This is a genomic window from Candidatus Villigracilis affinis (assembly GCF_016705895.1).
Classification (GTDB): Bacteria; Chloroflexota; Anaerolineae; order Anaerolineales; family Villigracilaceae; genus Villigracilis; species Villigracilis affinis.
In genome coordinates this window covers 1-57671 of record NZ_JADJKT010000024.1, presented here as the reverse complement: position 1 = coordinate 57671, position 57671 = coordinate 1, and the positions used below count along the sequence as shown (strand labels likewise).

At 51.7% G+C, this 57671-nt stretch carries 58 protein-coding genes (1 of these 58 running past the window's edge); 32 read left to right on the top strand and 26 right to left on the bottom strand.

The features are described from left to right. Positions 1-737, top strand: partial view of an NAD-dependent epimerase/dehydratase family protein gene (locus IPI86_RS10425; protein WP_345297946.1) — the 3' portion only. It extends 244 nt beyond the left edge of the window; only the last 737 of its 981 coding nucleotides appear in the window; its start codon lies off the left edge, out of view; the stop codon is at positions 735-737. 102 nt (positions 738-839) lie between these two features. After that, positions 840-2552 carry a thiamine pyrophosphate-binding protein gene (locus IPI86_RS10420; protein WP_345297945.1) on the top strand — a complete coding sequence of 571 codons (1713 nt, stop codon included), beginning with the start codon at positions 840-842 and terminating at the stop codon, positions 2550-2552. Between the two features lie 47 nt (positions 2553-2599). Here IPI86_RS10420 and IPI86_RS10415 read toward each other — a convergent pair whose 3' ends face one another. Then, on the bottom strand, positions 2600-2749 hold the full coding sequence (locus tag IPI86_RS10415; protein WP_345297944.1) for a hypothetical protein: 150 nt from the start codon (positions 2747-2749) through the stop codon (positions 2600-2602). Between the two features lie 281 nt (positions 2750-3030). Next, positions 3031-3642, bottom strand: coding sequence for a DUF2652 domain-containing protein (locus tag IPI86_RS10410; RefSeq protein ID WP_345297943.1), 612 nt, complete (start codon positions 3640-3642; stop codon positions 3031-3033). 96 nt (positions 3643-3738) lie between these two features. Between IPI86_RS10410 and IPI86_RS10405 the strand changes: the two genes are divergently transcribed. The 3 genes from IPI86_RS10405 (at position 3739) to IPI86_RS10395 (ending at position 6032) form a co-directional block, all read left to right on the top strand. Further along, complete coding sequence (locus IPI86_RS10405) at positions 3739-4902, top strand: DUF2652 domain-containing protein (protein ID WP_345297942.1); 1164 nt, start codon at positions 3739-3741, stop codon at positions 4900-4902. 42 nt (positions 4903-4944) lie between these two features. Beyond that, positions 4945-5394, top strand: coding sequence for a nitroreductase family deazaflavin-dependent oxidoreductase (locus tag IPI86_RS10400; RefSeq protein WP_345297941.1), 450 nt, complete (start codon positions 4945-4947; stop codon positions 5392-5394). Between the two features lie 431 nt (positions 5395-5825). Then, entirely contained in the window at positions 5826-6032 is a 207-nt protein-coding gene (locus tag IPI86_RS10395; RefSeq protein WP_345297940.1) for a DNA methyltransferase, read from the top strand. A gap of 1228 nt (positions 6033-7260) precedes the next feature. Here the strand turns inward: IPI86_RS10395 and IPI86_RS10390 are convergent. The 9 genes from IPI86_RS10390 to IPI86_RS10350 form a co-directional block, all read right to left on the bottom strand. Beyond that, complete coding sequence (locus IPI86_RS10390; protein ID WP_345297939.1) at positions 7261-9642, bottom strand: ATP-dependent helicase; 2382 nt, start codon at positions 9640-9642, stop codon at positions 7261-7263. Positions 9643-9859: 217 nt separating this feature from the next. After that, positions 9860-10270 (bottom strand): IS200/IS605 family transposase, encoded by a 411-nt coding sequence (tnpA, locus tag IPI86_RS10385; RefSeq protein ID WP_345297938.1) that lies wholly within the window; start codon positions 10268-10270, stop codon positions 9860-9862. Between the two features lie 2 nt (positions 10271-10272). Continuing rightward, entirely contained in the window at positions 10273-11301 is a 1029-nt protein-coding gene (locus IPI86_RS10380) for a hypothetical protein (RefSeq protein ID WP_345297937.1), read from the bottom strand. A 92-nt stretch (positions 11302-11393) separates the two neighbouring features. Then, positions 11394-11663: a hypothetical protein gene (locus IPI86_RS10375; RefSeq protein ID WP_345297936.1), complete on the bottom strand. Its 270-nt coding sequence runs from the start codon at positions 11661-11663 to the stop codon at positions 11394-11396. A gap of 1831 nt (positions 11664-13494) precedes the next feature. Beyond that, positions 13495-14682: a hypothetical protein gene (locus IPI86_RS10370; protein ID WP_345297935.1), complete on the bottom strand. Its 1188-nt coding sequence runs from the start codon at positions 14680-14682 to the stop codon at positions 13495-13497. 100 nt (positions 14683-14782) lie between these two features. Next, positions 14783-16867 carry a UvrD-helicase domain-containing protein gene (locus tag IPI86_RS10365; protein ID WP_345297934.1) on the bottom strand — a complete coding sequence of 695 codons (2085 nt, stop codon included), beginning with the start codon at positions 16865-16867 and terminating at the stop codon, positions 14783-14785. A 20-nt stretch (positions 16868-16887) separates the two neighbouring features. After that, positions 16888-17556, bottom strand: coding sequence for a dienelactone hydrolase family protein (locus tag IPI86_RS10360; RefSeq protein ID WP_345297933.1), 669 nt, complete (start codon positions 17554-17556; stop codon positions 16888-16890). Between the two features lies 1 nt (position 17557). Then, positions 17558-18991, bottom strand: a complete 1434-nt coding sequence (locus IPI86_RS10355; protein WP_345297932.1) for a DUF4350 domain-containing protein — start codon at positions 18989-18991, stop codon at positions 17558-17560. A 9-nt stretch (positions 18992-19000) separates the two neighbouring features. Beyond that, a complete protein-coding gene (locus IPI86_RS10350; protein WP_345297931.1) occupies positions 19001-19849 on the bottom strand; it encodes a S49 family peptidase in 849 nt (282 codons plus the stop codon). A gap of 155 nt (positions 19850-20004) precedes the next feature. Here IPI86_RS10350 and IPI86_RS10345 point away from each other — a divergent pair, with 155 nt between their 5' ends. The 9 genes from IPI86_RS10345 to IPI86_RS10305 all read left to right on the top strand — a co-directional run bounded on the left by IPI86_RS10345 (position 20005) and on the right by IPI86_RS10305 (position 26598). After that, positions 20005-20478, top strand: coding sequence for a hypothetical protein (locus IPI86_RS10345; protein WP_345297930.1), 474 nt, complete (start codon positions 20005-20007; stop codon positions 20476-20478). A gap of 230 nt (positions 20479-20708) precedes the next feature. After that, the gene (gene rplU / locus IPI86_RS10340; protein WP_345297929.1) at positions 20709-21368 is read left to right on the top strand and encodes a 50S ribosomal protein L21; all 660 of its coding nucleotides are present in this window, start codon (positions 20709-20711) and stop codon (positions 21366-21368) included. Positions 21369-21390: 22 nt separating this feature from the next. Then, positions 21391-21651, top strand: coding sequence for a 50S ribosomal protein L27 (gene rpmA, locus IPI86_RS10335; protein ID WP_345297928.1), 261 nt, complete (start codon positions 21391-21393; stop codon positions 21649-21651). A 1-nt stretch (position 21652) separates the two neighbouring features. Next, positions 21653-22198: a 50S ribosomal protein L31 gene (gene rpmE / locus IPI86_RS10330; RefSeq protein ID WP_345297927.1), complete on the top strand. Its 546-nt coding sequence runs from the start codon at positions 21653-21655 to the stop codon at positions 22196-22198. Between the two features lie 174 nt (positions 22199-22372). Further along, the gene (locus tag IPI86_RS10325; protein ID WP_345297926.1) at positions 22373-22942 is read left to right on the top strand and encodes a thymidine kinase; all 570 of its coding nucleotides are present in this window, start codon (positions 22373-22375) and stop codon (positions 22940-22942) included. Positions 22943-22984: 42 nt separating this feature from the next. Continuing rightward, the gene (hpt, locus tag IPI86_RS10320) at positions 22985-23542 is read left to right on the top strand and encodes a hypoxanthine phosphoribosyltransferase (protein ID WP_345297925.1); all 558 of its coding nucleotides are present in this window, start codon (positions 22985-22987) and stop codon (positions 23540-23542) included. Positions 23543-23562: 20 nt separating this feature from the next. Further along, complete coding sequence (locus IPI86_RS10315) at positions 23563-25260, top strand: HD domain-containing protein (RefSeq protein ID WP_345297924.1); 1698 nt, start codon at positions 23563-23565, stop codon at positions 25258-25260. After that, a complete protein-coding gene (locus tag IPI86_RS10310; protein WP_345297923.1) occupies positions 25257-25793 on the top strand; it encodes a ribonuclease H-like domain-containing protein in 537 nt (178 codons plus the stop codon). The genes IPI86_RS10315 and IPI86_RS10310 overlap by 4 nt, the downstream gene beginning before the upstream one ends. Positions 25794-25815: 22 nt before the next feature. After that, positions 25816-26598 carry an alpha/beta hydrolase gene (locus tag IPI86_RS10305; RefSeq protein WP_345297922.1) on the top strand — a complete coding sequence of 261 codons (783 nt, stop codon included), beginning with the start codon at positions 25816-25818 and terminating at the stop codon, positions 26596-26598. Positions 26599-26668: 70 nt separating this feature from the next. On the opposite strand, the gene IPI86_RS10300 is transcribed toward IPI86_RS10305, so the two are convergent. Beyond that, entirely contained in the window at positions 26669-27097 is a 429-nt protein-coding gene (locus tag IPI86_RS10300; RefSeq protein WP_345297921.1) for a response regulator transcription factor, read from the bottom strand. Positions 27098-27331: 234 nt separating this feature from the next. Between IPI86_RS10300 and ppdK the strand changes: the two genes are divergently transcribed. Then, complete coding sequence (ppdK, locus tag IPI86_RS10295) at positions 27332-30169, top strand: pyruvate, phosphate dikinase (RefSeq protein WP_345297920.1); 2838 nt, start codon at positions 27332-27334, stop codon at positions 30167-30169. A gap of 60 nt (positions 30170-30229) precedes the next feature. On the opposite strand, the gene hemW is transcribed toward ppdK, so the two are convergent. Both hemW and IPI86_RS10285 read right to left on the bottom strand, forming a co-directional pair. Then, positions 30230-31435, bottom strand: coding sequence for a radical SAM family heme chaperone HemW (gene hemW, locus IPI86_RS10290; protein ID WP_345297919.1), 1206 nt, complete (start codon positions 31433-31435; stop codon positions 30230-30232). A gap of 107 nt (positions 31436-31542) precedes the next feature. Next, on the bottom strand, positions 31543-32349 hold the full coding sequence (locus IPI86_RS10285; protein WP_345297918.1) for a class I SAM-dependent methyltransferase: 807 nt from the start codon (positions 32347-32349) through the stop codon (positions 31543-31545). 341 nt (positions 32350-32690) lie between these two features. Between IPI86_RS10285 and speD the strand changes: the two genes are divergently transcribed. The 3 genes from speD (at position 32691) to IPI86_RS10270 (ending at position 36944) form a co-directional block, all read left to right on the top strand. Then, positions 32691-33074, top strand: a complete 384-nt coding sequence (speD, locus tag IPI86_RS10280; protein WP_345297917.1) for an adenosylmethionine decarboxylase — start codon at positions 32691-32693, stop codon at positions 33072-33074. Positions 33075-33082: 8 nt separating this feature from the next. Then, positions 33083-33910, top strand: a complete 828-nt coding sequence (gene speE, locus IPI86_RS10275; RefSeq protein WP_345297916.1) for a polyamine aminopropyltransferase — start codon at positions 33083-33085, stop codon at positions 33908-33910. A gap of 73 nt (positions 33911-33983) precedes the next feature. Next, positions 33984-36944 (top strand): TIR domain-containing protein, encoded by a 2961-nt coding sequence (locus tag IPI86_RS10270; protein ID WP_345297915.1) that lies wholly within the window; start codon positions 33984-33986, stop codon positions 36942-36944. A 1-nt stretch (position 36945) separates the two neighbouring features. Here IPI86_RS10270 and IPI86_RS10265 read toward each other — a convergent pair whose 3' ends face one another. From IPI86_RS10265 to pdhA, 6 genes are all read right to left on the bottom strand, one after another. After that, positions 36946-37695, bottom strand: coding sequence for an MBL fold metallo-hydrolase (locus IPI86_RS10265; RefSeq protein ID WP_345297914.1), 750 nt, complete (start codon positions 37693-37695; stop codon positions 36946-36948). A 62-nt stretch (positions 37696-37757) separates the two neighbouring features. Continuing rightward, a complete protein-coding gene (locus tag IPI86_RS10260; RefSeq protein ID WP_345297913.1) occupies positions 37758-38111 on the bottom strand; it encodes a DUF4260 domain-containing protein in 354 nt (117 codons plus the stop codon). A gap of 13 nt (positions 38112-38124) precedes the next feature. Next, positions 38125-39513, bottom strand: a complete 1389-nt coding sequence (locus IPI86_RS10255) for a pyridoxal-dependent decarboxylase (protein ID WP_345297912.1) — start codon at positions 39511-39513, stop codon at positions 38125-38127. 167 nt (positions 39514-39680) lie between these two features. Then, complete coding sequence (locus IPI86_RS10250) at positions 39681-40940, bottom strand: dihydrolipoamide acetyltransferase family protein (RefSeq protein WP_345297911.1); 1260 nt, start codon at positions 40938-40940, stop codon at positions 39681-39683. After that, positions 40940-41914 carry an alpha-ketoacid dehydrogenase subunit beta gene (locus IPI86_RS10245; protein WP_345297910.1) on the bottom strand — a complete coding sequence of 325 codons (975 nt, stop codon included), beginning with the start codon at positions 41912-41914 and terminating at the stop codon, positions 40940-40942. Before IPI86_RS10245 ends, IPI86_RS10250 begins: the two co-directional genes overlap by 1 nt. 92 nt (positions 41915-42006) lie before the next feature. After that, the gene (pdhA, locus tag IPI86_RS10240; RefSeq protein ID WP_345297909.1) at positions 42007-42963 is read right to left on the bottom strand and encodes a pyruvate dehydrogenase (acetyl-transferring) E1 component subunit alpha; all 957 of its coding nucleotides are present in this window, start codon (positions 42961-42963) and stop codon (positions 42007-42009) included. A 265-nt stretch (positions 42964-43228) separates the two neighbouring features. On the opposite strand from pdhA, the gene IPI86_RS10235 reads away from it, so the two are divergent. The 4 genes from IPI86_RS10235 (at position 43229) to IPI86_RS10220 (ending at position 45358) form a co-directional block, all read left to right on the top strand. Next, entirely contained in the window at positions 43229-43399 is a 171-nt protein-coding gene (locus IPI86_RS10235; protein ID WP_345297908.1) for a hypothetical protein, read from the top strand. Between the two features lie 107 nt (positions 43400-43506). Continuing rightward, on the top strand, positions 43507-44442 hold the full coding sequence (locus IPI86_RS10230; RefSeq protein ID WP_345297907.1) for a HEAT repeat domain-containing protein: 936 nt from the start codon (positions 43507-43509) through the stop codon (positions 44440-44442). Between the two features lies 1 nt (position 44443). Then, positions 44444-44602, top strand: a complete 159-nt coding sequence (locus IPI86_RS10225) for a hypothetical protein (protein WP_345297906.1) — start codon at positions 44444-44446, stop codon at positions 44600-44602. A 60-nt stretch (positions 44603-44662) separates the two neighbouring features. After that, positions 44663-45358 (top strand): hypothetical protein, encoded by a 696-nt coding sequence (locus tag IPI86_RS10220; RefSeq protein ID WP_345297905.1) that lies wholly within the window; start codon positions 44663-44665, stop codon positions 45356-45358. Between the two features lie 4 nt (positions 45359-45362). Here IPI86_RS10220 and IPI86_RS10215 read toward each other — a convergent pair whose 3' ends face one another. From IPI86_RS10215 to IPI86_RS10190, 6 genes are all read right to left on the bottom strand, one after another. Then, positions 45363-45530: a hypothetical protein gene (locus IPI86_RS10215; RefSeq protein WP_345297904.1), complete on the bottom strand. Its 168-nt coding sequence runs from the start codon at positions 45528-45530 to the stop codon at positions 45363-45365. Continuing rightward, positions 45493-46044: an amino acid ABC transporter permease gene (locus IPI86_RS10210; RefSeq protein WP_345297903.1), complete on the bottom strand. Its 552-nt coding sequence runs from the start codon at positions 46042-46044 to the stop codon at positions 45493-45495. The genes IPI86_RS10215 and IPI86_RS10210 overlap by 38 nt, the downstream gene beginning before the upstream one ends. Beyond that, positions 46041-46814: an amino acid ABC transporter ATP-binding protein gene (locus IPI86_RS10205; protein ID WP_345297902.1), complete on the bottom strand. Its 774-nt coding sequence runs from the start codon at positions 46812-46814 to the stop codon at positions 46041-46043. The genes IPI86_RS10210 and IPI86_RS10205 overlap by 4 nt, the downstream gene beginning before the upstream one ends. Before the next feature lie 13 nt (positions 46815-46827). Further along, complete coding sequence (locus tag IPI86_RS10200) at positions 46828-47472, bottom strand: amino acid ABC transporter permease (protein ID WP_345297901.1); 645 nt, start codon at positions 47470-47472, stop codon at positions 46828-46830. Positions 47473-47516: 44 nt separating this feature from the next. Further along, positions 47517-48314, bottom strand: a complete 798-nt coding sequence (locus IPI86_RS10195) for a transporter substrate-binding domain-containing protein (RefSeq protein WP_345297900.1) — start codon at positions 48312-48314, stop codon at positions 47517-47519. Between the two features lie 356 nt (positions 48315-48670). Further along, on the bottom strand, positions 48671-49459 hold the full coding sequence (locus IPI86_RS10190; protein WP_345297899.1) for a hypothetical protein: 789 nt from the start codon (positions 49457-49459) through the stop codon (positions 48671-48673). 265 nt (positions 49460-49724) lie between these two features. On the opposite strand from IPI86_RS10190, the gene IPI86_RS10185 reads away from it, so the two are divergent. From IPI86_RS10185 to IPI86_RS10140, 10 genes are all read left to right on the top strand, one after another. After that, positions 49725-49979, top strand: a complete 255-nt coding sequence (locus IPI86_RS10185) for an NAD-dependent epimerase/dehydratase family protein (RefSeq protein ID WP_345297898.1) — start codon at positions 49725-49727, stop codon at positions 49977-49979. Continuing rightward, on the top strand, positions 49976-50575 hold the full coding sequence (locus IPI86_RS10180; RefSeq protein ID WP_345297897.1) for a hypothetical protein: 600 nt from the start codon (positions 49976-49978) through the stop codon (positions 50573-50575). The genes IPI86_RS10185 and IPI86_RS10180 overlap by 4 nt, the downstream gene beginning before the upstream one ends. A 246-nt stretch (positions 50576-50821) precedes the next feature. Beyond that, on the top strand, positions 50822-51736 hold the full coding sequence (locus IPI86_RS10175; protein ID WP_345297896.1) for a hypothetical protein: 915 nt from the start codon (positions 50822-50824) through the stop codon (positions 51734-51736). Positions 51737-51916: 180 nt separating this feature from the next. Further along, entirely contained in the window at positions 51917-52264 is a 348-nt protein-coding gene (locus IPI86_RS10170; protein ID WP_345297895.1) for a hypothetical protein, read from the top strand. Then, the gene (locus IPI86_RS10165; protein WP_345297894.1) at positions 52264-52605 is read left to right on the top strand and encodes a hypothetical protein; all 342 of its coding nucleotides are present in this window, start codon (positions 52264-52266) and stop codon (positions 52603-52605) included. The genes IPI86_RS10170 and IPI86_RS10165 overlap by 1 nt, the downstream gene beginning before the upstream one ends. A 385-nt stretch (positions 52606-52990) precedes the next feature. Continuing rightward, positions 52991-53527, top strand: a complete 537-nt coding sequence (locus IPI86_RS10160; protein ID WP_345297893.1) for an AAA family ATPase — start codon at positions 52991-52993, stop codon at positions 53525-53527. A gap of 266 nt (positions 53528-53793) precedes the next feature. After that, positions 53794-54456 carry a Type 1 glutamine amidotransferase-like domain-containing protein gene (locus IPI86_RS10155; protein WP_345297892.1) on the top strand — a complete coding sequence of 221 codons (663 nt, stop codon included), beginning with the start codon at positions 53794-53796 and terminating at the stop codon, positions 54454-54456. Between the two features lie 477 nt (positions 54457-54933). After that, positions 54934-55230, top strand: coding sequence for a hypothetical protein (locus tag IPI86_RS10150; protein ID WP_345297891.1), 297 nt, complete (start codon positions 54934-54936; stop codon positions 55228-55230). Between the two features lie 22 nt (positions 55231-55252). After that, positions 55253-55696, top strand: coding sequence for a hypothetical protein (locus IPI86_RS10145; RefSeq protein ID WP_345297890.1), 444 nt, complete (start codon positions 55253-55255; stop codon positions 55694-55696). A 1400-nt stretch (positions 55697-57096) separates the two neighbouring features. Beyond that, on the top strand, positions 57097-57671 hold a 575-nt coding region (locus tag IPI86_RS10140), incomplete at its 3' end, for a vitamin K epoxide reductase family protein (protein ID WP_345297889.1).

Genomic DNA, 57671 nt, shown 5'->3' with positions numbered 1-57671 from the left:
AAGCGTGGCGGGTGAATGTGCTTGGCACGCGCCGTGTGTTGGATGCGGCCATCAAGGCAGGTGTAAAACGCTTTGTGCATGTCTCTTCATTGGCGGCAATGCGTTTTATCTTAGAAGATCAAGCCGATGAATCCGCGCCCGTGATGCCGACGGGCAACCCCTATGTTGATACAAAAATTGCAAGCGAGCAGGTTGTGCTTGCCGCACATTCCGCTGGCGAAATGACCTGCACCATTATTCGCCCCGCCGATATTTACGGCCCCAACTCCCGCCCGTGGACATTGATTCCCGTGCAGATGATCCAAAAGGGATTGTTCCTTTTGCCTGCGCATGGTCAAGGCGTGTTTCGCGCGATCTACATTGATGACCTTGTGAATGGCGTGATGCTCGCGGCAGAGAAAGATGAAGGCATTGGGCAGATATTCATCCTCGGCGGCGAAGTTGCGACCACCTGTGAAAAATTCTTCGGTCATTACTATCGCATGATGGGGAAGGGAAGCCCGCGTATGTTGAGCACATCCACGGCGGTTGCGATCGCGGAGGTGGGGCGCATGATCTTCAAATTGCTCGGCAAACCCACCGAGTTGGGACGCGGCGCAATGGAAATGCTTTCGAAGAAAAATACAGTCTCGAATAAAAAAGCGCATGACCTGCTAGGTTGGTATCCGCAGGTGGATTTGGAGGAGGGGATGAGAAGAACGGAAGTTTGGTTGAGGGAACAAAAAATAATTGTGTGAAATTCATTAAACACAAAGGACACCAAGTACACGAAGGTGTTAAGGTTTTTTCCTTTGTGATCTTTGTGCCCTTCGTGTTTAAATCTTTTGGAGGAGGAACTCATGACTGAAATAACTGTTGGTGAATTGCTGGCGAGGTGTTTGCAGGCCGAAGGCATTGAAATGATGTTCGGCATCATTGATGGCGCGCATATCCCGTTCACGGTACATGCGCCGAAGTATGGCATTCGGCATGTCAACTGCCGGCATGAGGAAGGCGCTGTCCATTTGGCGGAGGGATATTCACGCACGAACGGCAAGCCGAGCGTGGTGATTGCCAGCCCGGGGCCGGGCGGGGCGAATATGCTGGCGGGGATTTCTTCCGCACATGCTGAAGGACATCCGATCATTGCAATTGCATGCACACGCCGCCGCCTCACCACTGACCCGGAGCGGGGCGGTGCATGGCAGGCAACCAACCTCGTGGACATGGCCAAGCCGATCACGAAATACAGCGGGCTTGTCCGTCAGCCGGAGCGACTGCCTGAGATGATGCGGGCAGCTTTCCGCGCGGCATTGACCGGACGTCCCGGCCCGGTGTTCATCGCCATTCCAGATGAAATGCTTGGCATGAAAATTGATGATGAGAAAATCCCTGTCTATCCATCGTCACAATATCGCATGACGAATATGGGCGCGGGCGACCCTGCGTGGATCGAACAGGCGGCGGAATTGCTGGCGAATGCGAAGCGTCCATTTTTGCATGCGGGCAAAGGCGTGTTGTGGGCGGATGCTTCCAAAGAGTTTATCGAGTTGAGTGATTATCTCGCGGCGGGCATGAGCACATCCATGGGCGCGCGCGGTGCGGTGCCCGAAGATCATCCGCGATATTTTTTCGTGTTCGATATGCAAGCCTCGTCGCTGGCGAAGAATGAAGCGGATGTGATTTTGGTGGTTGGCTCGCGCCTCGGTGAATATGATGGTTGGGGTTCTCATCCAGCGTGGGGAAAGCCTTCGGAGCAGAAAACAATTCAAATCGATGTTGATGCGAATTCCATCGGGTTGAATCGGCCTGTTGATGTGGGCATCCTCGCAGACGCGAAATCTGCGCTTAAGGCGATCTTATCCAAAGTAAAAGAGAAGAGACAGGCGCGAACCGAAATGGAAGACCTGCCGCGTTACCGTGAGTTGACCCAGCAAACGCAGATGCAGGGATTTCAATTTTTGATGGCAGAGCCAACGCGCGGACTCAACCCCGGGCAGATGGTTTTCAACGCGCGCACGTTTTTCCCGCGCAATGCGGTGACGGTGCTTGACGGCGGCAACACAACGTTGTGGGGCGTGGCCTTCAACCAGATTTTTGAGCCGCGCAGTTTTCTGTATTCGGTGAAGATGGGCTATCTCGGAACGGGCGTGCCGTTTGCCATCGGCGCAAAACTTGCCGCACCTGAGCGTGTCGTGTATTGCATCACGGGCGATGGCGCGGTTGGCTTTAACATCATGGAAATGGAAACTGCGTTGCGCGAGAACGCGCAGATCATTGTCCTCGTTGCGGTGGATGATGGCTGGGGCATGGAACGCAGCGCGCATAATTTTGGCGGCGTGCCTGCCGAGCAGCAGCAGGGTGTGAATATTTCAGGCGAGATGCGCTACGATTTGATCGCGCAGGGGATGGGATGCTACGGCGAAAAAGTGGACTCTGTGGGCGAACTGCCCGCCGCTCTCCAACGAGCAGTTGATTCCGGTAAACCGGCATTGCTGCATGTGACGGTTGATTCTGTCCTCAACACAGACCCGCCAGGGTATAAGCAATTCCGGTATGTAAGGACACTGTAAAAGTAAAACGGCCTCGGAATTTTCCGAGGCCGTTCTTATATCTCAACTTACTTTGCCGCAGGGCGTTTGCCCTTTTTGACAACTGTGCCGGGCACACTGTTCTTGCGGGCTTCCTGTTTTACGAGGCGGTTGTGTCTGGCCATGCCTTTGGAAGGGCGCTTGGCTTTGACTTTGGTGGCGGTGGGGGTTGCATTCATTTGACTTGCTCCTTGGGTACTGCATAAATTTTTGATTCGGACTTAAATAGCCAGACGCACCTTTTACAAAGGCGGCAGCTGTTCGATGTTCCGATGAATATGAGGTTTTTTCGTTGGGCTGCTTACAAGCGATACTCCATATCCCCCGCGTATAGGCAATTTACCATCAAGTGACCTGATTTCATTGTACTACGGAGTACGGGATTCTCCCTGCGGAAATAAAAACGGTCTCGTGAATATTTCATCAGAGACCGTTCTTGTTGTTCCAATATAAAGCGGGGTTACTTTTTCATTTCATCGTAGCGGACATGCATATTCATCACGTACGTTTCCACGTTCCCAAGGTGCTCATAGGTTTCAGCCTGTTGAATGAAAGGCTTCTTATCCGCCTGCATCCGTTCCAGACAATTGCCTGTGAAGAGGACATACCCATTCCAGCCCGTGGATTCGGAGACGCTGTTCTTTGCGAGCCTGTGGATCAGGGTGACATCGTTCCCCATCAGGTCTTTGATGCCCGCCACTTGCTGAATGATGTATTCCCCGTGATGGACCAAAAATTTCAGGTCAAGAGCTGGGATGGCCTGACACGCCTTGCATGGACAGGTCGCCTGCGCGTGCAGAGATCTGGCTGAGTCTCGAAAAAGCTCATAGGTATTATCGAGCAGTTCAAGCATCACATTGCAGTTGGGCATCTGCTCATCGGGCACGTACGCAAAGACAGCGTCGCCTTCCAATTTGACGATGGAAAGCAGATCGTCCAACCTCTCGATAATGTTTTCCAACAAAATGGAGATGGCCTTCTCCGCATGCTCGATCTCGGTTCTGGCGACAAAGGATGTGTATCCCGAAATATCGGCGAGTACCAAATATCCTGTTTGTGTTTTTCGTTCCATCAAATCTCCTGTCTTTTGATGCTGATTTTTTTTATTCTACCTTGAATTGGACAGGTATACTCTATTTTATTACTAACCTGTGATATAAATCGCGGTATGACACAACAAGGCTTCTTGATCATTTCCGATATTACAGGCTACTCAAGGTATGTCAACGAGTCGGAGCTGGAACATGCGCGCGACAGCCTGACCGCCTTGTTGAATCTGTTGATCCGCCACACTCAGTCCCCTTTGGTCATATCCAAACTGGAAGGCGACGCTGTTTTTTCCTATGCGCCAGCGGGCGGTTTCTTGCAGGGACAAAGCCTGCTGGATATGATCGAATCCACGTATGCGTCCTTCCGCAAGGCGTTGGAACTGATGGTGATCAATACCACCTGCCCCTGCAATGCCTGCCGAAACCTGCCCAATCTCGACTTGAAGTTCTTCGTTCATTACGGTGCGTACATGACCCAGAAACTGGGAAGTTTCACCGAACTGGTGGGGAACGATGTCAATTTGGTGCATCGCCTCGCAAAGAATCACATCAAAGAGAAAACAGGCTTCAAGGCGTACGCCGCTTTTACCCAGTCGGTGATGGATGCGTTAGGGCTTGAAGATTTCCAAAACAGCCTGATCCCGCATCGTGAGACCTTCGCGGATGTGGGGGAAGTGCAAATGTACGTGGATGATATGCATAAGGTGTGGGAACGCTTGAAGGACAGGGTGCGGATCGAGGTCCGACCTGAAGAGGCGCTGGGTATTTACAAGTTTGAGTTCCCCGTACCTGCGTCTATTTTATGGGAATATCTGACAAAGCCCGAACATCGCGCCGTTTTACTGGGTGTGGAGAAAGCGGAACTGCACAACAAGGTGCTGGGGCGCACGGGGATCGATTCGGTTTACTATTGCTATCATGGCGAAGAAGTATCTGCCAGGATGACCATTTTGGACTGGCGACCCTTCGAGCAGTTTACGATGGACTGCCCCACTCCTATGAATGCAAGCTTTTACAATACACTTATATTGGAACCCACAAAAGATGGAACGCGATTGATCAATTTATTCAGTAAGTCGCGCGGCGCCTGGCTGCCGAGTTTGATCACTAACCTTCTTTCAAGGTTTGTTTTTGGTCCACAAATGGGAAAGAGAGCGGAACAGATCCTACAACGCATCCAACAAGACCTTGCCGATGGGACTGCGTTCGTCTCCCCGCCTATTGAAGTGGACAAAGCTCAGGTTGCTTCACTTACAACTCAAACACTGACCCACGAGCATTAAACCCGACCTCTCTTCCCCAAGCGGGAGAAATCCATGCATCCTATGAGTAAAATTCGCAAGGAGATCACGAAATACATGAGTGATGAAAGCGAGTGGAACAAAAAATTGATCGCCGAATTTCGTGTCAATGGAGGCAAAGTAGGCGGACACTTTGAAGGCAAGACTCTTTTACTGTTGCACACCCTCGGCGCAAAAAGTGGACAGGGACGCGTGACCCCAACTGCCTATGTCCGCGATGGAGAGCGGTTTGTGATCATCGCCTCCAACAGCGGTGCTGAGAGTCATCCCGCCTGGTATCACAACTTGATCTCCAAATCTGTGGCAACAATCGAAGTTGGCGCGGATCAGTTCAACGTCTACCCGAGCATTGCGCAAGAGCCAGAGCGCACACACCTGTACGACAAAATGGTGGAGATGATGCCTATCTTCGAGAAATATCGTCGGGAGACAACACGGGAAATTCCAGTAATCCTGCTAACGCCTGTGAAGTAAAGCCGCATACAAAAACGGTCTCGTGGACATTCCGCCCGAGACCGTTTTTCATCCTTGCGCCGCATTTTCATCCAAAATCCGCACCAGATCAGCAGATGAAAGCAGGCGTGGGTAAAAATGTCAGCACATTTTCCAAAACATGTCGGTACATTTTTCCCAAAATGTCAGTACATTTTCGAAAAGATGTACTGACATTTTGTACTTGTAGAAAGCTCTTATTGCCGCATCCTACACTCGCTCCCCGAAGGGTGGTGAAGCCGTGGACATTATCTCCTGAGACCGTTTTTCATTTGACCTAGCAACCTCCTCCACCACAGGCAACCACAAGGAACCAAATAGACTATAGCACCCTCCCCAAGAGATGAAATGAGCAGATGATCTAAACTTTTACCGCAGAAAATATCCTTACAAGGATTGGGGTGAAGTAGTTCTTGACTAATTTTCGGGATCAACCAAGAACAGTCCGATTTTCACCCCCCAAAAACCACTCTTTTCCTGCCAAATTTCCTCCTCAATTACCAAGGAAATTCATATTGGCATTGACTCAGCCTGGAGATATTGTTTTGGATACTATGGTGGGGTCAGGAACGAAGCCTTTTGATCTTATCTGCTTGGAGGAAGCAATTGGTGTGATTTGATCCATTAGCAATATGCTTTAAAGTAAGAGTGGTTACTCTTACACCAAGACAAATATCAAATGCCTTTGCTATATCATCATCGCCAGAGATGGCTTCAGAGGTCGAACTGATATCAAAATTGGACTCCTAGATGGTTCTCAAAGTGCCATTGGTTGTGAGAAATTAATAAAATTGAAGACCATTCAATAGTGTTTGTTCAAATTGTTTTATCTGTCATTATACAAAAACTGGTGGGGTTCACTTATGATTTTGGCCCCCCCCCGGCAGCGGGAATTAAGCTAATATCACCAACCTTTTCCAACTAAGCTATGGATCCGCCGATAGAAACGAATAGCGTGATCTCATGTGACATCTCCGCCATTGCTTTGCAATAGATTATATGCGCGCCAAAGTTCTTGTTTGGTTTGGATATCCAATTGGCGAACTAACGCAAAAAGAAAAACTTACATGGCAGCGAAGGACTTACAATGGGTTCTGTTGAGCTTCCTGGTAATGTAGAACAGCATTGGCGGGTAAAAAAGCAAAACAGCCGTTTCGCTTCAGATATTATTCTGAAATGTCTCTTGCTTTAGATGAAAGTATCGCGTATAAACGGAGTTGTTTGTAGTTGGCAATTCAACTTGTGGAGGAACTAATGTTGAAAGTCATATGGATTGGAAAACTGTTTGAAATCCCCAAAGGAATTTAATCTTAAATTATTGCTGATTTAGTAACACTTTTTCTCAATCTGACGATGTAGTGTTGTAGTCAAAAACAAATCCCCTTGATAACTCTGGATGCCCCCCCGGCGGCGCAACAAAAAGATTACTACGTCCGAACCCCCTATTGATCAATCTCCGAATGAGTTGTCCGCAAATTTAAATGTTCCTATCACGCTTCCTTTTGGGGACTCCGGGGCGCGCGGGAGGCGGGCCGGCGGGCGGATCTTCAAAGCAGATTTTTATATAACTTGCAAACTATATAATCAACTTATAATGCGTTCCCTCACACTTTCGCCACATATGACTGAAGATTTTCCTAATGACCAGTGACATCTATCTGAGTTAAACCAGCGTCTTTTCTAGCTTGACGTAAAAGTTCTAAAACTCGTTTGTATTTATCGGAATAAATGGTTTTAGGCATACTTCATCTCAGATTGTGAAATCTTACAGGAGAATTCAAATTAACCCAAAATAGAATATTATTTTTGGAGATTTTGGCATATTTGTTTTCAGGAATTGTAGCCATGTCACTTTCCTGGATATTTTTTAGTAAATCGAAATTCTGCCCTACTTGGCCCTACTTCCTCCCACCACCCCATCAACTCACTCATCGCCAGACTCGGCGTCGCATCGCCCTGACGACCTGAATTCCACGTCACGATCAAATCCTTTTTCGCGCGGGTGATGCCCACGTATAACAGGCGCAGACGTTCCTTGACGTAATCGAGGCGCGAGCGCATGGTGGCTGTGCCTTCTTCGTACCAGTCATATTCGCTGTTCGATTCCAGCGCTTTCAGTTGTTCCAGTGCTTCGGCTTCGAGATTCAATCCACTGCGCACGAACCACTTCTCCGAAATAAAACGGTCATTCGGCATGTTCGACGGGAAGTCATAATTATTGACCGACATCATATACACGCGGTCCCACTCCAGCCCCTTCGCCTTGTGCATCGTCGTCACCACCACCTTGCCGCGATGCCGCTCGGGGTCGAAGCCAGAGTCATCGTCTGAAAAACCGATGAAGCGCCGCTCGTTCTTCGCGATCACCGCCAGCTCCGAAGCCAACTCAGGCAGACGCCAATCCGCATGATCGTCCGCGGCCTTTCGCAGCACCAGCGCCAGTTTATACGCCAGCGCCAGATCCGAAGCGCCGCTAAACACATCCTGTGCCAGCGTCAGCACCAGTTGGTCAATGGGGAGCGCGACCGCATTCAGCCAACGCTGGACATTGACTCGAAAAACGCTCAACTCTTCGATGACTTGCGGCGAATCCACCTCACCGATAGCGGCCAGCCATTCATCAGCCTGACTCGGCGCGATGAAATTTTCCACATTAACCATCTTGCGCAACAGGCTCGGAATCTGCTCAATGTGTTGACGCAGTGCCGCAGCGTCCTGCTCTTGATCTGCATTTTGGGCGGAGCGCCGCTCTGTCCCTGCGTTTTTGTTCGAACCGAAAACATCGCGCCGCCAAACCTCATACGCCTTCGATAACTTCCGCGCAGACTGTGGATCGGCGAGATACGACAACAAATAATTCAACGACCCCGCCGCCGCGCGCGTTTCGGTTGTGCTGGAGATCAATTCGATCGGCTCGATGCCGCGCTTGCGCAACTCGTTGACCACTTCCACGCCGCGTTGGTTGCGCGGGACAAGGACTGCGATGGTCGGTTTTTCTTCATCGGGGAATTCTGCAAACGAATCGACAAAATTCTTCACCGACTTGGCCACCGCTTCAAGTTCATTTTCGGGTGTGTACTTTTTGCTGATGAATTTGATGCCCTCAGGGTTCTCAGGCGGGTTTTGCTGCGGGTCGTTTTCAGGCACAGGGATGATATGCGGCAGCGACAACGCCGTCCGCACATTGGGATCGGGATGCGCGGTCATCACCCAGTCAATGAGATGATTCGCCAGCGCAAGAATGGACGGCTGCGAACGTCCCGACTCGGGCATATCCTGGCTTGGGTTCTCGCGGATGAATTTCCGCAGGAGTTCGGGCGAGGCGGTGGTGAAGGTTTCAAAGATGGCCTGGTTGGGGTCACCGACGCGCACCCAATTTCCGACCTCACCCCCGACCCCTCTCCTGAGAGGAGAGGGGAGAGAACCGCCAGATAACAAGGCGAGTATCCTCTCCTGAGTCTGACTTGAATCCTGTGCTTCGTCTTCCAAAATGTAGGGATAGCGATAATGCAATCGCTCCAGAAATTCCTCGTCGCTTTCGAGCAGGGTCAGCGCATAGCGGATGAGATCATCGAAGTCCACGGCGCCGCGATAGGCGAGGGCGCGTTGATAGTCCGCGTAGATGCTGTAGCCGAGTTCGGCGAGCGGCAACGGGGCGAAAGATGCGTCTAGTTTGGCTCGCAGGCTTTCGGGAGTCAGGAGGCGATCTTTCGCAGAGCGGATAAATGCCAAAGCGAGGGAATCCACCAGATCGGGCAGTTGCGAGCGGCGAATCCAATCCTGTTTGGAATTGTCGAGGGCGGGGTCGAGATAGTCATCGAGTGAATTGGATGCCAGCCACGCATTGACCGACTCGCGGCGGATAAAACCCGCTTCGCGTTCGTCGATGATGCTGAAGCGTTCTTCAAGCCCCACACGCGCAGGCTTCTCGCGGACGATGTCGTGCGCAAGCCCATGCAGGGTGCGCACGCGATATTTGTACAACGACTCGATGGGGCTGTTGAAAAACTGTTTGATGCGCTTGTCGAAATTATCCACCGCTGAGTTGACGAGGGTGACGATGAGCACTTCCTGCCCATCTTGCAGGTCGCCTTCCCTGATGATCTTCGCCGCAAGCGCCGAGAGAATGTGGGTCTTGCCAGCGCCAGGCACGGCGGCAATACCAAGCCGTCCGCCGTTGTAGCGGAGGATGTTCTGTTGGGAGGGGCGGGGAGTGAAATTAGGTGTCATGTGTTGAGGTGATTCTACTCGGTAATCGAATTAGTCCGCTTTAGCGGGGTTCGTATGTCGATGGTTTGATCACCGCGCGGTGAACCCGCGTGGGAGAAACCCCACGGCATGCCTGTTTGAAGGGACTGCCTGTCCGCTTTGATACTTTCCTGTCTTGATAAAACGGTGGTTTATCACCGCCCGGTGGTAAACCGTTGGGCTATTTATTTTGCACAGATTACCGTTCATCCATCTGCTCCATCTCGGCAATCAACGTCCCATCCGCATGATGTTGTTTCTGGTTATGAATATATCGTACCACTGACGAAAGGTTTTTCTCGCCAAAAGATAAAACGCCATATTCATCCTGCCAGTAAAACTCGAAATCAGGTTTGATCACATGATTAATGAAATGTGAACTATTCCCTTTCACATCCCCTATGAATTTTGCAGGCGCAATTTTAGGTGGTATGGATACCCCAAGATGAACATGATCTTCGATCCCGCCAATGGCATGGACAAATCCGCCTAGGTCTTGTGCTTTCGCCGCGATGGCGCGATACAGTTCAGGTTCAAGAGCAGAATCAATATATGAAAAACGATTCTTTGTTCCCCAAATAAAGTGATAGTAGAGCTTCCAATATGGCATGATTATTTCGCCGCTCCCGAATCCACATCCACCATCATTCCCGAAGTATCCACGGCTTCGAAATCATTGCCTGTCAACACATCGAGCAAGTGGAGCATATCATTGTCCCAGCGGTCATCGGGTGCGCCGCTGATGTACCAGTTTGAGCCGTTGTCTGCCAAAATGATTCCATACGTTTTCATGGCTTGCAGGATGATTTGCATTTCCTGCGGAAAACCTGAAATATCGTAATCTGCTTTCAAACGAAAACGCGCGCCCATGGGTGGAATCCCATCCTGTGGGTCGTCTGTCAGATGCCGCGCAGGCCAGATATAGCCAGCCGTTTTTTCGATCGTAAAACGCAGCGCGTGTTTAATTTCGCCTGCAGCGATTTCATCGTAGCGCACCAGGCCAGGCAGAATCGGCAGACCAGCCGCGTCGGAGGAGGTCCATGTATCGGGGCGCAGGGTATTCGAGTTCAAATCCCAGATCGCACCAGAGCCGCCCCTCCATTGTCCGCCATCGAAACTGGCATCATAAACTTCGTAGAGTGTGCAAGTATCGGTATCCAGAACCAAAATGTGACGGTCGCCCCCCGCTTCCTGGTTTGGATTTTCAGGAATCGGATACGGGCCTGGATCTGATTCGTCTGCGTAATCAAACTCGAATCCAACTTTCGGGACAGTTGATCCAGCCACGATATTAAATGGGATTCCGATCAAGCCGCCATCATATTCGCCTGAGCCGAAGTCCATGTGGAAACTTACAGCGCGGCCGATGCTGTTGATCCACGCATCGGATTGTGGATGAGTCGGGAGTGTATCGATGGGTGCATTCCAATAATTGTCTGCGGGGAACATCGGGCAGTTTGCGAGAGTCGGCCCATTTGAAGGGGAAGGCGCAGTGGTTGGGAAAATTTCCGCAGTAGCAGCTACAGGTGATTGTGTTTCGACAACTTCAGGTGCGGGTGTGATGCTGGCAGGTGTTCCAAAATTGCAGGCAACCATCAATACAAGAAGACCGATAAGTGTTGGGATTTGTTTGTTTTTCATTCTCTCTCCTGACATCGTATAACCTTTAAAGTGTTCTTGGCAATTTCCCGCGCTGCTCGAAGCCTATCTTGTTCATTTTAACATGATGCATGCTACCTTATTTTCGTATAACTTCCGCACGCAAAAATGGAGTAGTGCTCATTTTCGTACAGCGCGGACCTTTGGGTCTTGAGTACGGCAAGACTTTGCCAGGCTGGGTCGAGGTCGCTGAAGATCAACAGGTCGATGGAATATTTTCTGCAGGCGTCGTCAATGGGTTGCCAGTTTGAAAAATCTTCGGTGAACAGGAATTCAAGTTCGCTTACGAATTTGTTGTAAGTGGTCAGAGATACGCCGTAGATGGTGCGGTCGGCGATCACCATTTGATGCGTGCCGTACAATCCGCTGGGACGGTCGGCGAGGGGAGGTGTTGTCCCCCCCCCCCCCCCCCCCCCCCCCCCCCCCCCCCCCCCCCCCCCCCCCCCCCCCCCCCCCCCCCCCCCCCCCCCCCCCCCCCCCCCCCCCCCCCCCCCCCCCCCGGCGCCCCCCCCGGCGCGCGGGGGCCGCCCCCCCCGCGCCCGCCCGCCCCCCCCCCCCCCCCCCCCCCCCCCCCCCCCCCCCCCCCCGCCCCCCCCCCCCCCCCCCCCCCCCCCCCCCCCCCCCCCCCCCCCCCCCCCCCCCCCCCCCCCCCCCCCCCCCCCCCCCCCCCCCCCCCCCCCCCCCCCCCCCCCCCCCCCGGCCCGCCGGCCCCCCCCCCCCCCCCCCCCCCCCCCCCCCCCCCCCCCCCCCCCCCCCCCCCCCCCCCCCCCGCCCCCCCCGGCGCCCCCCCTCCCTTTTGCCCCGGGCCCCCCCCCCCCCCCCCCCCCCCCCCCCCCCCCCCCCCCGCCCCCCCCCCGGCCCCCCCCCCCCCCCCCCCGGCCCGGGCGCCCCCCGCCCCCCCCCCCCCCCCCCCCCCCCCCCCCCCCCCCCCCCCCCCCCCCCCCCCCCCCCCCCCCCCCCCCCCCCCCCCCCCCCCCCCCCCCCCCCCCCCCCCCCCCCCCCCCCCCCCCCCCCCCCCCCGCCCCCCCCCCCCCCCCCCCCCCCCCCCCCCCCCCCCCCCCCCCCCCCCCCCCCCCCCCCCCCCCCCCCCCCCCCCCCCCCCCCCCCCCCCCCCCCGCCCCGCCCCCCCCCCCCCCCCCCCCCCCCCCCCCCCCCCCCCCCCCCCCCCGCGCGGCCCCCCGCCGGGGGGCCGGCCCCCCCCCCCCCCCCGGCCCCCCCCCCCCTGGGCGGCGGCCCCCCCCCCCCCCCCCCCCCGCCCCCCCCCCCCCCCCCCCCCCCCCCCCCCCCCCCCCCCCCCCCCCCCCCCCCCCCCCCCCCCCCCCCCCCGGCCCCCCCCCCCCCCCCCCCCCCGGGGGGGGGGGGGCGGCCGCCCCCCCCCCCCCCCCCGGCCCCCCCCCCCCCCCCCCCCCCCCCCCCCCCCCCCCCCCCCCCCCCCCCGCCCCCCCCCCCCCCCCCCCCCCCCCCCCCCCCCCCCCCCCCCCCCCCCCCCCCCCCCCCCCCCATCGCGGGCAGCCCTCCCCCCCCCCGCCCCCCCCCCCCCGCCCCCCCCCCCCCCCCCCCCCGGCGCCCCCGCCCCCCCCCCCCCCCCCCCGCGGGGGCCGGGGGCGGCCGCCCCCCCGGCGGCGCGGGGGGGCCCCCCCCCCCCCCCCCCCCCCCCCCCCCCCCCCCCCCCCCCCCCCCCCCCCCCCCCCCCCCCCCCCCCCCCCCGCCCCCCCCCCCCCCCCCCCCCCCCCCCCCCCCCCCCCCCCCCCCCCCCCCCCCCCCCCCCCCCCCCCCCCCGCCCCGGCCCCCCCGGGGCCGGCGGGGGCCCCCCCCCCCCCGCGGGGCGGCCCCCCCCCCCCCCCCCCCCCCCCGCCCCCCCGGCCGGGGGGCCCCCCGCCGCCGGCCGGGGGGGGGGGGGCCCCCCCCCCCCCCCCCCCCGGCGCCCCCCCCCCCCCCCCGGCCCGGGGGCGGGCCGCCGGCCCCCCCCCCCCCCCCCCCCCCCCCCCCCCCCCCCCGCTGGCACCAAAAGAAGGAATGCGAGTGTGAAACCAACGAGGTCTTGCAGGGTGTAATTTAGGGAATAAAAAGACAAATTGCCCTCGAGAATTTTATTTTCGGTTGCTTGAAAATCACGAAGCCGCTAAGATGAAAAGTTGCAAATTTTTTTCTTTGAGTCTTGGTGCCTTTGTGTTTTTATGTTTCGATCACGCGAGACTTCCCTATCCATTTTCGCAAACCGAAACCCAGTGCCAGAAAAGCGACCAGTTCCACGATCCGATTCAGCGTGGACATGTTCAGCCGCAGTGAAAATCCGCCGTAGAAATCACGGTATTTCTCCACGTCCCAATCGGGAATGTGCATCCAGAGTCGGTTGAAGATGAAAGTGACGGCGAGCATGAACCCGATCTGCAGGTTGGGGATGGCTGGGGCGATGAGCCCAATCAAAATGATCTGCGGCAGGAAGAGAAATGTAGCAAAGCGGTTGAAGTCGGTGCCGCCGAAGAAACTGAGCAACAGTACGAAAACCGTGTACGCCAGCAAATATCTACGCTGATTTTCGGGCAGGGAGGCGAATGCGGTTTTGATGGTTTTCAGGTCAGCGAGGAACAGCAAAGGCAAAAGATAGGCGAAGATGGAGAAGATGAAATTCACGTCCACGCTTGGGATGAAGGGCAAAATGACTGTGGTGAGCAGGGCATCTCCTGAAAGCCCGACGAGTTGGTAATTTTCGGTCACAGGGATGAGCAGGCGCGGCAGGAGAATGGCGGGAGCGAGGCAGGCTGTTGAAATGGCGGCCTGCTTGATGAAAAGTCCGCGCTCTTCACTGCGATATGCCATGAATAAATACGCGACCAGTGGAATGATGTTGAATTCCCGAATCTGTGACGCAATGAGCGTGACGACCAGCAATGGCAGGAATTTTCGATTGAACGCCAGATAGGTTTGTAACAGGATGAGCGCGTAGGCCAGATGGTCTGGCCTGTAAATATCGAAGAGCAGGAACTTCACATTGAATAATGAAAGCGCCGTCACAGCCATGGCGAGGTAGGCGCCTTTGGTTGAATTGCTCAGCCATTTGACAAAGAAGAAAATCCCTGTGAGTTGCGTGATCGCGCCGAAATACGCGATGACACCGAATCCGCGCTCGATGGAGAATCCCAGCAGGGACAATCCATGCACAAGGAAGGGAGTCAGGTAACGATAGGCAAACGGGCTCGCCAATGGGTCAGCGCGAAATCCATCCTTGGCCAGCGCGATGTAATAGAGGAAGTCCCAGGCGTTTCCCTGCGTGTTGATTGCATTCGTGACAAGATCAAGCCCGAGCCCGAGCGTCGTCAGAGCCGCGAGGAGGAGAATCCACAGGAGTTCGCGCGTTTTCATTTCCACCCAGTTTTCCTGGAAAGCATTTTGAAATCTTTAACCCAATCCACGTGCTTTTTGATACATGCGGACTGAAGTCCGCGCTCCGCAAAAACGGATTTCATTCCTGCCCCTGCAACGACAGCACCTTTTGGAAAGCGCGCAGCAATGAACCGCGCTGTTCCATTCCCGATTCGCTCAAATCGGCCAACGCCAGAAATACTTTGTCTTTGCATCGGCTGAGCAGCCCGCCGACCAGCCGTGCCAGCGCATCGGTCTCTTCGCGCACTTCATCGGTGTCCATCCAGAAATGTCCCTGCGAAGGATCCCATTCGCGCGAAAGAACGTAAGGATGAGTCAGCGGTTGTGAAAGACGCTGAACCCAACCCACAGAACCAGGGTCAAGCCAGAACTGAACGGTCACAGGATGATTCATCATCAGGAAGGTGTGGGCGGGCGCAACCAGCACGGCATCCTTATTTTCACTGCGCCATGATTCGAGATATTGTGCGGCGATCACGCCGTCTTCCAACATGGCAAGATATTCCCTGCCCATGTCAAAGTCTGTTTGGTCAAATGGTTCCATCGCATTGCGGAATTTCTTGATGGATTCGATCAGGCTCGAAGCCACGCGCACTGCATCCATATCGCTGTGAAATCCAAACTCGGGCTGCGAAAGCACTTCACCGAAGAATTTTCGCAAAAAGAAATCCAGTGGCAGGGGGGCGGCATCGCGATATTCGAGCAGCCAGTTGCGCAGGGTCGCGTATTTTTCTCCGAGCCTGTAGGTGATGCGTTCCTGCATCTCGGGCCTGATCTCTTCAAAGGGCGAAAGCCTCGAGTCTTTTTGGCCATACACCACTTCGGTCAGCAATTGCGCGCGCACGAGGTCTGTGTCCAATGCGAACATCAGGGTTTGCATCACATCGAACTTTGTAGGACGTACATTCCAATGTGGGTGCGCGAGCGCGGAGAGAGTCAATAGCGCATTGCTGGCGGGTTCGTCGCGCAGTGAACGCGAAGGCCGATGTGACCGCCACGGAATATTTTCCTTCTCCAAACGGTCAGCGATCGAAAAACGCAGCGCATCTGAAAGATACGGTGCAAGCACCACGATCTCGGCGGGTGGCGTGCCTTCTTCGATCAATGTTTTTATTTTCCCGACCACCTCATTCAACATCTCGGGGTAGAAATGTGCCATGATGAATTCCATCGTGTCAGTCGGATAGGTCTCTTCTCCCGTGCTTTGATTTGTGATGGCAGAAACCAGCGAATTGGAAAGCTGAATGATATTTTCGGATGAGACGAAACTCTCGATGAATTCGACCTGACTCTCGCAGGTCTCGTTCAGGGCGTAGCCGCTTACTGCATCGCCTCCGAGGAAGCGGCGATACCCCGCGTCATTGTCGTAGAGCAACAGCGCCGAATCAAAATCTGCCATCCACTCGCGGACGATATCGTGCGCGCGCGGCGCATCCTCTTCGATGTTGTCATAGATGAGGTGGCGATAAGTCCGTTTGAGGTAGTTTTGCACCTGTTCCTGCGGCCAGAGAATATCGGCGAAAATTTCCAGTTGAAGGGAGAAATCGAGCAGGTTGTGTTCGAGGCAATACTCGCGGAAGCGGATGGCGCAATCCTGCACATCCTGATAAATGCGGCGCTGACCAGGGTCACCGACCCAGGCGGCATCAAGGCGCGCGCCGATCTCGGTATGCGGAAACCCGACCACCGCTGCCTTGTTCAAGGTGTCAATGATCTGTGAATACAGGCGGTTGCGGTCAATGGTGAGCGATTGAAAATAGCCCTCATCCAGCAGGGGGCGTACGATAAACGCCATGTAATATTGTGCGGTTTCAAGTGTGAGAAAAACGGGAGCCCGTTCGGGGTTTTTGAATCCAGCGGCTTCGGCGGCGATGGGCCAGAACAGGTCACACATACGTTTGGCGAGGCCGCCAATGGTGGCGGAAGTGACTTCACCACCTGCGCGCCGCTCGGGGCTGTAGAGCAGTTCGAGGTACGGCTCCTGCATCGTGCGCTGCGGTGTGAGCATCAGAATCGAGTCGGCGGGGATGCCTTGTTCGAGCAGGAAGCGCATGCGCTCGACACCGGCGGTTGTTTTCCCCGTCCCTGCGCGGCCTGAGACGAAGAGACGAGAGTCAAGGGGCGACTCGATGATTTGACGCTGAATCAGGTTGAGGTTTGTCATGATGCGATGGGATTCATTTCCTACAAATTCTTCTTGAAGAACTTCTTCGCGCGTTCCCAGGCATCTTTTGAGGCTTCGGGGATGTACACGCTGGGGTCGCTGTCGCGGAAGAAGGCGTGACCGGAGTTGGGATAGGTGATGACTTCATGCTCCACGCCGACCTCATCGAGCAGTTTTTCGAATTCTTCGATGGTGCCCGCAGGGATGGAAACATCGGCATCGCCGAAGAATCCAAGCACGGGAGCTTTCAGGTTGGCGCGCAATTGATCGAAGACCGTTTGCATCCCGCCTCCGTAAAACGTGCAGACCGCATCCACGGGGCGCATCGTGCTCAAGGCGAGAGACATGCGGCCGCCGAAGCAGAATCCAACACTGCCGACCTTGCCATTGCAATCGGGATGTGATTTCAGCGCATCGTAAAGTGCGGTCAAATCATTATGAGCCACGGGGCCATATTTTTGCACGAGTTTCATCGCGGTGTCGCCATCGCCAAGCTGGGCGAGTTCACCGTGATACAGGTCAGGCGCAAAGGCGAGGTAGCCTTCCTGTGCAAAACGGTCTGCGATGGATTTGGTTTGAGAATCCAGTCCCCACCATTCCTGAATCACGATCATAGCGGGGAAGGGGCCTGCTCCGCTCGGTTTTGCAAGATAGCCGTTCACACTTCCTAGTTGAATCATTTCGCTCATTTTATCCTCCGGGGGTTGGGGTAACTTCTTCGGTGGCGGGCTCGGTGGTGGCTTCCGTTTCCGTCTCTGAACCATCTGAATAACTGCCGCCATAGCCAACGCTGCAAACGGCTATATCGCCTTGTTGGATGCAGCCAGAAAGCGAATTGCTGGCTAATGTGTTGAGCAGGACGATCAAATCTTCAGGGGTGTCGGCAAGCAGAGTAATGGTATTGCCCTTTTTATTTGCATTGAAAAGCAGAAGAGCATTTCCATAACGGCCGACTTCTCCAAACCCAGGCACGTTGATGAATTCGTTGTCATCCAACTCAATGTCGAATGGTTTAACATAATCGAGCAGTTCGTCGCTTGGGGTATACAAGCCGAGGATCAACGCGTCGCCATCTGGCTGTTCATCGGTGATCTCGATGGAGATGCCCACGTAACGAAGCGACTCTTGCAGGCCGCTGAGGGCAGCGGTCATTTCCGCGGTCATGCGCACTTCGGATGTGCGATAAACCTGCAGAACGGGTTGGGTGAATGTGAATGGGAAATTTGCAAGCGTGATGATTTGTTTGCCGCCAAGCGTAAAGTCTGCGATATTGGCAATGAGAGTGGCGTTGTCGGCCACGTTTTGATAGGGGGAAGTCAGGAATGTGAAATCGCCGAACGCGAGGACATTCCCGTCCGCGCTGAGCGCTGCGCCGCCTTCATCGGGATCATGCGCATCGTCAATGGACGAGAGGGTTGATTCTGCTCCTCGAAGCAGGATCAGCCCCGAGGAAGTTTTGACCGAGTGAGTCCCGTAGAGCGCGACCCGTTTGAGTCCGAAGGTCAACTCATTTTTGCCGAAGTCGTCGAAGAAGACATTGCGGAAATTGCCCTCGTGTTCTTCGACGTTGTAAAGATAATCATTATTGAGTGTGATCCCGAATGCAGAAAGCAACGGGTTGATCAGGCTTGTGTCTGGAAAATTAAGGATGTTGCCGTTGATGTCGTAATACATGGCGCCGCGCGTGGCATCGGTGAAAGCCAGCAGCCTCCCGCCGCGATTGACAAAGGCCTTCACGATGCGGGTTTCGTCTGCGCTGAACATATAGGATGGGGAAATGACTATGTAGGCACTGGCATATTTGAGCTTATATTCGAGCAGGGTCGAGTCGGTCAGTGTTTCAATTTTTCCGCCGCGTTTTTCGATGGCTTCCTGCAAAGATTTTGTTTCGGGCGGTTGATATTGGTTGGCGTGCGCGAAATCCAACAACACGATGCCGTTGATTTGATCGATAACTTCGTCGGCTGATGGGGTTTCCAGCGGCGGTTGGGAAATGGTGAGTGCCTGATAATCCGGAGTTCCGATCTCAGGGCGGTTGGGAATACCGCGATAGAACCATAATCCGCGCGCGAGGAGTGGAAAGATCAAAGCGGCAATTGCGATCCAGAGCATGTTCTTTTTCATGGCGGCTTCCTATTGTTCCACAGGCAACTGCGGGATGAAGAGCAGATAGATACCTGGTTCGGTTGGGTAAGGCGTGAGGATGCCTTCGGGGCTTTGGAAGAAAAAGGGGAGCGAACTACTAATAGCCCCGGCCAGATCGCGCAGGTCAACGGTTTTGAAGTTTGCAACCTGTGCAAGTTGGGCAGCCTTGTTGATGGCGTCTGTTTCGGTGCCGATCTCGTCAGCGATGCCAATGCGGACCGCTTCACTGCCGATCCAGATCTGTCCGCTCAGCACGACATCCTGCCCGACCTTGAGTCTGTCTCCGCGCCCAAACATCACCGCCTGAAAGAAGCCTTCCTTGATCATGTCGATCTGGCGCATGTCTGAATCGCGCGGCGCGCCCCATAGTTTGTACGGGCCCGTAGAAATGATCTCTTCAAAAATAACGGGGGTGGATGGAAGATAGCCGATCACGCCGATGTTGCCCACCATCGAAGTTGGCTTGGCATAAATGTAATCCGTGTTTACCGATAGATAGTAGGCTCCGCTGGCGGCCATGCCATTCACGGCGGTGACGACAGGTTTTTTGGCCCGTAGCCTTGCCAGTTCCATATATACGGCTTCCGTATCTACCACGGTACCGCCGGGGCTGTCGAATGCCAATACAACCGCTTTCACCTCAGGATTGTCAATTGCATAATTGATCTGCGCGATCATGTCTCGCGCCGTGTATGAATAAATCGCATCATCAAGGCGGATGATGCCGATCACCGGTTGTGGAATTGCAGAGGCGATCAAAATTCCGATCACAAGGGGAAGAACAAGCCATAGTGCCCACGTGCGCATGCGTTCCCCATTCGAGTCAGCTTGATTCATGGCAACTCCTTTGTCTGTTTGGGTCAACCCATTCAGGATATACGAGATATAAATGTTTGTCAATAAGGTTGTTTTTGGAAATGAAGTATTGTATAGTTGGGAGAAATTACCTTTGATTTCGGGTAATAATCATCATCATTTTCAGGAGGTTTTCCATGCCAGCACCGACCAGAGTTCCCGCCAGAAGCGGAATGATTGCCGCAAAGACAAGTTCAGGTTCGATTGTCAAATTTTCAGACCAGTTGACGAAGTCTGTGACAGATGTTGCCCAGATCATCGAGCAGCACAAGGGGATGATTGATTCGATCCAGGAGATCGCGCTGGAATTGACCACTTCCATCGGTACACTGCATACGTTGACAGTCAAATATGCCCGCACCGCCAACGGCATATTGGATGTGCTCCTGCCGATCCTCAGGAACCTGCCCATTATTCCAAAAAATGTGATGCAGATGCTTGTCACGTTGGAAGCCACGACCCAGAAGATCATTGATAATGAAGTGTCCACTTCCAAGACGATCACGGATGTGCAATCGGGTCTGCGCACGGGCGATGTGAACAAGATCAAAGGCCACGCGGGTCAACTCCAAACGGTGACCCGAACCCTGACCTCAATGCTTCCCAAGTAGGCGTTTCATCGCTGTTTTGCAGGTGATCTTTCATCATTCTCCGCCCAAAAGGCGGGGAGTGGTGGAATTTTGCACCCCGGAATCGTTGACAGGTGCGCCTTCCTCCATGTATAATACCGCGCGCTAAATAAACCCAGCTTCCCCACGGTTCGGCGTAGACCTCCCCTGTGTTTTAACGGGTAAAGTGGTCCGCGGGATGCGCGGCGAAGTGATGACTGGAGATCATAATAATGAGAATTGCAATCGTTGAAAGCGGCGGCAAGCAATACCGCGCCGTTGAAGGCTCCACAATTGATGTGGACCGCCTCGCCTATGAAGTAGGCCACAAGTTTGACTTTGACCGCGTTCTGCTGATGGCAGACGATGATGTCACAATGGTCGGCACTCCCACAGTTGGTGAGATCAAAGTTTCAGCCACCGTGGTCGATCATGTAAAAGGCCCCAAGGTTATTTCCTTCAAATATCGCCCCAAGAAACGCATCCGTGTAAAGGGTGGTCATCGCCATTTCTATACCCGTTTGATGATCGATTTCATTGGCAAAGCCGGCGAAGAGCGAAAGCCTGTCGTTGCGAAGGCTGTCGAAGTCGAGAAGCAGGCTGAGAGTGGCAAGGAAGCGGATGACCTCGCCAAGATCGAGGGCATCGGACCGAAGGTCGTCAAAGTTCTGAATGAAGCTGGTATTTCCACATTCGCAGATTTGGCTGGTGCCAAGGCTGCTACCGTTCAGAAGGCTTTGGATGCTGCTGGTTTGCAGATGATGGATCCGAAAGGCTGGATCTCTCAGGCGAAACTCGCTGCCAAAGGCGATTGGGACGGCTTCGAAAAACTTCAGGGCGAACTGAAGGGTGGCCGCAAAACCAAGTCCGCTGACAAGAAAAAAGAAAAGTAGTAATTAGTGAAGCGAGGTAGAAATGGCTCATAAAACAGGTGGCGGATCAACCCGCAACGGTCGTGACAGCAACGCCCAACGCTTGGGTGTAAAGCGTTACGCCGGTCAATTTGTTCTTTCTGGAAATATCCTCGTCCGCCAGCGCGGCACCAAGATCAAGCCGGGCTTGAATGTTTTGGTTGGCAAGGACGATACCTTGTTTGCAGTTGCAGACGGGGTTGTTATGTTCGACGTTTTTCACGGACGCAAACGCGTAAACATTATCCCGGTTGAGGCAGAGTAGCATGAAAGCAGAAATCCATCCCACAGCCTTTGAAGCGAAGGTAACCTGCGCTTCCTGCGGAAAAACATGGGTCACCCTTTCCACCCGGAAAGAGTTGCGTATCGATGTATGTTCCAACTGTCATCCATTTTTTACCGGTGAATCTGCCCGTCTTATGGATATTGAAGGTCAGGTGGACCGCTTCTACAAGAAGCTTTCCGCGCGCCAGACCTATGTCGAGCAGCAGAAATCCAAGGAAGAAGCTTCCAATTCTCCCGATCGCTCGATCGATGATTTGGAACTTTCCCCCCGTGCCACAGATGCTCTCAAGAAAGTCGGCATTCTGAGCATTGGCCAGATGCTGGCGAAGCTTGGCGAAGGCAACGCCGCCGTGTTGGAGATCGCTGGTTTCGGCCAGTCTTCCCTCACCGCCGCCAAGAAGAAATTGCGCGCTTTGGGCTTTGAAGTTCCCGAGGTTCCCGATGCCCCCAAGCCTCCAAAGGCCCCCAAGGCAGCAGCAGTTGAAACCACCGAAGCTCCCACTGAAGAAGCGGGCGCAGCCGAATAGGATTTACCTTTCGGCCTGGGCACTTTGTCAGGTAAAGGTTTCTCAGGTAAACTAGACAGGCAGATGCTTAGCATCTGCCTGTTTTTATGTAATATGGAGTTTGAAGTTTCCCGTTTTTGAAATAGCGGAAATTTTCACTTCAAATCATGCCATCATTAATTTGGGAGAATCTGAATGAAGCATACGCACGGTTCCATCGAAGTCATTTGCGGGTCCATGTTCAGCGGAAAAACAGATGAGTTGATTCGACGCCTGATTCGCGCAACCATTGCAAAACAAAAAGTACAGGTATTCAAGCCCGCCATTGATATTCGTTATGCAGTTGAGAAGGTGGCCTCCCACGCAGGTTCAACTTTTGACGCGATCCCCGTTGAAAGCGCGGCGGAGATTCGCTCCAGGTTGGATAAGGATACAACCGTCGTAGGAATTGACGAGGCGCAATTCTTTGACACTGAAGTGGTGATCATCGCCCGGGAACTGGCCGCGCGCGGCGTGCGCGTTTTGGTCGCGGGCCTAGATACAGATTTTCGCGGCGAGCCTTTTGGTTCCATGCCTGTCTTGATGTCTGAAGCGGAAGATGTGGCCAAGCTGCATGCGATCTGCATGGTGTGCGGTGATGACGCTTCACGCACGCAGCGACTAGTCAACGGTAAACCCGCCCGCCACGATGACCCTGTTGTGATCGTTGGCGCGTCCGAGTTATATGAGGCACGCTGCCGGCTGCATCACGAAGTTCCGCGTTAGTTGTACTGAGCTTTCAAACTGCAAAACTACAGGACTACATTCATGCAAAATTACAAAGATGTTCTCTCTGAAATTCTGATAGATGCAGAAACACTGCAGGCGCGCGTAAGAGAATTGGGTGCGCAGATCAGTGCCGACTATCTCAAGGATGATCTCCTGTTGATTTGCATCCTGCGCGGGGGCGTGCCCTTCACTGTGGACCTCAGCCGCTGTATCACCACCCCGCACATGGTGGACTTTATGGCTGTCTCATCCTATGGCGTAGGCAAGCGCGAATCGAGCGGATCAGCCCGCGTCACCCTCGACCTGCAAACTGACATCCGTTCCAAGAACGTGCTGCTTGTTGAAGACATTGTGGATAGCGGCCACACCATCTCATCCGTTTTGCAAATGCTTGAAACCCGCCAGCCGAAATCGCTGAAAGTCTGCGCCCTGTTGGATAAGCCCGAGCGCCGCGAGGCGCATGTCCCCATTCATTATCTTGGCTTTTCCATTCCCAATAAATTTGTCTTTGGATACGGCCTTGATCTTGATGAGTATTACCGCAACCTGCCCTTTGTCGGCGTTGTGGATTTGGAAAAGTACCAGCCACCCTCATAACCTCTGTACCAGCGGTTGAAATGAACGACGAATCTCCGAACCCCGAGCAACCTTCCTCGCCTTATGCAGGCCGCTGGGTCGCTCGTGTTCGTGGAAGGGTGGTGGCACAGGGCGGCACGCCTGAGCAGGCGTTGCGCGCTTCCCAACACAGCCGTCATAAGGAAAAACCCGAGATCGTTTTTATGAATACCTCCCTTGCCCTTCCGCCTTTATTGGAAAAATTACTGACTATTCTGCCCGCCGACCAGGAAATCCACCTCGTCGGTGGTGCAGTGCGTGACTTGTTACTTTCACGCATCTCACCCGACCTCGATTTTGTTCTGCCGTCAAATGGCATTTCCCTTGCCCGGAGAGTGGCAAACACTCTCGGCGCCGACTTTGTTTCCCTCGACGAGGAGCGTGACACGGGGCGTGTGATCGTCACAAATGAAGATGGCACACGCACCTTCCTGGATTTCTCCGTTTATCGCAGTCCCAATCCCAGCACCGTTTTTGGTCAAAGCCTTGAAGAGGATTTGCGTGCCCGCGATTTCACCATGAACGCCATTGCCTACAACCCGCACGATGGCACCATTATTGATCCACTGGATGGCGGGACGGATTTGCGCGCAAAACTCATCCGTGCCTGTTCTTCAACTTCACTGTCTGATGACCCTGTTCGCATTTTGCGAGCGGTTCGTCAGGCGGCCTTTTTCGGATTTCGCATCGAAAAAGGGACACGTGAATTGATGAAGCAGTCTGTAGATCAATTGGGGCGCATCTCTGTGGAACGTCTGCGCGATGAAGTTTTCAAAATCCTCCACGGTCCGAAGCCCGATGCGTCCATGCGTGCGCTCGAAATGCTGGGTGTGCTTCCGCATCTCATGCCCGAATTGGTTCCGATGAAAGGCGTCGAGCAATCCGAACCGCACGTCTATGAAGTGTGGACGCACACACTTTCCGTGCTTGATTATCTTGACCAGATCGTTTCCGCTTTGCGCATCGGTTACAACGCCGAAAAGACCAACGACATGTTCACAGGTCTGCTTACGTTGCGGCTGGGACGTTTTCGCGAACAGATCGCAAATCACTTTGCCAAACCGCTCAACGTGGACCGCTCCATGCGCTCGCTTTTGTTCTTTGCCGCGCTTTATCACGACGTATGCAAGCCTGGAACCAGAACCGTTGAAGAGACTGGACGCATCCGTTTTTTTGACCATGATGTTAAGGGGGCGGACGTTGCTGCAGAGCGGGCACACGCTTTCAACCTGAGCAATGATGAAGCCGAGCGCCTGCATATCATCATAAAAAATCACATGCGAATGCATTCCTTTGCAAGCCGCATGGAGCATAAAAACCAGGCCCCGTCCCGCAAGGCCATTTATCGTTTCTTCCGTGATGCAGGCGAAGCGGGCATTGACCTCATTTTGCTTGGTCTTGCAGATTTGCGCGGTACACGCGCTCAGGACCTCACCCTGGAAACGTGGACGGTTTATCTCGATATTGCCCGTATCCTGCTTGAAAATTATTGGGAGCGTCCGGAAGAAATTGTCGCGCCGCCTCGCCTGCTTGATGGCCATGAATTGATCAAGGAGTTGAATATCAAGTCCGGGCCGGTCGTCGGTCACCTTTTGGAATTGATCCGCGAGAATCAAGCTGCGGGAAAAATCGAAAACCGCGGGCAGGCCCTGGCCTTTGCACGCGAGGAATTGGAGAAAGGAACATCAAGTGCAGCATGAACCTTGTATTTTTTGATCTGGAATCTCAAAATCTTTTTCAAGATGTTGGCGGGCGCGAAAACATTAGCAAACTCCGCGTTGCCTGCGGCATTACCTGGTCGACGCAGACCAATGATTTTTCTGTGTATTGGGAAAAGGATGTTCCTGCATTGATCAACGAATTAAGATCCGCGACGAAAGTGATCGGATTTAATTTAAAGGGATTCGACTACCTGGTGCTTCAACCTTACGCTCCCGAAGTCCGTTTCGCTTCCATCCCGACCGTTGACATGCTCCTCGACCTGCAAAAGACTCTTGGTTTTCGAATCGGACTCGATTCCATTGCCAGTGCCACTCTCGGTGCAGCAAAAACAGCTGACGGCGTTCAGGCGGTGGAATGGTTCCGTGAAGGTCAATTGGAAAAGATCGCTGAATATTGCAAGGCAGACGTGGAGATCACACGCCGTGTCTATGAATTTGGACGTGATAATGGTTATATATTTTACAAATCAAAATTGGGCAGTAAATTAAAAGTTGCTGTACAATGGAAGTGAGCATAAAGAAAGTGAGTATAAAATGAAAACGATCTCTGTAAATGGAATCAATCTGGCCTATACACGCCGTGGACAGGGGATCCCTCTGGTACTGATCCACGGCTTTCCCCTGGACCATACCTCCTGGGACGAAGTCGCCCCCATATTGGAAAATAAATTCGACGTTATTCTGCCAGACTTGCGTGGATTTGGACAATCTACAACCATCGAATCTCCATATTCGATGGCGGATATGGCGGATGATATTGCCAGATTGTTGGATGACCTGGGAATCGAAAAAGCAGCAATCGCAGGTCATTCCATGGGCGGGTATGTTGCGCTGGCGTTTTTGAAAAAATACCCGCAACGCGTAATCGGTTTGGGGTTGATTTCCTCGCAAGCCGCTGCAGACACGCCCGAGCGTAAAGATGGACGCTACAAGACCGCTTCCGATGTCGCTGAAAATGGAGTGGGTGTTGTCGTCGAAGCAATGACACCGAAATTATCTGCTGATATGCGGGTGCAGGAGTTTGTCCGCGCGGTCATTGGAAGGCAGAGCAAGCCTGCTGTCATCGGCGCATTGAAAGCGATGGCTGAAAGGGAGGAAATGCTACCTTATCTTTCAGCCCTTCAGAACAACCATTTAGATTTTCCCGTCACACTCATACACGGCGATGCGGATGTTTTGATTCCCCTTGACCGCTCAAAGGAGATAATATCTGTTTTGCCATCTGCGAAGCTTTTTGAACTATCAGGCGCTGGTCATATGCCAATGATGGAATTTGCGCAGGCGACCGCAGACGGTTTAATGTTTTTAGCTTCCTAAACTCCTGCCTATCTAATGGAACTAAAAAGCCCATCCTTTTATGGATGGGCTTTTTAGAAATATATTGGGGTCAGGATGGAAGCGGGTGGGTGGTACGTGAACTCGATTTATTCAGTCCCATGTTCAATGCGCCAGTAGTATTGCGCCTGACCATCTTTCTGATATGAGCCACGAGCACACTGCTTGGGACAGGTTTGACAAGAAAATCATCAGCACCTGCGTCCAAAACACTGGCAACCATACTGGGGTCATTGATCGCGGAGAGGATGAGAATGGGCACGTTATTGAAAGAGCGGACTGCCTTACAAACCTGCCATCCATCCATGTCTGGCATCATCAGGTCGAGAAGAACCACACTGGGTCTATGCTCCTCAACCAGCTTTACGCCTTCCACGCCACTGTTTGTTGTGAACACTTCGAAGCCGTGTGTTTTCAGCAACATGTTCATCAATTCAGTGATTGCAACATCGTCATCGATTACAAGTATTTTAGTAGTCATGCTTTTTTCCTTGCCATATTATCCCTGATTTACCCCTAGATTCACTTTGCAGGGTGTTTACAGAATTTAGCGGTTGTTTCTCGTAATTGATTTATTAAATTGGATGGTTTTAAGGGTTGATGTAGGTTTGTAATATTGAAATCTGATTATCTGGTGATTTTTGTCATATGTAAACTAGACTGTTTTTGGTAAAATATTTCACAATCAAAATTCTAATTCTTGTAGGAGGCTACAATGACTAAATGGGTTTATCTCTTTAACGAAGTAAAAGAGGCTGAGAAAGTTGCTGGCGGTTCATGGGATGCGGTAAAGGCGCTCGTGGGCGGCAAAGGTTCGGGCTTGTTGGATATGACGCGTGCGGGTGTACCTGTACCTCCGTTTTTTACCGTAACAACCGAAGCATGTAACGCGTATCAGAAATTGGGGAAATTTCCCGCAGGTTTGTGGGATCAGGAACTAAAAGCATTAAAAGCAGTTGAAAAGCAAACAGGCAAAAAATTTGGTGATCCCAAGAATCCCCTGTTGGTTTCCTGCCGCTCCGGTGCGAAATTCTCCATGCCCGGCATGATGGATACTGTGTTGAACCTTGGTTTAACCGATGTGACCGCAGCTGGTATGGTCAAGTTGACCGGCAATGCCCGCTTTGTGTATGACTCTTATCGCCGCCTAGTTGAGATGTTTGGTTCGGTTGTGTTGGGAATTCCCGATGAATCGTTCGAACAACCTCTTCATGAATACAAGCATGAAAAAGGTTACAAGCTTGACACCGAAATGACCGCCGAAGATTGGGCTCAAATGGTCGAGGCTTTCAAGGCTGTCATTCGAAAAGAGAAGGGTTTTGATTTCCCACAGGACCCGTACAAGCAACTGGAATTGGCCACCGAAGCAGTGTTCAAATCCTGGAATGGCAAGCGCGCTATTGATTATCGCAATGCGACCGGTATTTCCCATACTTTGGGAACAGCAGTGAATATTCAGACCATGGCGTTCGGCAACATGGGTGATGACTCTGCCACAGGTGTGGCTTTCAGTCGCAACCCCTCCACTGGCGATAAAAAGATGATGGGTGAATTCCTGTTCAATGCTCAGGGCGAAGATGTTGTCGCTGGTATTCGTAACACAAACCAGATCGAAACCTTGAAGGATCGCATGCCCAAGGCCTACGATGAATTCATGAAGATCGCTGCCCGCCTTGAAAAACATTACAAGGATATGCAGGATGTGGAATTCACCATTGAGCGTGGCAAGTTGTGGATGCTCCAGACCCGCAATGGCAAGCGCACTGCCCAAGCCACCGTCAAAATGGCAGTGGATATGGCACTTGAAGGCTTGATCACAAAAGACGAAGCAGTGGAACGTGTGACCCCTGAAAACGTGGATACACTTTTGCACCCGCAATTCGATAATGAAGCCAAGAAAGACGCAGAGAAATCTGGCAAGCTGATCGCCAAAGGCGTGAACGCTTCTCCCGGTGCGGCTGTTGGTCAGATCTATTTCGATGCCGACATGGCTGAGAAGATGGCTAAAGAAGGCAAACAGGACACCATTATGGTGCGCCCGTTCACCAAGCCCGATGATGTCCACGGTATGATCGCCTCCAAGGGTGTGTTGACCAGCGAAGGCGGCGCCACATCTCATGCAGCAGTCGTAGCTCGTCAGTTCGGTATTCCGTGCGTAGTAGGCGCCTCTGCGATCAAGATCGATCTTGAAAAACGTTTGATGAATGTCGGCGAAATCGTCGTGAAGGAAGGCGAGTGGATTTCCGTCGACGGCACAACCGGTTTGATCTATGTCGGCAAGATCCCTGTAACCATTCCTTCCATCGAGGAACAGGTTGAATTGATGACCCTGCTCAAGTGGGCAGATGAAATTTGTGCCCGCAAGAATATCCGCTCTGCTACAGACAGCGGACCGACACGCGGTTTGCAGGTGTGGGCAAATGCAGATTATCCAAAGGATGCCCAGCGCGCACGTTCATACGGCGCGGTAGGTATCGGCCTTTGCCGTACCGAGCACATGTTCTTTGAGCCCGAGCGCCTGCCCATTGTTCAGGAAATGATCCTCGCTGATTCTTCCGAAGGACGCACCTCTGCTCTGAACAGGTTGCTGCCCAGCCAGCGCAAGGATTTTGACGGTCTATTTGAAGCGATGGACGGCTATCCCGTTATTATCCGCTTGATCGACCCGCCGTTGCATGAATTCATGCCCGACGAAGAAAAGCTTCTCGAAGAAGTAGTGACCATGCGCGTCAAGGGTGAGACCGCTGGTTTGAAAGCAAAGGAAGATCTACTCGAGTCCGTAAAGGGTATGCACGAATCCAACCCGATGATGGGTCTGCGCGGTGTTCGCTTGAGCATCGTCATGCCTGAGATCGTGGAAATGCAAGTCCGCGCCATCTTTGAAGCCGCCGCTGACTGCACCCTGCGCGGAATTGTCGTGAAGCCCGAAGTCATGATCCCGCTCACCGGCACCGTCAAGGAATTGGATTGGATCCAGCCGCGCCTCGAGCGCATCGCCGCCGCAGTCATGGGCGAAAAGAAGATCAAATTTGAATACAAATTTGGTTCCATGATCGAAATCCCCCGCGCCGCAATCACAGCTGCTGACGTGGCTCGCAATGCCGAGTTCTTCTCCTTCGGCACGAACGACCTGACCCAAATGACCTACGGCTATTCACGTGATGATGCCGAGCGCAACTTCCTCATCACTTATCAGGAACAGGGCATTCTTTTGAAGAACCCCTTCCAAACCATTGACCGCCACGGCGTGGGTACTCTCATGCAGTGGGCGATCTCCGAAGGCCGCAAGACCCGCCCCGATCTTGAAGTGGGTATCTGCGGTGAGCACGGCGGCGATCCTGACTCCATCGAATGGTGTCACATGATCGGCAACAACTACGTTTCCTGCTCGCCCTTCCGCGTGCCAATCGCTCGTTTGGCCGCAGCTCATGCAGCACTCAAGCACCGCCCTGTCGTTGCCAAGAAGCCTGTTGCTAAGAAAGCCGCTGTCAAGAAAGTTGCAGCCAAGAAGGTTGTGAAGAAGGCTGTCAAGAAAGTTGCAAAGAAGAAGTAAGGCAGTAAAAAGTAATAAGGAAGACCTCCAAGGTAAAACTTGGAGGTCTTTTTGATTATGCTACACAAACTTTACGAAGACTTGATTCCCCAATAGCCTTCCGCGTTTGGTAAGCCTGTAAACCTCTGAGGTCTTTGCGTATTCAAGTAACCCATTTTTGACAAGGTCCTCAATTTCCTTTGGATAGACATCCAAAAGCCCGCTTCCGAATCTTAATCTGAAATCTGATTCTACAACCCCGGCATTCGTTAGTCTGAGATTGTTCAGCATGTACTCGGACATGTCATCTTTCGGCGTCTGTTTATGTTGATTTACTGTTGCAGGAGAAAGAGGAAAAGAAGTGTTCAGTGATCTGTTATCAGTGTTTAGACGTTCGATGTAGGTTTTGATTCTTAGCGCATTGGAATAACGATAGCCATTGGCGTATCCATGTGCGCCTGCGCCGAAGGCGAGGTAAGGAAGGGAGTGCCAGTATTGGAGATTATGACGGCACATAAATTCTGAATTCTGAATTCTGAATTCAGAATTCGTTTTCGCCCAATTTGATATCTCATAATGCACATACCCATTCGCCTCCAAAAACTCTTCCGCGTATTCGTACATTTCGGCGGCGAGATCTGGGTCGGGGAGGGGGAGCAGGCCTTTGGATGACCAGCGTCCAAAGGGAGTGCCATGCTCGAGGGTGAGCGCGTAGGCGGAGATGTGCTCAGGATGCAGGTCAACGATGCGTTGGAGGGTGGTCTGCCAAGAGGCAAGTGTTTGCTCGGGGAGTCCGTAGATCAAGTCGAGGTTGAGGTTGTCGAAGCCAGCTTTTCTTGCAGTGGACACGGCTTCGATGACGGTGAAGAAATCGTGGATGCGTTCGAGCATGCGTAGTTCTTCGGTGTTGGCAGATTGCACACCAAAGCTGATGCGGTTGATCCCAGATTTTCGAATTGCATTTAATTTTTCTGGTGAGATCGTGCCGGGGTTGGCTTCGATGCTGATCTCCGCGTCAGCGGTGAATGTAAAAGCGGAGCGTAATGCCCGTAGTATGGAATCAAATTGCGGCGCGGAAAGAAGCGAGGGAGTCCCGCCTCCGAAGAAGACGGTGTGGACGTTCATCTGCTCAGTGCGATGTCCAACAAATTCAATCTCATTGATTAAAGCTTGTACGTATGCGGGTATCGAATCTTCTTGGCCCGCGTAGGTGTTGAAATCGCAGTAGGCGCAACGGTGTTTGCAAAAGGGGATATGGATGTAAATGGAGGTGTTAGGGTTTGTCATGGCGGGGGAGGCCAATGATAAGGGCAAGCGGGCCAAGTAACAAGAGCCAGATGGCGATGCCCAAACCGAATTGATCTGCAAGCAGGCCGACGAAGAGTGGAAGAAGTTTATGAAACGAGTCTCATCCGCGCGACGATTACGGCGGGCAGTTCGCTAAATTTTCCACCCCAGCTAAGCGGATGTGATTGCGAAGTTTCGGGCGGAAAGGCGCGTTCTTCGAAGCCATCGAGGACAAATCCGTTTTGGAAGCCGAGGTTCAAATAGTATTGAAGCGGACGATCAAAATAGACTTGTGGTTTGGGTTGGCTGCGCAGGGCGAGTCCGCGCTGGTGGAAGGGAGTCATATAGCGCGAGGTTTTGATGGCGTAGGTGATTTTCATTTCGCCATGATCATCGATTTCCTCCACCACATGCGCGGAGGACGCATTGTTGAAGGCAGGGTGGGTGATGGAGAAGACGAAAGCCCCATTAGGTTTGAGCAATCTGGGCAGAATACGAAACAGGGTTTCAATATCGGCCATGTCGAATAACGCCATATTGGAGAGAGCGGAATCGAATTTATTTTCACCGAGGGAGAGAAGTTGAGATTCATTTGTGGCATCAATGACGTGAAAAGTGACGTGTGAAGCATGATTTGCGAGGCGGACTTTTGCTTTTTCGATCAGGTTGGAGGAGAAGTCGAATGCGGTCACTTGCGCGCCGAGTTCGGCAAGGCGGCGGGTGGTGAGGCCGTTGCCACAGGCAATATCCAGGATGTGCGAATCAGGTCTCAGGTCCAGTAAAGAGGCGAGAGCGGGCCAGCATAAAATGTTGAAGAATTCGTTGCCTTCATCGCCCATGCGGTTGTCCCAGACATCGGCATTCACTTCCCAGGCTTCGTGGGTTTCCTTGTTCAAAGCATTTAAGTCAGACATATTTTCTCCTTTCGCGTCTGCAGATTTAACCATAATTTCGAATTTTTACACCTGTTTTTATGCCTGTGTAAAATCGTTGATGTAAAACCGAGTTGAATAACGATTATGACCCGTTCAGCGTGCGTGATGATGATTTTGATTTCAATCTGCTTCTTCGGTAAACAATATTCACTGGCAAAAAATATTGACACTCCGCTGTGGCATAGTATAAATGTACACAATAGAGTCTGCTCGGGAACAGTTTCACTCGTTACGCAAGGAATACATCTTGCGGATCGTTTTGAAATGGAAAAGATAGTGTTCCCAGTAGGTTCTTTCATTTTTTAACCTTGGAGGTGTGAGTGAACGCGACTTTGAAATTGGGAGAGCATTTTATTTTTGATCTCTCCGACTGCAACCATGAGATTCTCATGGATAGCGAGCGAGCTTATTCGCTGTTTGCGCAGGCCGTACGTGAAAGTGGCCTGACGGTTGTGGATGAGGGCTTTTACAAGTTCAGCCCGCATGGCTTTACCTGTTTTTTGCTTCTCGCAGAGTCGCATGCAAGTTTGCATGCATGGCCTGAACATAATTACTGCGCGATCGATCTGTTTACCTGTGCCATTGGTATGGATATGATGCCATTGTTGATGCGCATCAAACGTGCATTTGGCGCAGACGATTTCTCGATGCGTAAATTGGACCGCGAGGCATCGGTTGAAACGAAACTGCCGATCGCAGTGTAGGAACTTGAATGAGTATTTGGTTTACTGAAGAATTACACCCGTATTATCGCAAGGGGATCCGTATTAAGAATATCCTTGCAGATGAACAGACTCAGTTTCAACATTTACAGATCGTTGAAACTGAGTTTTTCGGCAAGGCCATGATCCTTGATGGCATCATCCAGCTCACCGAGCGCGACAACATTGGCTATCATGAGATGATCGTGCATGTACCCATGCTCGCAGTTGGAAAGCCAAAGAGAGTCCTTATCGTAGGCGGTGGTGACGGCGGCTCGTTGCAGCAGGTATTGCGATATCCCTCCGTCGAAGAGGCCGTCGTCTGTGAGTTGGATCAGCGTGTCGTGGATCTCTCACGCGAACACTTCGCCTCTTTCGGCGACCCGTGGGCTGATCCTCGTGCCACATTATTAGTCCGCGACGCTTTTGGTTTTCTCGAAGAAAACCCCGGTCAATTTGACGTCATTATCTCGGATACGACCGATCCCATCGGCATGGCAGAGAGACTATTCTCAGATGAGTTCTACAAGCTCATGGTGCGCGCGTTGACTCCCAACGGAGCCGCTGCCACCCAATGCGAGCAGCCCTTTTTCGACACGGAACTGATCAAAACAATTTATCAATCCGCGAAGGCATTGACGAAGAATCCAGCATATTACTATGCCAATATCCCAACCTATCCCGGCGGGGGAATTGGCTTCATGTATGTATCGAACACGCCATGGGAAAACGGGTTGAAAACCCCGTTCCCACCTGGGATAAATAATTATATTAATCCTGAAGTGCACAAGGCGGCCTTTGCCCTGCCAGAGTTTTTCAGGAAAGAACTGTACGGATAGTCAGAACCTCCGAGTTATTAATAGCTCGGAGGTTTTTGTTTTCAAAGGTTATAATCGTCGCCTGAGGCATTTTATGAACAAACTTATCGTTTCCTACTCACGAAAAGATTCCACCGTTGCGCGTAAGCTGATCGATACATTAAAAAAGATTGAATTCGACGTCTGGGTCGATTGGGAAGACATCCCGCCCGCTGTAGGTTGGCTGGAAGAGATCCTGCGTGGAATTGAAGAATCAGATGTATTTGTCTTCCTGATCAGTCCCGATTCGGTCGCATCTGAGGTTTGTAATGTAGAAATTGGGCATGCAGCTAAGAATAACAAACGCATCATTCCGATTGTTCTCCGCGATGTTGACCCGAAGACAGTCAATCCGATCGTCCGTGACCTGAATTGGATCTTCATTCGCGAGCAGGATGACTTCAATGAAGGACTGGAGAAGATAAAGGTCGCAATTACGCTTGATATTGAGTGGGTTCAGGAGCATCGCCGCTTGCAAGTCCGGGCGTTGGAATGGGAGCGAAAAAAAGACCCCAGCCTGCTTTTGCGTGGAAACGACTTGCGCAGCGCCCGTCGTATGCTGGCCTCTGCTGAAAAGAATGACCCCAAGCCTTCCAATCTCCAATTGGTCTATATTGATTTCAGTTATCGGAATGAAACACGAAGAACTACGCTCTGGGTCGCGGCAGCTACTGCACTGCTGATTATGATCGTCCTGTCTGTCACTGCGGTATATCAATCGCGAAAAGCCTCCGCAAATGAAAAACTGGCTCAGGAACAAAAGATATTGGCGCAAAAGAATGAAAAACTTGCCCAAAAGAACGCTGAGATCGCGCAGGAAAACGCCGATGCTGCCATAAAAAATCAGGAGATCGCTGAAAAAAACCAGGTCATTGCTGAGGCGCAACGCAGTGCCGCGCGTGCGCAGATCTACCAATCGAAGGTGGGCGGACTTTATATCAGCACCCTGCTTGCCCTGGATTCGATGAGACGCAGCCCGTCGCAGGAAGCCGAGGATATTCTTCGCAAGAATATCTCACTGCTTCCTGTACCGATCGCGCAAATGGAGCAATCGGACATTATCAACGCGCTGGAGATCAGCCCGTCTGGAGATTCATTCGTCACTGCAAGTGCAGACGGTACAGCTTGTGTGTGGGAACTTCAAGATGGGAAAATGCGCTTTTGTGTGGACAGCCCCGACGCGGTGGAAGATGCGGCTTTTAGTCCCGATGGAAAGATCATTGCAACCGGTGATGTGTCCGGTGAAGTGATGATCGTCGATGCGCAGACCGGCGAATTGCAGGATACGTTCAATTACAACATTCCGATTTGGGATGTCAATATCAGCCCGGATGGAAAATCGCTCGCAGTGGCCCGTGACGATGGCCGCATCACTTTTATTGCGTTGGCGACTCGCAAGTTTGAATTTGAGCTTCTGACATTTGGCGGTTTGTACGTGACCGCATTCAGCCCAAATGGAACGTGGATCGCAGCTGGTAGTAACGAGGGGACCATCACGTTTTGGAATTTGCGTGATGGGAGGGTATTGACCGGTCCGTCACACAGGGGCGAGGTATTTGAGATCGCCTTCAGCCCGGATAGCAGCAAGCTGATCTCCGGCGGCTCGGATAGTTTTGCGTTCATGACCCAGGTAAGCAATGGTGCGAAACTGTTTCAAATAACCAATGAAGATTGGGTGGAGGATCTCACTTTCAGCCCGGATGGCAAATGGTTTGTCACCGTTTCCGATGATCAAAGAATCAGGATATGGGATACCGCCACCGGCAAGGAAAAGATCCGTATGTTGCAGGATAGTTTCCTGAGCAGCGTGGAGATCAGCCCGAATGGTCAATGGCTTGCCACCACGGGCTACGATAAGACCGTGCGGGTTTGGAATGCCGCCACTGGCGCAGAGATGTTCCAGATCCCGATTAACGGGGATGGCAACGTGCTTGCGTTTAGCAAGGATGGAAAATATCTCATCTCTGGGGATCAGATCGGTGAAATTCACGTCTGGGATATTTCCGCATTGCCCGCTTCGACAAATTATTTTCAACTGGAATCGGTTGCATCAAACGTTCAATACAGCCCATCAGGCGACTGGATCGCCGTATCTGACGAAAAACAGGTCTGGTTGCTGAACAAGAATCAGATAGCCACCCAAAGCGGAATCGTGCAAGGCCCCCCGATCCTTTCATTCGACGCCTTCATCGAAGAGATCATCGTCAGCCCGGACTCGAAATGGATCGGTGTCACTACGGATGAAGGGGAGGTGGTGCTATACAATGTTGCCGCCAGATCGAAGAGAACGGTCGAAAAATTTGAGAATGTGCCAGCGATTGTCTTTTCATCTGATAGCACTCGTTTGATCACAGGGGATTTCGACGGTTATGTTCAGGCATGGGACGTGACGAACGGTGAATTGCTCCTGGACCTGCTCTCGAATGAAACGGAAATAATGTCTCTGGCCAGTGCTGCAGATCAACTGGCTGTGGGTTTGCAGGACAAGCTGTTGATCCTCGATGTGCAGACAGGTGACACCATTGCTGTAATCGACTCTCCGGGAGATCATCAGCTTATGGCTTTTAGTCAGGGTGGTTCCCTGCTTGCGGCAAATAATACATCGGGACAGATCTATATCTGGCAGAAACAGGGAGATGTTTTTTATCTGCTTCGCAATATCCCCAGCGAACAGGCCACTTCGATGATCTTCAACCCACACGGCGACCGTCTTTTGGTGGGAGCGCTGAACAATGTCTTCGTGATCGACCCATTTACCGGCGGCGAGATTACGCGGATCCGCCACAAGGATACCGTCAGCGGGATGTCCTATTCAGTGGATGGAAATACGCTGGCGACTTCATCCCTCAAAGCCATCCAGTTTTGGGATATGCAAAAAATGTCTCAATTTCAGAGAGATGACCTGATCAAAGCCGCCTGCAATCGCCTCACCCAGAATTTCGATGCCGCCCAGTGGACCACCTTCTTTGGCGAGGAGCCTTACCAGGTGTTATGCGAGAACTTGCCCGTGCCATGATCTATTCGATCACTGGGTGCTCGTTGAAGAACTCAGGATACATGTGGCTGTTGGAGACAAGAACTTCCGGATGTGATTTCATGAAAGCGCGCAGTGCCGGGTCGTGCGGACCGAGCACAAGTTTGATCAACCACTTTGGCGTCTCGTTGTCGTAAACTGCGCCTGCATCTGCCGCGTGGAAGAACCAGCCTGTGGATGTTTTGATGGCCACACCGCAATGTCCGCGCGAATGGCCAAAGAGGGGGATTAGATATATCTCGGGTTCAAAGGGCAGGCGGATGGCGTCGAATTCGTACCATTTTGAATCGACCTGATCGTATAAAACGAATTCAGGTTTGTGGGCAATATAGCGGGGAATGTAGGCAAATTCAGTAAATTGACGTATCCTCCCCTCCGTGAATGCATGATATTCACCCCGATATACATGGACTCTTGCTTTTGGAAAGTCAGCCAGCCCGCTGCAGTGGTCAAAGTGCATGTGGGTGAGGATGATGTTTTTTACGTCGTTGGGATCGAATCCCATTTTCTTGATCTGATTGAAAGCAGCTTCGGCTGGGTTGAAAGGCACAATGGTGATAATGCGGAACATCCGCGTCATCCAGGTTGGGTTATGGTAATCATCGAGGCCGAGTCCAGTATCGACGAGGGTCAGCCCCTTGTTTGTGTCGATTAACAGGCAAACCATTCCCGTTTTCAAGGTGCTGGGCCAGCGGGCATTGCACGTAAAACAATTGAGCATACGAATGGTCATGCACTTAGTGTAGCAAAAAGCGGGTCACGATTCAATCGTGACCCGCTTTGGTTAATGCATACTTATGCTTTGCCGATTATGCCCAGATGCGTATGTTGAAATGAATCGGGATATTTCAAACCGTATCCCAGAATCCGATCCATGCTGGAGTGGCCGAAGAGGATCAGGCCTGCCAGTTGCAGAGGTTGGTTTGCGAGCATCATTCCCATCACAAATACAGAAATTCCGACCGCCTTGTGATGGATAAAGTTATACGTTGCAGCACCAATCTGTGGGCTGACGATATATCCGATCATGCTCAAGTCTGGCGTGAAGATCAGTACGGGATACCACCACCAGGCAAAATCCAGTTTTGTGAAAAGGAATATGCTCAGGGCGAACATAAAGGCTTCTTCGAGTTTCAGTAAATTTTTCATTTTTTTATCCTTCTCATTTATAGCATTCTGTCATTGCCTGCCAGGCGATATCCAGATCTGCTTCTTCGGTGCGCCAATTGCTGAAAGCGGCGCGGATGGCTGGAACACCCTGGTAAACAGTCGGCGTCATGAACACGCGTCCATCGTCCCGTAGGCGGGTTAGGAAAGTTTTGACCCTTTCTGCATTCAAATCGCCATTCAATGTGAAGCAGGCTACATTGAGCCGAACAGGAGCAACCAGATGGAACATGTTGCTGGCTTCGATCATTTCTCCCAACTTTTGAGCCATCAAACAATTTCTTTCCACAATATCCTGATACCCAGCAAGGCCATAGGCATTCAGGCTGAACCAGGCTGGGAGGGCACGCATGCGTCGGGAGTTCTCTGGCGCAAGGTGGATGAAGTCTACAGGTTCGGCAATTTCACCGAGATAGGCTCCGCTGTTTTGAAAAACTGAAATTTGAAGATCGCGGTGTTTGGTAAAGATCATGGCCGAATCGTAGGGGACATTCAACCACTTATGGGCGTCGATGGTGATGCTGTCGGCGCTGTTGATGCCATTTAATAAGTGCGCATATTTCGGTGAGCAGGCCGCGAAGCCGCCGAAGGCGGCATCCACATGCAGCCAGAATTTGAATTCGGATTTGAGTTGAGAGATCTCTTGCAAGTCGTCGAAGTCGACCGTGTTCACAGTGCCTGCATTCGCAATGACAATGCATGGCTCGCCTTTCAATTCCGCGAGGGCGATTTTCAGCGCGGAGATATTCATGGCTTCGCGATTTCCATTCAGTTTCGAGATCACCTTCATGTTGCCCCGTCCGATGCCCAGCATGGCCAAGGCTTTGAATGAACTGCTGTGGGCTTCGCTGCTCAACACCTTGATCGGTGCAATGGTATGCAAGCCTTCCTGTGAAATATTTTTATTGAATTGTCTGCCGACCCATTCACGCGCCATGGCCAGCCCTGCAAAATTGGACATGGTTGCGCCAGAGGTGAATGCTCCTGAAAAGTTTTCAGACAGCCCGAACAACTGTCGCAGCATGTGAATGGTTTCCATCTCGATATTCGGCGCGACGGAATTTGCGGCGTGACTTAAGTTCAAGTCGTAGACACTGGTCAGCCAATCGCCCATGAGGGAGGCAGGAGTCGTCCCGCCTGTGACCAGACCCCAAAAGCGTGGACCGTTGCTTGCGGGCATGTGGTTTCCGTAGCGTTCAAGGAAAAGATCCAAGGTTTTCGCTGCTCCCAAACCTTCATGGGAGATCTCGAGGTTTTCCTTTTTTGAAAAAACTGTTGCAGGAGGGCGTTCATTGATCTCATTGAGATATGGTTCAGATGCTTGCTTCGTCTGTTCGAGCAGGGAGGATAAATGGATCAGGTCATTTTTAAGTTGTTTATGCATGGTTACCTCATAAAAAGTAGGCCACGTTTCAAGCGTGACCCGCAGAATTTTACACCAATATCATGATAGGGTTTTCCGGTGATGATGAGTAACACAATCGCAACCGCCAGGTTTGTTATTATAAAAAAACTGCGGAAGTTTATATAAACTTCCGCAGTTTGCTTTTCTTACACCAACATTCTGATTGGATTTTCGAGGAACCCTGCCAGCGCTTGCATGAATTGAGCGGCTTCAGCTCCATCGCTGACTCGGTGATCCACCGAAATTGTCGCTTTCATTCGCCAGCCTGCTTTGACCTGTCCATTTTCAACAACAGGCACTTCTCTTGCAGAGGAAATCGCCAGGATCGCGGCTTCGGGCGGGTTGACGATGGCGATGAAATCTTCAACATCGTACATGCCGAGGTTGGAAGTGGAGAAGGTCGAGCCATCCACATCCTCGGGCTTGACCTTGCCATCGCGGGCGCGGCCTGCCATGGCTTTGACTTCGCCTGATATCTGGCGCAATGCCTTTTGATCGGTGTCTTTGACGACGACGGTCATCAAGCCGCCGGGGACGGTGACTGCCACGCCGACATTGACATGTCCGAATTGGATGATCTCATTGCCTTTGATGGTGGCGTTGAGGTTGGGGAACTGACGCAAGGTGAGAGCCACGGCCTTGAGAATGAAATCATTTACGGAGACTTTTTCATTCTCTGGCAGGTATGCGTTGATTTGCTTGCGCATATCCATAACGGCTTCCATCTTGTATTCGTGCGTGACGTAGAAGTGCGGGATGGTCTGCTTGGATTCGACGAGGCGGCGGCCGATGGCTTGGCGCAATTTTGTGGTGGGGATGACCTTGTCTTCTGTGGAGATTGGTAATTGGTAATTGGTAATTGGGGTTGCAGGCTGTTTACTGCTTACTGACGACTGCCCACTGGATAACGCAGTTTCAATGTCCTTGCGGACAATACGTCCGCCGGGGCCAGTGCCTTTTACGTTGGACAAGTCCACTTTTTGATCGCGGGCGATCTTTTTAGCGAGGGGAGAGGCTTTGACTGCGGATGACTGATTATCGACAGCGGGTGATGATTCAGGGGAGGCAGTGCTGCTCGGAGCAGAAGCAGTTGTCGGCGCAGATTGAGGCGCGGCTTCGGTCTTCGGTCCGCTGTTTGCGGTCGCCGCAGGCGCATCCACTTTTTCACCGGCAGCACCTACAACGGCGATCGGCGCATTGACGGGAACCATCGTGCCTTGATCGACGATGAGTTGCAGCACAACGCCGCTTGCAGAAGATTCAACTTCGACGGTGGCTTTGTCGGTTTCGATTTCGGCGAGCACGTCGCCTTTGTTGATATTCTCGCCGACCTGTTTCACCCAGCGGACGAGCAATCCTTCGGCCATGTCAAAGCCGAGTTTGGGCATGGAAATTGTTTCGGCCATTATTTCATAACCTCCTTTGCCGCCGCGACGATATCCGCAACTTGGGGAAGCGCGGCTTGTTCGAGGGTGCGGTTGTAGGGGAGCGGAACTTCTTTTTGCGCAACGCGAATGATGGGCGCATCGACGTAATCGAAGGCTTCTTCGTAGATGCGGCTGACGATTTCGGAGCCGACACCGTAAGACTTCCAGCCTTCTTCGACGACGATGGCGCGATTGGTTTTCTTGAATGATTCGAGCACGGGTTCCATGTCGAGCGGGCGCAGGGTGCGCAGGTCAACGATCTCAGCTTCGATGCCTTGCTTGCTGAGTTCGTCGGCGGCCTTCACAGAAAGCTCAAGACCCTTGCAGTAGGTGACGATGGTGAGGTCTTTGCCTGCGCGCTGTACTTTGGATTTTCCGATCGGGATGGTGTATTCGCCTTCGGGCACTTCGCCGCGGACTTGATACATGGTGGCGTGTTCGATGAAGAGAATCGGATCATTCGAACGGATGGCTGATTTGAGCAATCCTTTGGCATCTTCCGGCGTTCCAGGGCTGACGACTTTCAGGCCGGGGAAATGCGCGAAGACTGCGTCGGGTGTTTGCGAGTGTGTTGCGCCAAGCTGACGCCCGCCGCCGCCGACGGCACGAATGACCATCGGAAGGGTGAACTGTCCGCCAAACATGTAATGTAGTTTGGGCGCTTGATTGACGATGTAATCCATTGCCGAGAAACCAAAGTTGATGGTCATGAGTTCTGCAACGGGGCGTTGACCCACCATTGCCGCGCCAATTGCACCGCCGATGATGGCATTTTCCGCGATCGGTGTGTCTTTGACACGTGCCGCGCCGTATTTATCGTAAAAGCCTTTGGTCACGGCATACGTGCCGCCCCAAACGCCGACCTCTTCGCCCATGATAAAAACAGAAGGGTCGCGGTCCATTTCTTCCATTAAAGCTTGCGAGATCGCCTCGCGCATTGTGATTTTTGCCATTGTTTCCTCTTCGAGAGAGAATAGAGATTAGACGAATGGAGATTAGTTACTATGCAAAGAAACTACTCTCTATTCTCTATTTATCTATTCTCTTAATCGGCGTAAATATCCGTGTATAACTCGTCCAATGTCGGCTCGGGGCTGGCTTCTGCAAACTCAACAGCCTTGTTCACTTCATCTTCTGCGCGAGCCTCGATCTCATCCAAAACCTTGCGGGTGGCGATCTTTTTATCGAGCAGATACTTGTTGAAAATACCGATGGGGTCGTTTTCCTGCCACTGCTTCACTTCTTCGGCTTTGCGGTAGCGTTCGGGGTCGCCCATGGAGTGACCACGGAAACGGTAGGTATCGATCTCGAGCAGGTATGGCTGGCCTTCCTTGCGGACGAATTCCAGCGCTTCTTTGGCAGCTTCGTAAACCTTCATCACATCCATGCCGTCCACCTGGCCGTTCTTCATGCCGTAGCCTTCGGCCTTCTGGCGAATTTCGGTCACAGCCGAGGCGCGGTCTACTGATGTGCCCATACCGTATTGGTTGTTTTCACAAACCCACAACACGCGCAGTCCCCAAGTCTTGGCAAGGTTCAATGCTTCATGAAAATAGCCGATGTTGGTTGCGCCGTCACCGAACATGCAGATGGTGATGTTGTCGTTGCCCGCGTACTGGTCACCCAGCGCGAAGCCCGAAGCAATGGGGAGGTGACCGCCGACGATGGCATGTCCGCCCCACATGTTCTTGGAAGTGTCGGCCATGTGCATTGAGCCGCCCTTGCCCTTCGACATGCCCGTGGCCTTGCCGAGCAATTCTGCCATCACTTCATTGGTGGAAATGCCGCAATTGATCGCCACACCGTGGTCACGGTAGGCGGTGATCACGCGGTCACGAGGTTCGCGAGCCGCGATCAGCCCTGTCGAAACGGCTTCCTGCCCGATGTACAAATGCATGAAACCGCCGATTTTGCCCTGTTGGTACAACTCCGCGCCGCGTTCTTCCGCGCGACGGATGAGCACCATCTGGTAATAAAGGTCTAACTGTTGTTCTTTCTTCATTATTTGGGAACTCCGATAAGGTTAATCGTGCGCCGAAACGCACAGAAAATTATTGTAATGCTTACGAAAACAACACCAAAAGTCCGCTGGCGTTATGATTCCCGCAAACCGAATCGGGGATTATATCAGAGAAAAATTAGCCGATTTCGGGCCTGAGAGTTTTTGCGAGACTGAAGCCGGTTTTCAAATTAATATTGACTTAATTTTCAAGTATGCTATAAATATATTGTCCGCCAGAAAGTTCGTATTTATCAAAGGAGAAAAGATGAAACTTTCACCCCCTAAAGTAGTGACTTATTGGATCGCAGTGGCCTTTGGCGTTCTTGGTTTGCTTGCCGAGCTTGGTATTCTAAGTATTATTCCGATTGCGAGTTTCTGGCTTTTGTTCATTGGTTTTGTGATTCTGGCTCTCAGCCTTTTAATCAAAGGCGTCTAGTTTTATCCACTGGCGGATGCATAACTCCCTGCGGCAACGCAGGGAGTTATGCATTAAAATAAACATATGGATTGGCTCACAGGCTCGAAACAGGGAGAAGCAAAAAGTTGATTTCGCAGCTTGCGGATTCAACGAAACGTGACGCCGCCGCTCAAAGCCTGATGAAACTCGGCACCGATGCCGTGCCGGCCCTGATGGAGGCGCTTCAGACTCAAGACTTGAGCCTGCTTCTGATCTATCAACATGTCCTCGCCCGAATATCCTCTGCCCAACCCCAACTGACAAAAGCCCTTGCCAGCGCGCATCCCGTCATTCGCGGACGGATCATCGAGATCTTTGGAATCAGCAAAGACAAGGCGCTGATTCCCGTCCTGCTGGATGCGTTGAAGAGCGAATATTTTACGGTGCGGTCAAAGGCTCTTTTGGCCCTCGCAGCCATCGGCGATGAGAGAACCGTTCCCGATCTGCTGCCTTTGCTCAAAGACCCCGAAGATGAAGTCCGTATTGCCGCATGTGCCGCCATTGGAAAATTCCGCGATCCCTCCACTTTTGATGAGATCACAAATGTGTTGTTGGATGACCTGAAAATCGAAGTGCGCCAGGCTGCGGCAAAAGCTCTAGGTGAGACCAAACATCCCGCTGCAATTCCCTTTCTTATGGAAGCATTGCGTGATTCCTTTTGGTGGTATGAAAAGGAACAGGCTGTTTCCGTTCTTTTGACTGCCATCGAGAATATGGGCGAAACGGTAGTGGAGCCGCTGATCGATGCGCTTGCCGACAAGGAAGGCACTGTTCGCAAGTTTGCGGCGATGATCCTTTCGAAGCTGGGCGATATCCGCGCCATCGAAGAACTGGGGATGGCATTGTATGACCTTCACCATGAGGTTGGGGAAGCCGCCGCCGAAGCGTTGACAAAATTTGGTTCACAAGCCGTGGACATCTTGATCGAATCACTCAGTCACCCCCTGAGGCGGCAATTCGTGAGCATGCGGTTGTTGCATTGGGAAAATTCAAGATGTGCGGGTTGCGCCTGTTCTGATTGAAATGCTTCGTGACCCTGACCGGGACGTACAAAAGAATGCCATGTTCTCCCTTGTCAATTTGCGTGATGAACGCGCCATCCCTGCCTTGCGAGAAATTGCGGAGAATCGCGCTGACAGGGAAATGTCCATGCTGGCGAAACAATTATTAAGTTCGTCCTGAGTTTATGTTATTGCAAGGTACGCCCTCGCAATGATTTTTGATTTTATCGGTAGGTGACAAATGAAACGCATTCACACATTGCTGGCTGTGCAATCTGTTGTCGCGATTTTGGTCTCCATCAACCGCCTCGGCCCGTGGACGCTGGGCCATGTTTTGCCGAATGAATTTCTCCGCTGGGTGGATTTCAACAACATGCTCGTCCTGCCGCTGATCAGCCTGGTGGCGTTTTATCTCCTCAAAAAGACAATTGAATACGATTCTCCTTCGCGTGAATCGCGGGCGCATCTGGCGATCAACCTGACCTTTATCGTCGGCATCTATCTACTCGCTGCAAGTTACGGCGATCATGAGGTGACGAATTATCTGCACGTCCGCTTTTGCCTCGATGATCCCTCGAGTGACCTGTGCCGCATCGTCATTTTCAACGACGACGAATTCAGTCACTGGATCTTCTTTACTGGCTTTGTGATGATGAATGCGGCTCTGCTGTTCCTGCAAAACTTATTTCCCCATCGTGAAAAAATAGAAAGCATGGACATTGCCCTGCTTTTGGTCAATTCTCTATTTCTCGGTGCTGGCCTGCTCACAAAACTCGGTTTCGGAGAGATCGGCATGGATTTCTACATCGTTTCCACGCTGGCCGCGTTTTCAGCCTATCTGCTTTGGAAACGCGGCAGACAGCCGTTGTTCATTTACTATACCTCGGCCCATTGGCTGGGACTGATCGGCAGCTTGATCGCCCAGTTCGTGCGCTAACGGATTACGCCTTCTTCCCTTCCATTTCGAAGCCTGGGATGCGGGTAGCTCTTTCAATCCAGCGTAGAACTGCGTCGAGCAGATAGACCATCGCTAGATAGACCAGCGCAACGGCGAGGTAGGTGCCGATGGGGTCATAGGTCTGAGCGGCGATGGATTTTGCTTTTGCCATCAACTCCAGGCACTGCGATCAAGAATACAACCGCAGTGGATTTCAATAATGACACAGGTTCATTCGACCATGCTGGGATGGCAAGCCTCAGTGCCTGCGGCAGGATAATATGCCAGATGGTTTTGATGCGCGACATGCCGATGGAACGTCCCGCCATCATTTGACCATCGCCAATCGCGAGAATGGAGCCGCGCAGATATTCCGCTTGATAGGCTCCGCTATTCAGGCCGAGGGCCAGAAATGCGGAGAGTTCCCGCGAGAAGGTCACGCCGAGCCCGGGCAGGCCGTAGTAAATAAGGAATAATTGCATCAACAGGGGAGTGCCGCGGAATAATTCAATGTAGCTCACTGCCACGCCGCGCCAAAACTTGTTTCCATAGGTGCGCGCCAAAGATGCGAGCAGACCCAATACAAACCCTGCCGCCAATCCTTCGGCGGTGAGTAATACCGTCACCCCTGCGCCTTTCAGCATATCTGGCAGAAAGCGGACGAAGAATTCAAAAAAGGCGGTCATTCTTTTGCACCTTTTCTTTTCCTTCTTGCCGTATAACTCGGTGATCTTCCACAGGAATTCACGGGTGCGGTCATGTTTGGGGTGATAGAAAAGGTCATCGGGAGAACCTTCTTCCACGACGCTGCCTTTTCCATGAAGACGATTCGGTCTGCGACTTCGCGGGCGAATCCCATTTCGTGGGTGACGACCAGCATGGTCATGCGGTCGCGTGCCAGTTGAGCCATCACGCCGAGGACTTCGCCGATGAGTTCGGGGTCGAGTGCGGAGGTGGGCTCATCGAAGAGCATCACGCTGGGGTCCATGGCCAGCGCCCGTGCAATTGCCACACGCTGCTGCTGTCCGCCGGAGAGTTGACCGGGGTAATGGTCGGCGCGGTCTTCGAGACCGACACGCTTGAGTTCTTCCATCGCTTTTTGCCGAGCCTGGGCTTTGGGCATCTTTTTTACTTTTAGGAGTCCGATCATTACATTGTCGAGCGCGGTGAGGTGATTGAAGAGCAGAAAATTTTGAAAGACCATGCCGATGTGTTGACGAACTTCATCCTGGTTGTACCCTTTGGCTGTGATCTCTTTACCATCGAGAAAAACCTGGCCGCCTTCGTTGGATGTCAGCAGGTTGATGCAGCGCAGCAGGGTGCTTTTGCCTGTGCCGCTTGGGCCGATAATCACAATGGTCTCGCCTTCGTTGACCTTGAGATTGATATCCTTGAAGATAATATTCTTGCCGTAAATTTTGGTCAGGTTGCGCGTTTCGAGAATGGGATTGCTCATGTGTTTCTCTCTATCATGGCTGGGTGGGGAGTTTTGTTCGTTCGGCTAAATAGTCGAGGGCGCGATTTGTCGCGAAGACCAAAACAAAATAGATAAGAGCAGCTATCCCGTAGGCAAGAAACGGTTGTTGAGTCGTCGCGGATAACTGTTGGGCGCGGCGCAGAATCTCAGGAACGCCGAGGGCGTACACGAGCGAGGAATCCTTCAATACGATGGAGGCTTCGTTCGACCACGGCGGGATTGCGAGACGCAAGGCTTGCGGCAGGATGATGTTCTGGATGGCTTGCAGACGACTCATGCCGATGGCGCGTGCCGCGGTCATTTGACCTCCGCCGACTGCCAGCAATGCCCCGCGCAGAATCTCCATTTGATAGGCGCTGCTGACAATGCCCAGTGATAATGAGCCTGCCCAAAACGGGGAGAGGTTGAAGGATCTGCTTGAAAGCATGAAATATAAAATGAATAACAATACGATGGGCGGCACACCGCGCATCAGCAGGCTGAAGATCGCGGCAAGACGATTTAATATTTTGCCCCCGTAGGTATGGACCAACGCCATGGACAAGCCCAAGATTAGGCCGAATGGCAGGGCAATCAGTGTCACCGCAATGGTGATGGCTGTGCCTTGAATAATGTAGGAGAAAATATTGCTCAGCATTGGATTCAACAGGGGCAGGGTTTCAGCCCTGCCCCTGTTTGGTTTTATTCGGTGAAGTATTTCACTGCGAGGTCATTAATGAAATCTTCGTCTTGCAATTGCTTGAGGATCTCATTGATGGCCTGTTGAAGTTCTTTATCGTCATTGGGGATGACAATGTTCATAGGGCCGCTGGAGAGCACACCGTGATAGACGATGGTGAGGCCGCCGAGTTGCGCAACGAGGGCTTGCGCGGGAATGTAATCGGACATCATCACTTCGATGCGGCCATTCTGCAGGTCGAGCATGGCCTGGTCAACGCGGTCATAGCGGAAGAGATTTTCTTCGGGGAGTTTGCCTGTGGCAACGAGGGTGTCTGTGAACCAGCCATCCTGGGTGGTGCCGGTTTGCACGCCGACCTTGAAATTGGCGACGTCTTCCGGGTTGGCGATCGTGCCTGCAAAGCCTTCGGCTACGGTGAACGCATCTTCTGAGGTGTAGTAGGCATCGGAGAAGTCGATGGTTTGGTCGCGTTCTTCGCTGTAGTTGAAGGCTGAGATGGAGGCGTCGATCTTGCCTTCCTGTACAGCGGCAATCAGGCTGTCGAAGGGCATGTCGACCCATTCAATTTTTACGCCGAGGCGTTTGGCGATCTCTGTCATCAGGTCGATATCGAACCCGATCTTGTTGCCGCTGGCATCCACCGATTCAAAGGGTGGATAATCTGCAGAGGTGCCGACCTTGATCACTCCTGCCTGTTTGATGGCTTCCAGATGATTGGCGGCTGTGGATCCGCCTCCACACGCGCTGAGAACGAGGCTTGCGGCAACGAGTAACGAAACAAAAAAACCGATGCGCTTCATACATTTTCCTTTCAATACGATTGTTGGAATTCAAGAAACACCCAATGGATTAGGCTAGTTTGAATATAGAGTTAAGTTGTATGACAAACAAGTGAGCAATGTCATAAATTGTATTGTTCTCTATCATGCGAGATTGAAAATGTGTATTGTGGGGGAAGTTGGTGAAGTTGGGGATAATTTTTTGATACGAGTTTTAACGCAAAGACGCAGGGACGCAAAGAAATATAATTAACCTGAATTGCCACCTTGTTGTTTGAAAACTCCCTCACCCTGCCCTCTCCCAACGGGAGAGGGCAGGGTGAGGGCACCGACGGGAAACCGTGATAATCAATTGGGAAGGTGGCAACTTGGGTTATTTATGGCTGTGGCGTTTGAACTGGAATCGTGGGGTTGATCTCTTGAATGGTGAGGTCGGAGAAGGATACGATGGTGCCTGTGTCTCCGGCGGAGTTGACGAAGACGCCGATGGTGCCGCTGGGGTAGTTTGTATCGCTGATGCTGAATTGGTAGCGGCCATTCAGGAACAGGCGCATTTCTGTGCCGACCGCCCAAACCCCAATGCGGACTTCGCCCGGGGCGCCGGGGGGAGCGTCGCCGCTGGGGAGGGGAGATTGCAGAAGCTGGCGTGTGCCTACGCTGACCCGTTCTGCGCTGACGGTGCTGTTGCAGGTCAGTGCGATGCGGTAGTACGCGACTGCGTTGGCACGGATGAGCAGGCCATAGCTATCGTCGCCGCGGCAGAGATTGGTGCGGGCGGTGATCTCGGCGTAGTAATCGTCGAGAGTGAGGTCGCGGCGCAGGCTGAGCATGTACACGCTGCTTTGTGAAGCGAGGACGAGTTGATTGTTTTCTATGGCGGCGCTGGCCTGGTCTGAGGCGGCGGTGTCCCAGCTTTCTTCATTGGAAAAGTTGTCGGTGAGGAAGACCTTGCCGAGGCCGGGGCGCATTTCTGGGGTGGGCGGGTAGGTGGAAAATGCCTGGGCGGAGGGAGTGATCGATGGCGGGAACCAGACGATGGTCGGCGTTGGAATCGGGGTTTCCGTCGGCATCTGCGGTGTGGGGGTGGTGAGCATCGCATCGACTACTGCGCATGAACTGGTGAACATCAGCATGGCAAGGGCAGTGATATACAGGAATTTTTTCACGGGAAATTGATAATGTAAAAACATCATGGGGAATTTATGACAGGGAAATTTTGATTGTGGCGTAAAATAATACAACTTCATTCTAGCATAATAAGGAGTTGACCATGAGCGAGAAGCAGGTGCTTATCACCGGCGCGTGCGGTGAAATTGGACAGGCGTTGGTGCAGGGGCTGGCGGCGAGGGGCGGATATCGAATCGTCACTGCGGATTTTATGCCATTCCGGATTCGATCAAACATTTATCGGCAGAACATGTGCAGGGGGATTTGGTTTACAAGATCAAGACCTTTTATGATTACGATTTCGATATCATCTTCCATCTGGCGGCTTCACTTTCTTCGAAGGCCGAGGTGGCGACGGAGGAGGCGCACCGCATTAATGTGGAAGGTACGATGCAGTTGTTGATGCTGGCCGCGTATCGTTCGGAGAAATATGGAAAGGCCGTGAAGTTTTTGTTCCCGAGTTCGATCGCGGCTTATGGAATGCCAACGCTGGATGCCAAGAAAAAGCGGGTCTTGTGAAAGAGGAAGAGTGGGATTATCCGCACACGATGTATGGCTGTAATAAATTGTATTGTGAAAAACTGGGGATGTATTACGGTAAATTTTTCGGTCAAAAACATTTGGATGAAAACCCCCCGGTCATGCTGGACTTTCGGGCGATCCGCTTCCCGGGCTTGATCAGCGCTTTTACATTGCCGAGCGGCGGCACCAGCGATTATGGTCCCGAGATGCTGCATGCATCGGCACAGGGAAAGCCGTATGCCTGTTTCGTACGTGCCGATACGAAGATCTCTTTCATGGCGATGCCTGATGCGATCAAGTCTTTGCTGGTATTGATGGATGTGCCGCGCGAGAAACTTTCCAATACGGTGTACAACATCGCCGCTTTTGCGCTGACCGCAGAGGAATTCCGCCAGCGGGCGTTGAAGGCCTTCCCCGATGCGAAGATCACTTTCGATCCCAATCCGCGCCGACAGGGGATCGTGGATTCGTGGCCTGAAGATGTGGATGATGCCCGCGCCCGCAAGGATTGGAACTGGACGCCGGATTACGACGTTGATAAGTTTTTCGATGAATATTTTCTGCCTGAGATCCGCAAGAGGTATGGGAAGTAGGAGTAAAATGCGGTATATAGGGTTTATACAGCACGCTGTATAACACCCTAGTTGGGTGCTTTCCTGCAAAATATAGGTAAATTATTCATGGCAGATAATATTTCTCCATTACTCAATGAGAAGACATAACTATTCTTGCGGAGAAAAGTTTAAGTCGCGAAAGTATTCCATTGCCAGACGGAGAATATTCAAGGTCACAATTGCTTCACAATTAATTGAATGGATACCATATTTTGAGTGTCATAAATGCGGACGCTTTTCATATTGCAAATTTGCTCAACCCCACCCAGCCAATCCCAGCGAGCAATAGATATTCAATGCGGAGTTGCGGTAACCGCAATAGATAATTTATTAAAGGCTTCGTGGGACAAGTTGCAAGTCTATTCTTCAGAACAATTACAGAAATACTTTGCTGGTCTCTTTCATTTTTCACAATTTGTCCTTGATGTAGAAATTAGTATTGGGCGATTTATAAGTTCTGAACATCTTGACTGGGCAGGAAATGAATTAGCCAGAAAAGAGTTTGGGTTTATTTCTCACTTTCGGGTTCATTTAGATAAATTTGCATCAGAGTTTAGAGAATTACAAGACTTTGGTACAACAGGCAGATGGATTATTGTTGAGGGTGACGCAGAAAAGGCGTTTATTGAACGGCTTGGTGAACTTAGATTCAACACAATATATGTAAGTGGAGTAGAAAAATACGGAGGAAAAACCAATGCAACATCAACAAGGTTTAAGCTATATGTAGAAAGTCTTAAAAGCAGAGGCTATTTAGTTTCAATACAAGGTGACAGAGATAACAGTACCAAAAACCGTCTTGAACAAATTGCAAATGATGGACTTGTTGAAAAAGAATTAATATTTCCCTTTTCAAAAGACTTTGAAGGCGGTTTCCCGCCATCGGTGCTCCACAAGGCATTAAATCTCACGGGTTATGACGTTTCTTTAGAATGGTTAGCCGATAAAATGTCGCAACCGTCTCACCCGCCAATTATAGGAATAGTCGAGTCGAAAATCGGCAAGCAAATTAATAAAATAGAGTTAGCGAGAAGTCTGGCAAATGTAATGGAATACAATTGGAGAAATATTTTTGAAAATAATGGTGATAATGAAATTGTAAAATGGCTTACGTTTTTACGAACAGGGGACGCGCCATAAAACAAAACGCACCCAACAAAGCGTGCACCTGACGCTGGGGATTCTGCGGCACGCTTCGCGTCAAGCAGTTTTCTACGCCTTAGCATTTTTCCAGTTGGACGGCTTCGCCGTCCCCGCCCCAGCGCAGGTAACGCAAACCGTTGGCTTGCCCCTTGCATAACAGTACCAAAGAGATAATCAATGAAAAAACTCGCCTTGTCCATCATTTTAGTTCTTCTTGTCTCTTGTCAAAATGCGCCTGTTATTGATTCAACTGCTACACCTATATCCACAAATACAATTATCCCTGCTACGGCTACTAGTACAGTTACGCCAACATCTACGCTAGTTCCTCCAACAGCAACTACTACACCCTACAATAGCGATGTGAATTTTTTTCCTCTCAAAACTACTGAAGGCACTTTTGATTTTGAGTGTGTTGCAGATTTTGATAATATCATTTCCAAGCAATACATGACCCCTGATGGAACAACTGTAAAGAATTGGGTAAATTGTGATGATGGTTGTACGCAGTTCTTGCTCCTCTAATGTTAGATAATAGTAAGATGTTTTATCCCACTCTCTCAAATGGAGTTACTTCCAAAAATACGCCTTATGAAATAGACGACGCTTTTGTACATAATATGACACAAAGGATGTTGGAAATTCTAAAACTAAAGGGCAGGGCAGAAATTATTGTTGTAGGTGGTAACAATTCAGGTATGATACTACGGCATGACGACCCATATCCCGTAATTTTTGAAAAAACTGGCTGGGATAAAGCAATGATTGAGTTCGCACAAACTGGTAACCTTTCTGTATTACCAGAGATTTCAGGATTTTCAGGCAAATTGCTTTTTGGTTATAGAATTGAGCCTGCAAAGAAATAAAGAGTGGTTGTCTTCTAAATCAAAAAGCAAGCCAACAAAGCGTGCACCCGACGCTGGGGATTCTGCGTAAATCTCAAGCAGTTTTCCACGCCTTATCATTTTTCTGGTTGGACGGCTTCGCCGTCCCCGCCCTGGTTGTCGAGTTGGTGATTGAGCTTGCCGAAACCCTGTCGAGACACAGCGCAGGTAACGCAAACCGTTAGGCGTTTAGCAAAATCCATCGAAAGGTCAGATATGTACGTCATTGAGTCGAACAAATCGTAGTGACATTCTAGCCTTTCGCCAGACTGAATGTGAACACGCTATAGAAAATTTGAGAGTAGACGATTAGAAGAGGCATAAATATGTCAAATCATCCAACAAACATACCAAAGAGGTAAGGACAATGGGTAAGAGAAATTATCTTATCGAGGGAGTCTCTGGCACGGGCAAAACCTCGGTGGCTGAAGAATTGCAGCGGCGCGGTTATCACGTCCTCCACGGTGATCGGGAGTTGAAATATCGGGGCGATCCAAAGACAGGGGAACCGGTAAATGAACCTGTCCATGAGAGCGAGAGGGACAAGGCCGTATGGCAACAGGAACATCACCTTTGGGATATAGACAAAGTTAAATCCGTGATCGCTGATCACAGCAAAGCAATCTCTTTCTTCTGCGGTGGTTCGAGGAATTTTTCAAAATTCATAGATTTATTGGACGGCGTTTTTGTTCTTGAGGTCAACGACCTTGACACATTGTATCGGCGGATTGATGAGCGCGTGGCGCGAGACCCAACTGACTGGGGCGGAAAACCAGAGGAAAAAGAACTCGTTGCGCGATTGCATCGAACGAAAGAAGACATACCCAGCGGCGGCATCGTCATAGATGCAACACAGCCACTTGCCAGCGTCGTGGACGAAATCCTTCGCCATGTTCGAGCTTAGGGAGTCTTACGCAACTTAAAACGCCTAACAATGTGTGTACATGACGTGTGGGAGTTTGCGGCACGCTTCGAGTTTTTCCTGCTCCCAAACAGAATCCACGCCCGCCCCAGCACAGGTAACGCAAACCGTTGGGCGGCAGACATAGCAAAGAAAGAATTTCTGAGAAGAAATAGTATCTTCTCTTTTTTTATTGGAAACGTTGATTGTCGTACAATTCAAGCTGGATGGGTCTTTCGGGCCTCATTCCATTGGCAAGGAGCGCCATCATGAAACTTCTTCTCACTTCCGGGGGTGTCACAAACACTAGCATCCGCGATGCGCTGGTCGACCTGCTGGGCAAGCCGATCGCCGAGTGTCACGCCCTCTGCATCCCGACCGCACAGTGGGGTCACCCGATGTGCGGTCCAGCATCGGTGCGAGGCTTCATAGCCGCTGGGACCGATTTCCGATACCTGTCCGGCTTAGGCTGGGCGTCGCTCGGTGTCCTTGAGCTCACCGCACTACCCACCATCGGCGCGGAGCGATGGGTGCCCTGGCTCCAGGAGGCAGACGTGCTCCTGGTTGACGGCGGCGACGCGACGTACCTATGCCACTGGATGCGGGAGTCCGGGCTGGCCGATCTGCTGCCTTCGCTGCCCGACATGGTCTGGGTGGGAGTGAGTGCCGGAAGCATGGTGATGACGCCCCGAATCGGAGCGTACTTCGTCGAGTGGCCGTCCGCGCCGGACGACCGCACCCTGGGAGTCGTCAACTTCTCAATCTTCCCGCACCTGGACGCTTTCCCGACGAACACCCTGGCTGACGCAGAGCGGTGGGCGGCCGACATTGGCATCCCGGCCTATGCCATCGACGAACAGACAGCCATCAAGGTCGTCAATGGAACCGTCGAAGTTGTCTCTGAAGGCCATTGGAAGCAGTTTTCATCCTAACTGGATTTTGTATGCCAAACGTGCGAGGAGCGGCACAAGACTCCTTACAGCGGAAGAAGGCGAGCAAACAGTCCAATGAAAACCCAAAAGCCGCCCAACAAAGCGTGCAGCGTGCACTTGACGCTGGGGACTGTGCGGCACGCTTCGCGTCAAGCATTTTTCTGGCTTCGAGTTTTTTTTTTTAAGCAGTTGGGCAAAACGATTAAAGTATTTTCGCTTTTTCAGGGCTTATGGCGGTCATAGTAATGACATTGATGAGATTGTTCTTGCTTTAAGTTATGCGGGAGAAAACGACTTAACAATGCTTTTTGATAATTTAAGTATTCCATACAAAAAATACTCAACAAAACCGCCTCAACCCGAAGTTGGAAAAAGTTACTCAGGCGCAGATTTGCCGTTTCTTTAATTCCAGGAACGAATTGGATCGAGCAACCTGTTTGGCAAACAATTGACGCTATAACAGTATCAGTTTGGTGCATGAATAACAGTGTAAAAATTACGGTTGTAGGTCCTAAAGAGAAACACTGGCAAATAACAGAAATAGAATTTGAAAATGCAGAGAGACTTGAAACCATTTTTGATAAATATGCTCAGCGAATCATTGACCCTCCAGTAGATTCAAAAAACTGTATGTCCAAAGTACTATCCCCAGTATTGCATAGACACTGGGATTCTGCGCAAATCCCAAGCGTTTTCTACACCTTAGCATTTTTCCAGCCGGACGGCTTCGTTAAGATAAGAAGTGAAGCAAAATTTGGTCTCCTTTCTAAATGAGAATATATAATAGGTAATAGCTATGAGCAATAAAGAAAAGAATGTTCAATATAGTTGGCATTTACTTCTAATAGTTGCCTTGTTTCTATTTCTTTATGGGATTGCTGTGTATGATTACATTATGACAGTCAGTCACAATCAAGGTTATTTCGAGTATCTTCGTTACAATCAAGCCGTTATTGACTATTTTACAAATTACCCTCTAGTTCTGCTTATATTTTGGACTATAAATGTCTTTGGCGGCATAGCTACACTGTTATTAATGTTGATGAGAAAAGGGATAGCTTTTTATTTTTCAGTGGCTACTTTTGCTTCTATGTTTCTGCTAGATATCATCACATTTGGCTTTCGCAATCGTTGGAATATAATTGGGGTGAAAGCATCAGCCATTGATATTTTCATGCTGATATTGACGCTAGGTCTTTGTATTTATAATTTCTTTCTTTTCAAAAAATCATATACATGAATGCTGTGAGGCAATTTGCAGGTAATTCGAGGCAAAATGCGCCCAACAAGGCTTGCGCCTGACTCTGGTTCTGCGGCACGCTTCGCGTCAAGCGGTTTTTTAGTTGTCGAGCTTGCCGAAACCCTGTCGAGACACAGCGCAGGTAACGTAACCTGTTCTGGCTCAATCCTTTTTAATTAGGTATCCGCACATGGAGGTTTACAATGTCAGAGCAAATAAACGTTGAATTGTTGAAGGGATTCCTGGAAGCATTCAATCGACACGACTTAGATTCCATCATGGGTTATTTCGCAGATGATTGTGTCTTTTACATGCCAAGAGGCGCCAAGCCTCGCGGCGATCAGTATGTTGGAAACACGAGGTGCGCGCAGGGCTGGCAAACGTTTTGAAGGCATACCTGATGTACATTATGGAGATGATCGACACTGGATCTGCGGTGATTTCGGTGTCTCAGAATGGGCGCTGACTGGCACATCTGTGTCAGGAAACTACATCGAAGTGCGAGGGTTGACCTGCTTGAGTTCGCTCAGGGGAAGGTCATCCGTAAGGGTTCTTTCTGGAAAATAGTTGAGTGACCAGCAAGGTCAGCAAATATGCCAGACTTACGGAACAATGAAGAGGAAATATGAAACCAAGACCAACTTATGGCTGGCAAATGGTTGCTGATTTCCTCCTCGGCTTGTCAGAATAAGCCAGAGTTTATTAACCACGCTCCGCCAAAGCTTGTAGTATCCATGGATATTTTTTCCGATGATGCCCTCTTGGATAATTTTGGCTGTGATGAAATCCAGGCACCGTCGAGTTTTCTCGGTGGGCTGGAACCATCCTACCCGATCGTCATTTGCGCAAATCAATATGTACGGGTGAGGAACAGAAGAACTGGCAGCGGTTATCGAAAGTGGACAATTCTTTTACTACACCGGCGGCTTGTTCGGAAGTTACATCCGCTATATCATTTATCAAAACGGTGGATTCGTATTACTCAAGACTGAAGCAGATTTGCAGAGGCTATTTGCGCCCATTGAGTCCCTGATGAATCCCCGGGTTATGTGTTGGCCGTGAAAATCTGTCGGCATATTATGGTCTCCACTATGACTCTGCTTACGAGTACGAAGTTGACACGATTGAGGATACTTACGTCTTCGCCGACACAGACGGATACCTCGTCCATTTATTCCATGATCAGACGTTTGGCTGTGGTCCGCACTGGATAACCGAAGTGGATGTTTACGTGTCTACTGAAGGGAATATCGAAGAACGAAGCAGCAGGCAAATCTTCAGAAACCCAGACCTTGACGATCTATGTGTGGATTAATTCTGTACGAACGCCTTTGCGGTTGGCGGATGCTCTTCAAACTGTTCTAGGAAAATGCGTCCAACGAAGCGTATAAGGAGGCACTATGATTGATAAATTCATGAGAAATCCCACCACCAACTCATTGGCCGTGATTGTATTGGCCGCCTTGATCGTCAGTTGGATACTGTCGGTCATTCTCATCTCGAAAGACACGCCTGTTTCCTTTGGTAGGGGCTGGTATACAAAGTTGCTGCTTTTGTTTTCCCTGCTTGGCGTTCCCGCAGTGTTGGATTTGATTCAAACAAACGGGATCGCACTTGTGTTTGCAGTCATTACATTTTTGATTCTCGTGCTCAATATTGTTGTCCTGCTCTTGCATATTATGGGAAGGATCTCTCATCGTCTTGTTAGGGATTGGACGAAATGGGCGGTTCCGATCCTAACTGTTGGTGGAATCGCCGTAGCTGGATATTTTACCTACCTTGAAGTCACAGGCGGAACGGTGTTGTGCGGGCCATCAAGTGGATGCGATGATGTTCAAAACAGTAAATTCGCCGTTTTGTTTGACGTTGTTCCATTGGGTATGTTCGGACTGGCTGGATACATCGCCATTCTCGCCGCCTGGCTGGCGTGGCAATACGGTCCTGACGCTTTGAAGAAGACTGGCGTTTTATCCAT

Bases quoted from the DNA above. Each gene is read 5' to 3' on its own strand.
- IPI86_RS10420 (WP_345297945.1), top strand. From the start codon at position 840: ATGACTGAAATAACTGTTGGTGAATTGCTGGCGAGGTGTTTGCAGGCC.
- IPI86_RS10415 (WP_345297944.1), bottom strand. From the start codon at position 2,749: ATGAATGCAACCCCCACCGCCACCAAAGTCAAAGCCAAGCGCCCTTCC.
- IPI86_RS10410 (WP_345297943.1), bottom strand. From the start codon at position 3,642: ATGGAACGAAAAACACAAACAGGATATTTGGTACTCGCCGATATTTCG.
- IPI86_RS10405 (WP_345297942.1), top strand. From the start codon at position 3,739: ATGACACAACAAGGCTTCTTGATCATTTCCGATATTACAGGCTACTCA.
- IPI86_RS10400 (WP_345297941.1), top strand. From the start codon at position 4,945: ATGAGTAAAATTCGCAAGGAGATCACGAAATACATGAGTGATGAAAGC.
- IPI86_RS10390 (WP_345297939.1), bottom strand. From the start codon at position 9,642: ATGACACCTAATTTCACTCCCCGCCCCTCCCAACAGAACATCCTCCGC.
- tnpA (WP_345297938.1), bottom strand. From the start codon at position 10,270: ATGCCATATTGGAAGCTCTACTATCACTTTATTTGGGGAACAAAGAAT.
- IPI86_RS10380 (WP_345297937.1), bottom strand. From the start codon at position 11,301: ATGAAAAACAAACAAATCCCAACACTTATCGGTCTTCTTGTATTGATG.
- IPI86_RS10375 (WP_345297936.1), bottom strand. From the start codon at position 11,663: ATGGTGATCGCCGACCGCACCATCTACGGCGTATCTCTGACCACTTAC.
- IPI86_RS10370 (WP_345297935.1), bottom strand. From the start codon at position 14,682: ATGAAAACGCGCGAACTCCTGTGGATTCTCCTCCTCGCGGCTCTGACG.
- IPI86_RS10365 (WP_345297934.1), bottom strand. From the start codon at position 16,867: ATGACAAACCTCAACCTGATTCAGCGTCAAATCATCGAGTCGCCCCTT.
- IPI86_RS10360 (WP_345297933.1), bottom strand. From the start codon at position 17,556: ATGAGCGAAATGATTCAACTAGGAAGTGTGAACGGCTATCTTGCAAAA.
- IPI86_RS10355 (WP_345297932.1), bottom strand. From the start codon at position 18,991: ATGAAAAAGAACATGCTCTGGATCGCAATTGCCGCTTTGATCTTTCCA.
- IPI86_RS10350 (WP_345297931.1), bottom strand. From the start codon at position 19,849: ATGAATCAAGCTGACTCGAATGGGGAACGCATGCGCACGTGGGCACTA.
- IPI86_RS10345 (WP_345297930.1), top strand. From the start codon at position 20,005: ATGCCAGCACCGACCAGAGTTCCCGCCAGAAGCGGAATGATTGCCGCA.
- rplU (WP_345297929.1), top strand. From the start codon at position 20,709: ATGAGAATTGCAATCGTTGAAAGCGGCGGCAAGCAATACCGCGCCGTT.
- rpmA (WP_345297928.1), top strand. From the start codon at position 21,391: ATGGCTCATAAAACAGGTGGCGGATCAACCCGCAACGGTCGTGACAGC.
- rpmE (WP_345297927.1), top strand. From the start codon at position 21,653: ATGAAAGCAGAAATCCATCCCACAGCCTTTGAAGCGAAGGTAACCTGC.
- IPI86_RS10325 (WP_345297926.1), top strand. From the start codon at position 22,373: ATGAAGCATACGCACGGTTCCATCGAAGTCATTTGCGGGTCCATGTTC.
- hpt (WP_345297925.1), top strand. From the start codon at position 22,985: ATGCAAAATTACAAAGATGTTCTCTCTGAAATTCTGATAGATGCAGAA.
- IPI86_RS10315 (WP_345297924.1), top strand. From the start codon at position 23,563: ATGAACGACGAATCTCCGAACCCCGAGCAACCTTCCTCGCCTTATGCA.
- IPI86_RS10310 (WP_345297923.1), top strand. From the start codon at position 25,257: ATGAACCTTGTATTTTTTGATCTGGAATCTCAAAATCTTTTTCAAGAT.
- IPI86_RS10305 (WP_345297922.1), top strand. From the start codon at position 25,816: ATGAAAACGATCTCTGTAAATGGAATCAATCTGGCCTATACACGCCGT.
- IPI86_RS10300 (WP_345297921.1), bottom strand. From the start codon at position 27,097: ATGACTACTAAAATACTTGTAATCGATGACGATGTTGCAATCACTGAA.
- ppdK (WP_345297920.1), top strand. From the start codon at position 27,332: ATGACTAAATGGGTTTATCTCTTTAACGAAGTAAAAGAGGCTGAGAAA.
- hemW (WP_345297919.1), bottom strand. From the start codon at position 31,435: ATGACAAACCCTAACACCTCCATTTACATCCATATCCCCTTTTGCAAA.
- IPI86_RS10285 (WP_345297918.1), bottom strand. From the start codon at position 32,349: ATGTCTGACTTAAATGCTTTGAACAAGGAAACCCACGAAGCCTGGGAA.
- speE (WP_345297916.1), top strand. From the start codon at position 33,083: ATGAGTATTTGGTTTACTGAAGAATTACACCCGTATTATCGCAAGGGG.
- IPI86_RS10270 (WP_345297915.1), top strand. From the start codon at position 33,984: ATGAACAAACTTATCGTTTCCTACTCACGAAAAGATTCCACCGTTGCG.
- IPI86_RS10265 (WP_345297914.1), bottom strand. From the start codon at position 37,695: ATGACCATTCGTATGCTCAATTGTTTTACGTGCAATGCCCGCTGGCCC.
- IPI86_RS10260 (WP_345297913.1), bottom strand. From the start codon at position 38,111: ATGAAAAATTTACTGAAACTCGAAGAAGCCTTTATGTTCGCCCTGAGC.
- IPI86_RS10255 (WP_345297912.1), bottom strand. From the start codon at position 39,513: ATGCATAAACAACTTAAAAATGACCTGATCCATTTATCCTCCCTGCTC.
- IPI86_RS10250 (WP_345297911.1), bottom strand. From the start codon at position 40,940: ATGGCCGAAACAATTTCCATGCCCAAACTCGGCTTTGACATGGCCGAA.
- IPI86_RS10245 (WP_345297910.1), bottom strand. From the start codon at position 41,914: ATGGCAAAAATCACAATGCGCGAGGCGATCTCGCAAGCTTTAATGGAA.
- pdhA (WP_345297909.1), bottom strand. From the start codon at position 42,963: ATGAAGAAAGAACAACAGTTAGACCTTTATTACCAGATGGTGCTCATC.
- IPI86_RS10235 (WP_345297908.1), top strand. From the start codon at position 43,229: ATGAAACTTTCACCCCCTAAAGTAGTGACTTATTGGATCGCAGTGGCC.
- IPI86_RS10225 (WP_345297906.1), top strand. From the start codon at position 44,444: ATGCTTCGTGACCCTGACCGGGACGTACAAAAGAATGCCATGTTCTCC.
- IPI86_RS10220 (WP_345297905.1), top strand. From the start codon at position 44,663: ATGAAACGCATTCACACATTGCTGGCTGTGCAATCTGTTGTCGCGATT.
- IPI86_RS10215 (WP_345297904.1), bottom strand. From the start codon at position 45,530: ATGGCAAAAGCAAAATCCATCGCCGCTCAGACCTATGACCCCATCGGC.
- IPI86_RS10210 (WP_345297903.1), bottom strand. From the start codon at position 46,044: ATGACCGCCTTTTTTGAATTCTTCGTCCGCTTTCTGCCAGATATGCTG.
- IPI86_RS10205 (WP_345297902.1), bottom strand. From the start codon at position 46,814: ATGAGCAATCCCATTCTCGAAACGCGCAACCTGACCAAAATTTACGGC.
- IPI86_RS10200 (WP_345297901.1), bottom strand. From the start codon at position 47,472: ATGCTGAGCAATATTTTCTCCTACATTATTCAAGGCACAGCCATCACC.
- IPI86_RS10195 (WP_345297900.1), bottom strand. From the start codon at position 48,314: ATGAAGCGCATCGGTTTTTTTGTTTCGTTACTCGTTGCCGCAAGCCTC.
- IPI86_RS10175 (WP_345297896.1), top strand. From the start codon at position 50,822: ATGCGGACGCTTTTCATATTGCAAATTTGCTCAACCCCACCCAGCCAA.
- IPI86_RS10170 (WP_345297895.1), top strand. From the start codon at position 51,917: ATGAAAAAACTCGCCTTGTCCATCATTTTAGTTCTTCTTGTCTCTTGT.
- IPI86_RS10165 (WP_345297894.1), top strand. From the start codon at position 52,264: ATGTTAGATAATAGTAAGATGTTTTATCCCACTCTCTCAAATGGAGTT.
- IPI86_RS10160 (WP_345297893.1), top strand. From the start codon at position 52,991: ATGGGTAAGAGAAATTATCTTATCGAGGGAGTCTCTGGCACGGGCAAA.
- IPI86_RS10155 (WP_345297892.1), top strand. From the start codon at position 53,794: ATGAAACTTCTTCTCACTTCCGGGGGTGTCACAAACACTAGCATCCGC.
- IPI86_RS10150 (WP_345297891.1), top strand. From the start codon at position 54,934: ATGAATAACAGTGTAAAAATTACGGTTGTAGGTCCTAAAGAGAAACAC.
- IPI86_RS10145 (WP_345297890.1), top strand. From the start codon at position 55,253: ATGAGCAATAAAGAAAAGAATGTTCAATATAGTTGGCATTTACTTCTA.